This is a genomic window from Paenibacillus endoradicis (genome assembly GCF_024721975.1).
The window spans coordinates 173,015-230,685 of sequence record NZ_JANQBB010000004.1; the positions used below are offsets into that span (position 1 = coordinate 173,015).

Sequence of the window (57,671 nt, forward strand, 5' to 3'; positions counted from 1 at the left end):
TTTTCTTTTAATGTGATTGCAATCACAAAGTGAAGCTCAACGTCACGATATACTTATATCAATTTCATATAGTGAAAGCGAGGATACTAATATGCTAAGTAACCATACAATAGAAGTCATTAAATCCACAGTGCCAGTATTAGAAATACATGGAACGAATATTACAAAAAGATTTTATCAACGGTTGTTCGAAAACAACCCAGAATTACTTAATATATTTAATCATGCGAATCAAAGCCAAGGTAGACAACAAAATGCGCTTGCCAACGCGGTATTAGCTGCAGCAAAGTATATAGATCAATTGGAAACTATTTTACCGGTCGTGAAGCAGATTGCGCACAAACATCGTAGTCTTGGTATTTGTCCAGAGCATTATCCAATTGTCGGAGAAACCCTTTTGGCTGCAATTAAAGAAGTTTTAGGTGATGCTGCTACCGATGAAATCATTGGAGCATGGGCAGAGGCTTACGGTGTTATCGCAGATGTATTTATCTCAATAGAAACTGAAATGTATGCTCAAACAGAGCAACAACGAGGTGGATGGGAAGGTTTTAGAGCATTTAAGGTTGATAAGAAGGTTATAGAAAGTGATGTTATTACATCATTCTATTTGGTTCCAGCAGATGGAGGAGTTATTGCTACATTCGAAGCTGGTCAATACGTAAGTGTGAAGATAGAAAATATACCAGGAGAAAAGAATACACACATCCGTCAATACAGCTTATCTAATGTCCCAGGAAAATCTTACTACCGTATTTCCGTTAAACGCGAGGATGCATACAAAGAGAAGCCTGCAGGTAAAGTTTCTGTATATTTGCATGAGCAAGTTAATGAGGGTGATATGTTAATGTTATCCGCGCCTGCTGGAGAATTCACTTTGCAAGCAGAAGATGATCGACCAGTTGTGTTCATTAGTGGCGGGGTAGGATTAACACCGCTAGTTAGTATGTTTAGTGATCTAATGGATAATAATACGAATCGTCAGGTTAAATTTATTCATGCTACTCACAATGGTAATGTTCATGCGTTACGTAATCAAGTCGAGCAGTTAGCAAGTAAATCTCCTAATGCATCCGTTCATTGGTGTTATGAACAACCTACTGATGACGATAAGCAGGCGCAGGCTTATGAACATGAAGGTTATATTGATTTAGCTTGGCTTCATCAGATAGTAGCAACTAATGATGCACATTTCTACTTCTGTGGGCCTGTACCATTTATGAGTAAGGTGAATAGTCTATTGAAGGAATGGGGCGTTGCCCCTACAGATATTCATTATGAATTTTTCGGTCCAGCTGGTGACTTGTAAGCCCTAATAGATAAACATTCGAGCATAGCAGTAGATTTTAGTACCATTAAGAGGGTTTCGTCGTTTTAACTTGATTGCGTAGCAGTCGATTGATCGTTTCGCGACGAAGTCCAATGAATTGTCCAATCTCGTCTTGTGTTAGTATATCTGTAATTGTGTCAGGTGCGATGTAGATATGGAACCAGGATTGAAGTTTTTGTAGCTTCTCTGCTGGAGTTACTTGGGTTAGTTGATCAATTCTTTGCTGCATCATCCGTAGTTTGTCCTGTAGCTGCGTCGCGATAGCAAGACATTTTTCAGCATTATTTGCTAGTTCTTGATACCACTCCTTCGCTGGGATAATATCAACTTCGCTCGTAACGAGTGCGATAGCCGTTCCATAACAAGGATTAGCGCTAATTAGAGAATGATGCGGAATAGTTTCATCAGGAACGATGATGTTGACTAATATTTGAGTGCCATCTGGATGAATTCGGACAATCTTTAACAAACCACTTTTTAGATGGAAAAGTGATCCGGAATCGCCTTGTCGAAATAAGATTTCACCTTTATGTAAGAGCATATCTAACCTCCAGTCTATATAATATATACGTATATGTAATCTTAAACAGTAGGAAAAGAGCCTTGTTACGTATCCATTGTAACAGAGGCTCTTATCTTTTTATAATTTAATAAATAACTTTTTGATCACTATATATTTATTTGTTTTCGCCTGCTTTAACTTTTGCAATGTTCGCAATAGTACCACCATCTACACGTAAGTCAATGCCTGTAATATAAGAAGCAGCATCGCTTAGTAAAAATTCTATAGCGGTTGCAATCTCAGAAGATTCTCCTTCACGGCGTAACGGTGTAATATCAAGCATTGTTTTCATTTCTTTTTGTTGAGCTGCTTCTTGGCGACCCATTGGTGTGTTAATTGTACCAGGAGATAGTGACGTAATACGGGCGCCTCTTTCTCCCCATGCCCATGCTTGTTCTTCAACGATTAATTGTACACCTAATTTAGATAAACTGTATGCCGCTCCTGGGTTTCCTTGAGAAAATTGCTCCATTGTATCCACAACATTTTCAGCTAATGGTTGTTTTAACACTTCGATAAAAGGACCTTGACGAGGCGCCATATAACCACTCATTGAAGAGATACATACGACAGCAGTTCCTTCGGTAGCAAGAGGAAGGAAAGCTTCTAAGACAATGCCTGTACCAACTAGGTTAACTTCAGTGATCCTTTTTGAATCCGCCATTGTAGGAGAAAGGCCGGCTGTATGAACTAATCCTCTTAATACACCTAGTTCAGCAGCTTTTTTCGCTAAAGCAGCAACGTTTACCTTTGAAGTAATATCAACTGTTTGGTAATATACATCTGTAATCCCTTTTGCCGCTAATTCTTCTTTTGTTTGAATTAAACGCTCTTCAGAAACGTCTGCTAAAAGGATAGTTCCTTTGTTACCAACTAATTCAGCAGTTGCTTTACCCATTCCACCTGATCCACCTGTAATTACATATACTTGTTTTGTCATACTTTAACCTCCTACAAACTTTTTGTTAACTTCTTAGTATGCTACCTTGTAACCAAAAAGTTACTTCGGAAGCATGTACAAACTTTTTGTTAACTTCTTGTATGCTACCTTGTAACCAAAAAGTTACTTCGCAAGCATATACTTAACTTATTTGAGTTAAGTATAAACGCTTTCAAAGAGAATATTACGAGACAATTTGAGTGGAAATGTCCAGAGGAGTGTCACAATTGAGAACTGCTAAACAATCTATTATAGAAGCATTTTTACAGTTAATAAATGAGAAAAGCTTTCAAGATCTATCAGTCAAAGAAATTGTGCAAAAAGCACAGATTTCTCGATCGACTTTCTATTTACACTTCACTGATAAGTTTGAACTTATTGACGATGTGAGGAGAACGCTTAATGAGCGATTTTTATCTTTTTACACACAGGACTCCTTCATAAGCGATAAGCCGATTACCACGTATAATATATGCGGACATGTGTTTAAGTATCGTTCATTTTATGAGATCGAATTTGATGATGCAGATGAAATTAGAAAATTATCCAATCAATTGGCAACGCATTTATTGAAAGCTTTTGGTGATCAAGATTATGCCATTTTTGCGAGCTATGGCACGATAGGATATTTAAGCTTTTGGGTGAGAGATGGTTTTATTATAAGCCCGGGAGAAGCAGCGGAGAAACTCTTGAAAATTGGGTTTACCGACTGGACTAGTGATTTAAAGAAGAATTTGGATAGGAAGAAATTAATTGAAAATGGAAAATAGCGTACAGCCTAAATATTATGTAATTATAATTTGAACAGCCTTGGTAGACGATATCGCTGGCAAGGTTGTTATTTAATGACTAATATTTAATAATAACCGTATCATTTAACACAGATATTAGTATCAGTACATATGTCCTTACGTTAAAAGTTCTTGAAGTGCTTTTTCTAGTGTTGGATAAGAGAAGGAAAAGCCTTGCTCTAATAATGCATTAGGCATAACTGTTTGACCTTCCAATATGAGAATACTCATCTCACCTAATAAAAGCTTTAGCATAAATTCAGGAACAGAGATCCAGTGTGGTCTATGTAGTACTTTCCCAATCGTATGTCCGAATGTTTTCATATTTACAGCATTTGGTGCCGTAAAATTTACAGGTCCTGAAAGTAAAGGGTTCGTTATACAATAAAGTGTTGCACGGACGACATCCTCAATATGAATCCAAGATAACATTTGTTTACCACTTCCAATAGTACCTCCACCAAATAACTTATAAGGTAATACCATCCGGGGTAGTGCGCCTTCATGTTCGCCTAGAATAACGCCAAAGCGCATCAATACAGTTCGTATTCCGCTATTCATCGCTTCTTTCTCCCATTGATCGACGGTGTCGGATAGGAAATCTGAGGGTTTCATATAATGTTGCTCTGTGAATTTTTCTGAATGAGAAGTACCGTAATAACCTACAGCACTAGCATTAAGTAAAACGCTCGGTTTATGTTGTAAAGCTGCAATAATTCGCTTAATTTCCTTTGTTGCAGAGAGACGGCTGTCTAATATTCTTCTTTTTCTTGCCGCTGACCATCGACCGCTATTGAGTGACTCTCCAGCGAGATTAATGATAGCATCAATACCCTCTAATTGTAGTTCCGGTTGATCTCCTTTATTAAGCCAATTTACGTAAGTAACACCTTCAATAGGAGAAGTTGATTTCGTATTGCGTGTAAGTATAAATACTTCATGTTGATGATTTAGAAGATGTGTTCTGAGAGCTTTTCCGACAAAACCATTACCACCAGCAATTGCAATTTTCATAATTTCCTCCTAGGGATGAGAAATACTTTACGAACATTATAGTACATTGTAATAAAGAGATTTACAAAGTACTAGTAAACAAGGTTATTATATTATCGAATTATATATAGTAAGATATTACCATATATAATATCTTAGGTATAATTTAAGTGGAAACTAATTTTATTATGAATTTACATGAGAAAGGAATAAAGTATTGATAAAAAAAGAAGCTCCACACATTGCTGTAGTAACACAACTAGTATGTAAACACCTTCATTCAAGCGACTTTAAAATTGAAAGAGTATTAAGTGGTGTATCAACTTATGTGTATCGGATTGAATTGGGAGAGGACATTCTATATCTTCGTATTCTGCCAGAACAAGATATGAGTTTTGCTGTAGAAGTGCATGTACATAATCTACTCAGACAACGCAATGTTCAAGTTCCAGAAGTTATCTACTTTGAACATAATCATGAAGCATTGGGTATGTCCGTTATGATTGTGAAAGAAATTTTAGGCTCCAATATCGAGGATCATCCTTCAATAGAACAATATGACAAGATACTGTTTCATGCAGGTCAACAACTTGCAGTTATCAATCAAATTTCCGTTGAAGGATATAGTTGGATCGTAAGAAGTAACAATCAACATGCTATTGTTCTGACAGGAGAGAAACCATTATTACAAGATTATATATATGAACATTTAGAAGCAGATTTATTGCTATTATCGAAGAATGTTCTTCTTAAAGATGTTATATCATTAATCAGAACCATATTGAAGACCGGAAGAACATTAATGTTACGTCACCAATCGCATCTGATCCATGGTGATTTTGATGATTCACATATATTTGCTCACCAAGGGAAGTTTACGGGGATTATTGATTTTGGTGAGATTCAAGGAAATAGTCCGCTATATGATCTAGGGCATTTTAAATTGCATGATGGACAGCAGGGGCAGAAACATAGGGGATATCCATCATTAACAAAAGGATATAACGAAGTGAGACAATTATCTGATGATGATCAAATAGAAATTGACCTCTGGGCATTATGGATCGGGGTTAGAAGGCTTGGGATGATATACAACCGAACATGGGGTAGCTATCATGATCATTTGATTCGAGCGATAAAGCTACAAATGGATAGGTTAAACAATAAACTATAGATCCATTAGAGTAAGTAAAAAAAGAAATATTCTTAAAATGCTACTCCAAGTAATGGGGTGGCATTTTCTTTATACTACAATCTGTTATGTATGTTAATTGAAGGGGAAAGATACAACGAGGTACTTCTGAATCCACTATTATTATTGGCAATGATGGATAGTTATATAAAAGATAGGTAGGTAAATTTTACAAGATAAATATATTTCGCGTAATATTCATCCTTCTTTAATAACATACTCTATCTTAGATTATTTTTAGTGATGATATATTTAATGAGAACCATGAGAAAAGAGAAAAGGAGTGTATTCCTACATTTGTAAACATACTCACGTTTTAGTTTTGAAAGCGCATTAATCAATCCATTATTTTATTATTTAAAGGAGAGATTTTATTGAGAAGAGAATGGAATAAAGTAATTGCTCAAGTAGTGATGTGTTGCATGATTATTACTACATTATCAGGCATTACAGGTTCTACTATAACTTATGCTGAAGAAATTTCGGAAATTCAAGTTGTTGCTAATTATATTCCAGAAAATACATTAAGGATTCATTATAAAAATATTAATAACTCTTACACTGATCTTGGCTTATGGTTGTGGGGGGATATTGCAACACCATCTGATGCAGTTGCTAGCTGGCCGACAGGAGCTACTCCATTTGTTGAAAGTCAACAAACTTCTTACGGAGCCTATGTAGATATCCCTTTAAAAGAGGATGCTGGTAAAGTGTATTTCTTAATGGTCAATCGAGTGACTGGAGATAAGGAAGGTCATGAAATGTCCGTAGTATTAGCTTCTCCTGAAATCAATGAGATCTGGGTGAAAGAAGATTCAAGTGAGGTTTATTTGTGGGAACCGGTAGTTCTTCCTGAAAATACTATTAGAGTTCACTATGAACGCGCAGATCAAAACTACGATGACTGGGGATTATGGTTATGGGGCGATGTAGTAACCACCTCAGAGGAGGTTGCTAGTTGGCCAACAGGGGCAAGTTCTTTCACAAGCAGCCGCATCGACCGCAATGGTTCATATGTAGATATTACGTTAAAGGAAAATGCACAGAGTATTAGTTTTATTGTAGTTAATCGAGCAGATGGGACAAAAGATGGCGCAGAACGATCATTCGCAATGTTAAGAGATTATAATCACATCTTCATTAAGGAAGGAAACCCAGGCGTATTCACGTCTCCTTATGTCTCGATTGTTGAAGAAAGTACAGCTAATTATCCTGATTGGTCAAAAGATTCAACGATATATGAGGTGAATATTAGACAATATACACCAGAAGGATCCTTTAAAGCATTTGAAGCACATTTGCCAAGATTAAAGAAGTTGGGTGTTGAAATTTTGTGGTTAATGCCTATTCACCCAATTTCAGAAGAAAAACGTGTAGGGACATTAGGTTCTTACTATGCACCGGCTGATTATAAAGCGGTAAACCCCGAATTTGGAACAATGGATGACTTTAAGAATCTAGTAGATACGGCTCATGATTTAGGATTTAAAGTAGTTTTAGATTGGGTGGCCAATCATACGGGCTGGGATAGTGAATGGATTAATAATGAAGGATGGTATAACAAGGATGAAGAAGGTAACATTGTATCACCTAATGGCTGGGCTGATGTTGCTGACTTGAACTATGATAATGCAGACATGCGATTAGCGATGATCGATGCAATGAAATATTGGGTATTAGAGGCTGATATTGATGGTTATCGCGCAGATTTTGCTGCTGGTGTACCGAAAGATTTTTGGGAAACTGCAAGAACAGAGCTTGATGCGATTAAGCCAGTCTATATGTTGGCGGAAGATGACTCTCAATATCAATTGATGAACAAAGCATTCAATTCTAATTACGGTTGGGATTTATTTTATAATGTTATGTTAGGTATTCCAACAGGGGAGAAGGAAGCCAAAGACATTAAATCATATATTGACCGGACCAAAATGCTTTATCCTACTGGCTCGTATCCAATGCATTTCATTACGAATCATGATATTAACTCATGGGAAGGAACAACTTCTGAAATGCTAGGGCAATCTGAATTAGCACTGGCAACATTAACGTATACTTTGCCAGGCATGCCTTTAATTTATTCAGGACAAGAGGCAGGGCTAGATAAGAATCTTATGTTCTTTGAGAAGGATGAGATTGATTGGAGTAATCAGTCAATGAAGGAATTCTATACTACGCTTACTCATATGAAAAAGGAAAATGAAGCGTTATGGAATGGTAGCTTTGGTGGAGATATTACGTTTATTAATTCAAGTGATCCGCGCGTACTAGCGTTTGAACGAGAAAAGAATGGAAACAAAGTAATAACTGTTCTTAATCTAACAGATCAACCGGTAGAAACGAATGTTAGCTTAGAACAGTCTGTTGGAAGATACTATTCTTATTTTGAGAATAAAGTATTAAATCTTAAGGCACAACAAAGCTTCAATCTTGCACCTTGGGAGTATTATATTTTCTCTAATAATATCCCTTCAAAAGAAGAAGTGGAAAATCCAAAGGGAAATCATAATGAGGAAGCAATTCAAGCTACTGATTTGTATGTCGTACAGGAGCAAGATTTGCGTAATCTTACGAACGATTTTAGTATTGTAGTGCCTAGCAATTTTAATCAAATATCGCTTCCAATTAATAGCGTAGACCTGATTAAAAGTACTTCCCTTCAAATACAGTTTAAGGGCGTATCTATTGCGATTCCAAGTACTGTGTTGCAGAATGCCAAATCAAATGGAGTAGTTGGAGATACTATTGTATTAAAGGCAAAAGAAGAATCTGTAGATAAAGTCAATCAATTGTTGAATTATAACAATAAGAATGGAACGACTATAACATTAGCGAGTGGACTATATCAGCTCTCACTAGTAATTATGTCCGGTGAACAAATTACTAAAGTGATAGATACTTTTGTAGACCCTATTACACTTACATTTGAAGTAAAAGGCAATTTGAACAAAGCATTGACAGGTATCTATTATAGTGATGCTATAGGAAATCTTCAATATGTTGGTACTACGTTTGTGGATAGTAAAATCTATGCAAAGGTAAATCATTTCAGTCATTATAGTGTGCTGGAGTTTGATAAAAAGTTTGAAGACATAAGTTTAAATCATAACATGTTGTTGCCGATTAAATCTTTAGCTGCAAAACAAATAATTAATGGCGTGACACCAACTTTATTTGCACCTAACAAAAATATTACACGTGCAGAGTTTGCAACCATGTTAGTCAGAGCTTTAAATATTGAAACAGCTAATACGGAAAGTACTTTTAAAGATGTAAGTAATGAAGCATGGTATGCCCAGTACGTGAATGCTGCTTACGACAAAGGGATCATTACGGGAATAACTGAGCATATCTTTGAACCTAATAAAATGATCACCGCACAAGAGATGGCAGTTATGCTGTTGAGAGCATATCAAGTATTATATCCGGATAAAGACATTACTCCAATCGACAATGAATCATCAGTCATTTATATAAATACTAGTCCATGGGCAATTACTGAGGTGTCTTGGGCAAATGAACTTAATTTGTTAGGGAATCCAAGTGAACCATTAGATGCACAATCCTATGTGGCACGAGCTGAGACGGCGCATTTAATTTACAACCTATTAATGATTCAGTAATGGAAGAAAAGTAATAATCCAGTGATAATTTTGTCACAGGGGTTATTACTTTTCTATTATATTATTGCAATCATTATGTTAAAATCCGTATGAAAAGGAGGGGGAATTAATGAATTTCAAATTTATTGTCAATCGGTATAGAAGAATAACATTTAAGAAAAGAATAATTGCAATATTTATTTTAAGTGTATTAATTCCATTTATTTGTCTAGGTTGGATCTCACTATATACTATAAATTCCATATTAACAAATAAAGTTGGAAGCTCAATTCAAAGTAATCTAAAGCAAGAAATACTAGGATTAGAAAATACATTAAACAACCTGAATCATGTATCGCAGCAGCTTGCTTTCGGTGTCGGAAACAATAGATTACTAGAACTCATGTATTATGAGAATGACCCATTTATTAAATCTCGTTATCGAAATGATCTAAAGAGTGACCTCAATGTACTTACTTTCTCTAATCCTAATCTCGGATTAACGTTTTACTATTTTGAGAATAAACAGGAATATGACTTTGAGAATTTCCCTGTACGAGAAAATTTCAATACTAATGAATTGCCTATTATGGAGACCTATCCTGAAATAACTTATTATGGCCCTCATAAGAGCAATAATCGTTCTAATAACAATCTTGTATTTAGTACGATGAGAAAAGTGAATGTCTCACACGATAATATATATGTTTATATAGAGACTGGCTTTAACACGACAAAATCAATATTTGAACCAGAGGATGATATTAAGAAGTCACGCCAACTTCTCATTCTTAATAATGAAGGGAAAATTACATATAGTCAGAATGAAGCTCTATTCCCAGTGAATAGTGTTTTTCCGTTTTCAGGTGGAAAAGAGTCATCAGGCATATTTGAACAATATATATGGCATAAGGAAGTAAGTAATCAAGGCTGGAGTATTGTATCTATCTTTCCAAAAGGTGATATGAATCTAGAAAAAAATCAATGGTATATTCAAATCTCCATCTTTTTCTTGATTTTTGGTATTGCAGTAATTATTATTGGAACTTTTTTGTCTCGAATGGTATACAAACCACTTGAAAAATTCAATTTAGAAATAAAAACATTAATTAATTCAAATGTTAAAAACAATACAGATCTTATTAACATACCAGAGTTTGATTATTTACTATTCAAAACACGGGAAATGAAGAAAAAGATATGGGAGTTATACGGGCAAATAGAGCAGAAAGAAAAAAGAAGGGCAGATCTTGAAGTTGAAAAATTATTGTATCAAATTAATCCCCATTTTCTGATGAATACATTAGATACTGTTCATTGGCTAGCGATGATGAACGGCCAGAAGGATATCGATAAGTTGGTGTTATCTTTGAATAAGTTATTACAATATAATCTTGGGAAAATGGGAGATGCGACGACCATAGGTGGAGAAATTGAAGCTTTAAAAGAATACTTACAACTTCAAAGAATACGATATGATTTTCAATTTGACGTTGATATAGATGTCGATGATGACGCAATGTCACTAGCCATTCCTCGATTTATTTTGCAGCCTATAGTTGAAAACGCATTATATCATGGCGTTAGTGATGAAGGATATATTCATGTAGATATTCGATTAGGAGACATGCTTAATATTACGATTCAGGATAATGGGTCGGGTATGTCTGAACAGAAACTTGATCAATTACTGCATGATGATTCTATGGATAGCCAAAAAGTAGGTATGGGAATTGGTATGAAGTACGTTATTCGGATACTTGAAGCTAGTTATGGTGATCAGGCCACATTTAATATAAAAAGTGAAATTGGCAAAGGAACGATTGTTTCTATGTTTTTGCCAGTTTATCGAGGTGATAAATTATAATGCTAAATGTATTAATTGTAGATGATGAAAAAATTGTGAGAAGAGGTTTAGTCACATTCATTCCGTGGAAACAGTTTGGAATGAATGTTGTAGGTGAGGCTAATAACGGCGAAAATGCTCTTAAATTTCTCGAAAAAAATAAAGTGGATCTACTTTTTACTGATTTGTCTATGCCAGTAATGTCCGGTATTGAGTTGATGAGAGAAGTAAACAAAAAGTATCCTCATATTCAAATGGTTGTTTTAACGTTACATCAAGATTTTGATTATATACAAGAGGCACTTCGTCTAGGCGCGATCGATTATATTGCAAAAACAGAATTAGAAAAAGAGCAGTTTGAAGATCTTTTGGGGAGAATTGTTTCTTTGATTGATACGAAGAAAGTGAAGGGTCAGAATCAGTCTCAGCTTGAATATGGCATAGTCGATCAAGTCTTTGTAGCTTATCAATTAACCCAACATAACGAGGAATTTAATGACGATATACCTTCATTACAAGAGGCGATAGAGGTAGAAACAGGTGTATGGTATTGGACATATCAGCCTGAGCAAATGATTGTCTCTGAATCTCGGTATGCTTATTTCTGGATTCAAGATCTAATGGAGTTAGATCGTAAAGCAATATTGCAACTAATTCGTAGTTTTCGTAGAAATGGGTTGTTCTATGATTATAATCCAAACGAAACGGTACAACATATTAGTAAAAGTACGATTAGTCATACTAGTTCTAACGATGATTATGATTTACAGAAACTGAAACAAAAATGGTTATTATCTGACTGGATTTATGACAATTACTTATTTGATGAGATGATTAAGGAAATTAAACAGCTTCGATTACCGTCGATTCGATTAACGCGGTTATTTTTTTCACTGACAGATGAATGGAATCGAGTTTATGGAACAATGTTAGAAAGCTTAATTGTTATGAAAGATTCATTTTCTCATTATAATGAATTTGTTTCATGGTTAACTCAAACGAGAACAAAAATACTTGAATCAAATGTAAAACCTCAGTTTTCAATCGAGATTCAAAGCAGTATTGTTAAGGCAAAAACTATGGCACAGCATACGGTTAACAAGCCTTTGACTGCAGGTGAAATGGCAAAAAGCGTTAGTATGAGTTTAAGCTACTTTAGTCAATGTTTTAAGCAAATTGTTGGACAAACCTATACCGATTATTTGAGGGATATTCGTATGGAGAAAGCTAAGAGCTATTTATCAAATACAACTAAAACAATCCAATGGATTGCAGAAGAAGTAGGATATAACGATGAAAAATATTTTAGCCGTCTGTTCAAAGAACATATTGGAATGTTACCAAGTGAATATAGACAAGTAATTATTCAAGAGAAATTGAAATAAATAGATGAGGTGTGAACATGTCCGAAAACAAGGTAGATATTTTTCGGGCATGTTTATTTTTTTATGATATTGTCTCCCCGATTCGATAGTTTCCTCTAACACGCTAAATACGCTACTGAAATTATAATAGAGTTGTAATAAGTAAGTGCTCTTAACTTAAAAGGGGGAAATACAGTGAAGAAGAGTTTTAAGGTTTTGGCAATCAGCTTAATAGCTGCACTAAGTGTCACGGCATGTTCTAGCAATAGTACAACGAATACGAATAATTCAAATACTCAAACAACCGACAACACTGCAGTAAGCACAACAGTAGATCCATTTGCTAAATATGACGAGCCAGTTGTTGTTTCATTAGGCAGATCGATTGATCCGACTTACAAGTACGAGGGTACAGATACAGCGGAAGATAATCTGTATACTCGTTGGTTAAAAGATGCATATAACATTGTGATTAAACATGAGTGGGAAGCATCCAGTTCTGATTATGGGCAAAAAGTAAGCTTGGCGATCGGAAGTAATGATCTGCCAGACACTATGTTAGTTGATGAAACACAATTGAGACTAATGGTAAAAGCTGATCAACTTGCTGATTTAACAGAAGTATACGAGAAGTTCGGTACTGATCGTTTAAAGCAAATTTATGATTCAAATCCAGGTCTACTGGAAGGTGTAACGTTTGATGGCAAGCTATATGCACTACCAGAGACGACATTACCATCTGCACCATTAACTTGGATTCGCAAAGATTGGTTGGATAAACTTAATCTGCCTGAGCCAAAATCCCTAGAAGATTTGGAAAAAATTGCAAAATCATTTGTTGATAATAAAATGGGTGGAGAAAATACAATTGGTATTGTAGGTACTCAACAAGGTGGATCATTGTATTCTACATTCCTTTCATCAGGTGACCACTACCTAAACTTCTCTTCTGTATTTTTTGCAAAAGATGCATACCCAGGTATTTGGATAACAGATAAAGATGGAAATGCTCAATATGGTTCTACAACACAAGAAACAAAAGATGCTTTATCAACATTAAGTGGTTGGTATGCTAACGGTATATTGGATAAAGAGATCGGATTAAGAAAAAGTACACAAGAATTAATTTCAAGTGGACAAACGGGGATCTTCTTCGGTCCTTGGTGGTCAGCTTATAACTTAACGGATGCAATTAATAATGATCCAGATGCAAACTGGAGACCGTACGCAACACCATTAAATGATGAAGGCAAATTCAATTCAAACCAAGCTACAGGAAGTAGTTATATCGTTGTCAAAAAATCTTATAAACATCCTGATGCTATTATAAAAATGATGAATATTCATGTTAATGAAAAGCAAGAAAGCTACAAAACAGCTGTTGGTAAAGAGTTAACGTCACAAGAAATTCCATTGTTCCTTATTATGGGTCATGGTGATCAGCTTGAATATGCAGTTAAAACTACACAAAAAGTTTTAAGTGGCGAGATGCCTCTTGAAGATGTAGATAGACTTAACTATGGATTTACCTATGAGCTTGCTTCTCATGTGAAGAACGTAAAAACAGAGCCGTTCGATAACTATGATATTCAATATTGGGATCAAAAAACAGATGCTGACTTCTTCACACATCTATATGCTCACTTGAATGGTGGTTCTACATTTGTAGATGCAGATATTAATTGGGTTAAGAGTCTAGCAACAGCACAAACAAAAACAATGCAAACAAAATGGTCTAACCTAAAAAAATTAGAAGATGAGGCTTTCCTGAAAATCATTATGGGTAGTGCACCTATTGAAGAATTCGATACTTTTGTAGAAAAGTGGAAGCAACAAGGTGGAGATCAAATTACTGAGGAAGTTAATGAATTAAAATAAAGAAAAATGGTCAAGACGAGTAGATACTTACTCGTCTTGATTAATCTATTAAGGAGAAATTAATATGCTCAATCGTAGTGCGTACAAACATTATTATTTAATGCTCCTGCCTGGTTTAGTATGGCTATTTTTTTTCAATTTACTTCCAATGTATGGAATACTAATGGCATTTAAGGATTTTAATCCTGGTTTAGGGATATTTAAATCTGAATGGGTTGGTTTCGAAAACTTTAAGTATATGTTCGAGCTTGATGATAGTAAACAAGTTTTCCAAAATACAATATTTATTGCCGTACTTAAAATGATTGGGAATCTCATTGTTCCATTGGTATTTGCATTAATGCTAAATGAGGTTAAGAACCGATTATTTACGCGATCCGTTCAAACAATAGTATACTTACCCCATTTTTTATCATGGGTAATTGTTGCAGGAATCATGTTAGACATTTTATCTTATACAGGACCTGTGAACCAACTATTAGCTGTATTTGGGTCAGAGCCAATTATATTCTTTGCACATGCTGAAATCTTTCCTTGGCTTATCGTACTAAGTGATGTATGGAAAGAGTTTGGTTTCGCAGCTATTATATTCTTCGCGGCACTAACATCAATTAACCCTGAAATGTACGAAGCAGCGGCAATAGACGGTGCTTCTCAAATTAAAAGATTAACGAGTATTACTTTGCCTAGTATTCTTCCAGTTGCTATTTTACTTGGTACATTAAGTTTAGGGAATATTCTGAATGCTGGTTTCGATCAGATATTTAATTTATATAATCCATCGGTATATTCAACAGGAGATATTATTGATACCTGGGTTTATCGAGCAGGATTACTAGATATGCAGTATGGCCTTGCGACAGCAGTAGGACTTCTTAAGTCTGTTGTTGGTTTGGTATTAATTTCTATTTCCTATACGTTGGCGTATCGATTTGCAAACTATAAAATCTTCTAGCAGAAAGGTGTGACACATATGATTGAAGAACGTTCGTTAATATCTAAGGTTTACAATGGTTTTAATATTGTTTTAATTATTTTGCTTACGCTCTTATGTATATTGCCCGTGTGGTATACGTTAGTTGTTTCGATTAGTGATCGAGCGGCAGTTGCTGCAGGTGAAGTTTTTTTAATTCCGAAAGGTATCAACTTTGCCTCTTATCAAACGATTATTGATGACGGTCAGTTTTTCAAATCGTTCTTCATTTCTGTACAGCGTGTTATATATGGTGCTGCGATTACGTTCTTTGTTGTGTTACTTATGGCGTATCCATTATCCAAAACAACAAATGATTTCAAATTTAGAAATATATTTATGTGGTTATTGATTTTTTGTATGTTGTTCAGCGGTGGTATGGTTCCATGGTTTATGACAATGAAATCATTAGGTTTAATTAATAGTATATGGGGTCTTGTACTTGGTGGAGGATTACCAGTGTTCAATGTCATATTAGTAATGAATTTCTTCAGAAATTTACCTAAGGAAATGGAAGAGTCCGCATTGATTGATGGAGCAGGACCTTGGCGTATCTTATTCGGAATTTTTCTACCTCTTTCAACTCCCGTATTAGCAACCATTTTAGTATTTACGATTGTTGGGCATTGGAATGAATTTTTTCAAGCACTTATTTTGATGACTAAAAATGAAAATTATCCATTGCAATCCTATATACGCCAAGTAACCGCAAATGTTGATCTAACTAAATTGGATGCAGAATCAGTCAAACGACTAACAAGTTTATCGAATCAGACTTTAAATGCTGCAAAAATATTTATATCGATGCTTCCGCTGTTAATTATTTACCCGTTCTTTCAAAAGTACTTTGTTAAGGGAATTACACTTGGCTCTGTAAAGGGTTAACAATATAGATAGGAGATATAAATATGAAAACGAGTGAGACTATTCATCCAGATAAAAAGGATTCAAACGCAATCATAGCGAGACATTGGAACTTAGGTAAAATGCAATCAGTTGTATATTCAACAGATGAAGCATATTTATTTAAATCTGAAAATGCAACAATTATGGTTCAGCCTGTTAATGATTATATCGTTCGAGTGAAATTACTATTGGATCATGTGCAGGATTTGAGTAGGACAATTGCTGTTCAACAAGAAGCATTTACTAAAGTGAAAGTAGAGTTAGTGGAGACTGAACAAGAGTACAGATTAGTGTTACCAGCGGTTACTGTGGTCTTGCAAAAAGCAGATACTCGAATAGATTTCTACAATAAAGATGGAATATTAGTCTCTAGTGACGAAGAGATTTATAGTTCTAGTAGAGGAGAGTACGTCTGTAAAAAACGAATGGATGCCGATTCTCATATTTATGGTTTAGGAGAAAAAACAAGTTTCCTAGACAAAATAGGCGAGAAGTACGATATGTGGAATTCAGACGTATTTGATCCTCATGTTCCCGAAATAGAAAGTTTATATGTATCGATTCCATTTCTAATTCATTTTCAATACGAAAAACCTACCTATGGTATTTTCTTAGATAATCCTGGTCGTACGTCATTTGATATGCGTACTAGTGAGAATTCTTATAAGTTTCAAGTTAGTTCTGGGACAATTGACTACTATTTCATATTAGGTCCTGCACTTCATGAAGTAGTGGAAAGATATAGTGAGTTAACGGGACGTATGGATATTCCTCCTGCTTGGGCAATTGGATATCATCAATCTCGCTACAGCTATATGAATCAAGAGGAAGTGATGACTCTTGCGAGAAATTTCCGAGATAAAAATATTCCATGTGACGTCATTCACTTAGATATTCATTATATGGATGAATATAGAGTGTTTACATTCGACCCAGTACGTTTTCCTAACCCGCGTCAAATGATTGAGGAACTAAAAACTATGGGCATTCGTGTCGTACCTATAGTCGATCCAGGTGTTAAGAAGGATCCCGAGTATATACAATATCAAGAAGGCATTCGTAATAATTATTTCTGCAAAAAAATCGAAGGTGATCTATTCATCGGAGATGTATGGCCCGGAGCTAGTGCTTTCCCTGACTTTACAGAAGAAGAGGTACGTACATGGTGGGGAGAACAGCATCGTTACTATACTGATCTTGGTATTTCTGGCATATGGAATGACATGAATGAACCTGCTGTATTCAATACATCAAAAACAATGGACTTGGATGTAGTACACGGAAATGATGGTAACCCTAAGACTCATCGCGAACTTCATAATTTGTATGGATTGTTAATGTCAATGGCTACACAACAAGGCTTAAAGAAGGAATTAGGAGGAGAGCGTCCTTTTGTATTAACTAGAGCGGGTTATGCCGGCGTACAAAAATATGCAGCGACATGGACAGGGGATAATCGAAGCTTCTGGGAACATCTTGCGATGTCCATTCCAATGGTATTAAATCTAGGGTTATCTGGACAACCATTTGCAGGTCCAGATATTGGAGGATTTGCCCATCATACGACGCCAGAATTACTTGCTCGTTGGACGCAGGCAGGTGTGTTTTTCCCGTATTGTAGAAATCATAGTGTGCTTGAATCTATTCGTCAGGAACCGTGGGCTTTTGGTACTCAGATTGAAGAGATTTGTAGAAAGTATATTAGATTACGTTATCGTTTGATGCCATACTTATATACCCAGTTTTATACCGCTCACAAAACAGGATTACCAATTATGCGTCCATTAATTTTGGAATATCCGAATGATCGCAATGTATATAATTTGTGCGACCAATTTTTGGTGGGACAAGATATACTCGTTGCACCAATTCTTCGTCCAAGTACCGAGACACGTTCGGTGTATTTACCCGAAGGCGAATGGATTGACTATTGGAGCGGTGAACGACATATAGGAGGGAAATATATATTAGCTTATGCCCCTCTTGATGTACTTCCGATATATGTGAAAGCGGGTTCGATGATTCCGGAATTGTTAGATAATGAATGGAAGCCTACATTGAACGAGCAAAACGATATTACATTGGTGCTATATGCAGGTCAGGTAGGTAGTACGTCATTTAGCCAGTGGTATGAAGATGATGCTCGTACGTATGCTTATGAGCAAGGCGTATATACTTTATTAAAAACGAATGCAGCGTTTAACAAAGATTCAGTTAAGTTGAATTGCACGTATCTTTCAAAAGAAATGCCTAATCAACGAGAGAAACTTGATATTACAATAAAATTATTAAGTTTTAATCCGTCGGAGGTTTTGGTGAGAAATTCAGAACAATTAGTTTCAATTGAAGAAGTTGGTGGAGATTGGTCTTACAACTCAGATAAAAAAGAACTTAAGCTACAGTTGCGGAATACTTTTAATGAATTTGAGCTACTCGTACAATCAAATTAAAAGTTCGTTGTGAAATACTTCATCTCTCCACTAAGTAAAAATTAAGTGAATAATGTTAGTAATATGATATTTATTTAAACCAAGGTGATGTAAATGAATCCCCCTCATTATCATATACCTCGAACTGTATCCAGTTAAGTAGACAATTTTAAAAATGAAATGGTTAACTAGCCTTTGTTCGTAATTCCTTCGGACTTAGGCTTTTTAATTTGTATTTCCACCATTCAGAATTACAGATATAGATATGTTAGACAACTTCATTTTAAATAGCTCATCTAGATACTTATGTTACTATATTTCCATGGATTTATTATCTTATTTTCTATACAATATGAATATAATTGAAATATTTCAGCGGTGCTTCTATATGAGGTACCGCTTAATTTATAAAAAGAGGAATTCACTATGAAACATAAAGAGCTAATTGGAAAAATGACATTAGAAGAAAAAGCTTCGTTAATGTCAGGGAAAGATTATTGGCAAACTCAAAACATAGATCAATATGGTATTAACAGTATGTTTCTTGCAGATGGACCGCATGGCATTAGAAAGCAGGCGGTAGCATCAGATAAGCTAGGACTTAATGAAGGTATTCCAGCAACATGTTTTCCAACCGCTGCAACGGTAGCTAATAGTTGGAATGAAGAGCTAGGAGAGAAAATCGGAGAGTATCTAGGAGAAGAGGCTGTTGCACAGAAGGTTAATGTTCTACTGGGACCTGGTGTTAACATGAAGCGAAATCCGCTATGTGGTAGAAATTTTGAATATTTCAGTGAAGATCCTTATCTTGCTGGTAAAATGGCTGCTGGTTATATTAGAGGTGTTCAGTCGCACGGAATATCAGCCTGTGTGAAGCATTTCGCTGTAAATAATCAGGAAGATAGACGTATGTCGATTGATACAATTGTTGATGAAAGAACACTACGAGAAATTTATCTAACTGCATTCGAAATTGCCGTTAAAGAAGGTAAAACTAAGACAATTATGTCTTCTTATAATAAACTGAATGGTACATATACGAATGAAAATATGCATTTGATGCAACATATTTTACGTGGTGAATGGGATTATAAAGGGGTTATGGTAACCGATTGGGGCGGTAGTAATGACCGCGTAGATGGATTACTTGCTGGTAATGATCTGGAAATGCCAACAACAGCTGGTGAGACGGATCGTGAAATTATTGAAGCTATTCGTAGTGGGAAACTTCAAGAAGCGGTTTTAGATGAAAGTGTAGATCGACTGCTGGAACTTATTTTTACAACACAGGAAGCGTACAATAAAAAGCCTGTAGAATTTGATGTGGAAAAGCATCATAGAGTAGCACAGAAAGCTGCTGAGGAGTCTATCGTTCTTCTGAAAAATGAAGGAAATATATTGCCACTTAGATTTGGAAAGAAAGTAGCAGTTATCGGAGATTTTGCCAAAGATGCACGATATCAAGGAGCAGGCTCTTCTATTGTTAATCCAACGATTTTGGATCATACGCTAAATTGTTTTGAACAATCAGGAATTGTCAGCATTGGTTATGAGTCTGGTTTTGAGCGATACGGAAAGAACAACGCTGAAAAGATTAAAAATGCCTGTGCATTAGCAGAAAAAGCGGATGTCGTGCTTCTATATATTGGTCTGGATGAAGTTACGGAAGCAGAAGGTCTTGATCGGCAAAATATGAAGATTCCAGATAACCAAATTGATCTATTAAACGCTTTATATAACGTGAATTCTAATATTGTTGCCATTCTGTCTTGTGGTTCCGCAGTAGAAATGCCGTGGATTGATAAAGTAAAAGGATTAGTGCATGGATATTTGGGTGGACAAGCGGGCGCTAGATCAATTCTTAGAATTTTATCAGGTGATGTCAATCCTTCAGGTAAGTTAGCTGAGACGTTTCCTCTCAAGTATGAGGACACTCCTTCTTATCATAATTTTTCAGGCAAGGAAGTTAGTGTAGAATATAGAGAAAGTATTTATATTGGCTATCGTTATTATAATACAGCGAATATCGATGTACAGTTTCCTTTCGGATTTGGACTGAGCTATACAACTTTCGAGTATTCTGACATTGAAGTCACTGAGGCTGGCGTAGCATTTAAGTTGACTAACTCGGGAAAAGTGGCTGGTATGGAAATTTCGCAGCTATATGTAGGTTGTCAATCGGAGGAAATTTTCAGGCCTACAAGAGAATTAAAAGGATTCGTAAAAACATTTATCAATGCAGGCGAAACAAAGACAGTAACGATACCATTTGATGATAAGACATTCCGTTATTTCAATATTAAGACGAACAAATGGGAAATAGAAAGAGCACAATATGATATAATGATTGGTGCTTCCAGTGTAGATATTAGATTGACTGATACTATTTTTGTAGAGGGCACGGGAGCGCCACTTCCATATCATAAAGTTAAGCTTCCAACTTATTATTCCGGTAAAGTTAATAATGTTAGTTTAGAAGAATTCGAAAGTCTAGTAGGTAATAAAGTTCCTATTGCTACATGGGATCGAACCAAGCCACTTGGCTATAACGATACGATTGCACAATGTCAGTATGCCAAGGGAGCAATTGCAAGATTAGCCTTCCACACAATTGTGTTTGCGCATTGGTATTTGCGAAAAATAGGTAAGCGAGAAACGGCTAATCTTATTATGATGTCGATCTATCATATGCCATTCCGAGGTATTGCAAGAACAACAGGTGGTATTGTGAATATGCCGATGTTAGATGGGATACTGATGATAGTAAATGGTAAGTTCTTTAAAGGTTTGAACCATCTGTTGAAGGAAAGAAATAAGCTGCGCAAAAGTTACAAAATTGCATCACGAATAGACTCAGCTAGTGGGAAAAAACTATGAATAAAGACGCATTGGAATGTTTCATAAAAGTATATGAGAAGAAAAGTGTTACGTCGGCAGCTAAGGACTTGTTTATTACACCGCAAGGACTAAGTAAGACAATCAAGCAACTTGAAATGGATTTAGCAGCAGAATTGTTTTATAGAGGTCCACAAGGAATGGAATCTACGGAATGTGGTGAACTATTATACGCTCGCGCTAAACATCTCTGCTATCTAATGGATGATATCAAAAAAGAAATTAGTATAATGAGTGGAGGCAAAGGTGTTCTAAATGTGTTAGCCACCTTTTCCACTATATCTACAGTGCCTCCCGATGTGCTATTTAGATTTACCAATAAATATCCCGAATTTCAAATGAGGCTAAGAGAATTTCCTGATGAGTATCCGCTTGGAAGAATATTTCAGGAAGAGTTTGATATCGGTATCGTACTAGGACAGCAGGACATTGATAACTGTGAGTACGAGCTTATTCAACAAGGTGAAGTTGTAGTCGTTGTTTCGAAAAAGCATCCGCTTGCAGCTAAAGATGAAGTTTCGATTACGGACTTGGAAAATGAACGTATTGTTCTAAAGTCTGTAGGAACAGGTAAAGAGCATACGTTAGTAGATAAATGTCTAGAATATGGCTTTACCCCGCATATTGTACATGAATATGGGAATGTAGCAACTGCACATATATTATGCGAAGAGAATGGGTATGTAGCCGTATCTGTCGATCTTGTAGAGGCGTCCTATAACAATGATAAGTTGAAAATTATGCGATTAGTCGAAAAAATTCCTCATAATGTATATTTGGTTAGCAGAAAAAGAGATATTCAACCTAAGTCAGTTTCGTTTTTCCGAGATTATGTAAAACAATATATTAATGAACAAAAGTGAAAGAAAAACGGTAGGTCATTCTGATGAGCCCAATAGCGCATCAGAATGACTTTTTTGTATTGTCAACCAAAAGTTGGATACCCCTAACTTTTGGTTGATAGCTGTGTCTAACTAGATCTGTTAACCTTAATCTTGCATTCAACGAGGTACATATTATTCAATGTTTTGAAAAGTTAGAGTTTTATTAATAGGAGGGAAACAAGTGAGTAAGTCAAAAGGAAACAAGCGGAATTTTGTAACATTAGCAATTATTTTCTTAGTATTATTTATTGCTACAGCTGTAGCTGTTTCAATTGTGTCTGTGCCCCAAATGGTCATGATATTATTTGTTGCAGTAATTATCCTTGCAGTAGTGATTGCCGCATTTGGCTTCATATGGACGAAAAGAAATAAAACAGAGAAAAAGGGATTGAGAAGACTCTTCGTATCTCTATTAAGTCTTGGACTTGTTGTCGTAATTGTTCTTAACGGAGCTATTAACCACTACAACATCGCTATTAACCAATACTTAACGAAAGTAAAGATTGATGAAGAACAACTTGCACTAGTATCAGTAGATTCCAAGTTAATGACGGAACTAATTGAAGATGAAGGTATTGTGCTTTTGGAAAACAAAGGAAACGCACTGCCTCTGGATACAGCGAATAGCCGTGAGAAAAATGTAAACGTTTTCGGTCAAGCGTCCGTTAAAATGATTTACGGTGGAAGTGGCTCTGGTTCAGGTAATGAAAGTGCAAACATAAATCTGCAACAAGGACTTGAAAACGCAGGTTTTACAATTAACAGCAAGTTAACAGAATTCTATCAAGAGCATGCTCCTAAGAAGAAGGAAACCGATATATTTACTCTCGATGGTGGTGACTATACACTAAGCGAGCCTAAAACAAGTGATTTTAGTGAGGAATTGTTAGCTAATGCTAAAGAATTCTCTGATGTAGCACTTATTGTTCTATCAAGAGCTGGAGGAGAAGGTGCTGATCTTCCATTCGAAACATCGGAATATGGTGGTTCATCAGATTACCACTATCTTGAGTTATCAGAAGCGGAAAAATCGATGATCGATATGGTTAAATCGATGAATTTTGCGAAGGTTGTCGTTGTCGTTAACTCGAGTAACGCAATGGAACTAGGGTTCTTAGAAGATGAAGGTATTGATTCTGCTCTATTAATTGGTGGACCGGGTTCTACAGGTAATAATAGTGTTGGAAAAGTATTGGCTGGTTCTGTAAATCCATCAGGTCGTTTAGTTGATACCTTTGCTTACGATGTAACATCATCACCAGCATATTTCAATGCAGGTAACTTTGAGTATTCTAATACAAAGCATGCATATGTAGAGAAGTTAGGCGCTAAAGGTGATAAGTTCCATACTTTCGTGAATTACAATGAAGGCATTTATGTTGGATATCGTTACTATGAAACACGATACGTTGATAATACAACAAGGGAAGTTGATGAAGCGGCATATCAGAATGCTGTTCAATACCCATTGGGATATGGTTTAAGTTATTCAGGATTTACAAAAGAAATTACAGATTATCAAACAGTGGACGGTAAAATTAAGGTTGAAGTGAAAGTTACCAATACAGGTGAAGTAGCTGGTAAAGAAGTTGTACAAGTGTACTACACTGCGCCGTACTATGAGGGTGGAATTGAAAAATCCCATGTTGTACTTGGTGCATTTGATAAGACGGAAGTACTTGAGCCAAATAGTTCTGAGATTGTAACACTTGAATTTGCGGTTGAAGACATGGCGTCTTACGATTATCAGAATGAAAAAGCGTATGTTCTTGATGCTGGTATGTACGACATTAAGCTAATGAACAATGCACATGATGTAATCGACGCTAGACAATATGAAGTATCTGAAAAAGTTGTATATAACGAAGATAACAAACGTTCTTCAGATGAGGTGTTGGCAACAAACCAATTTGACAATGCTAACGGTGATCTGAACTATGTAACTAGAGCTGACTGGGAAGGTACTTTACCAACAGCTCGTACAGAACATAAAGACGCATCACCAGAATTATTGAAAGCATTAGAAATCCAACCAGTAGTGGATAATCCTGATGATGAAGACATTGTTTTCGCAGATCATGGTTTAACACTTAAAGATGTCGTTGGTCTAGATTATAATGACCCGAAATGGAACGATTTACTTGAACAAGTTTCAGTTAATGAAATGGCTAAATTAATTGGATTTGGTGGATATGCAACACAGGAAGTAGCATCAGTTGGTAAACCAGGGACAATTGAACTTGACGGTCCTGCCGGTGTCAATGGAATTTTCACTGGAGTTACTGGTGTTCAATATATGAGTGAAACTGTGCTTGCTGCTACATGGAATGTTGATCTAGCTGAAAAAATGGGTGAATATCTTGCCAATGAAGCTATTGTATATGGAGTTAGCGGATTATATGCTCCTTCAATGAATATCCATCGCACACCCTTCTCAGGAAGAAACTTCGAATATTATTCAGAAGATTCATTACTATCAGGTAAGATGGGTGCCGCTTTTGTAGTAGGTGCAGCTAATAAAGGTGTATACTCTTTCATCAAGCATTTTGCACTAAATGATCAAGAAACAAATCGTGATGGTGTTGCTGTTTGGACTAATGAACAAGCCATTCGTGAGATCTACTTAAAACCGTTTGAGTTGTCAGTTAAGGAAGGTAAAACTACTGCTGTTATGTCCTCATTTAACCGTTTAGGAACGGTATGGACGGGTGAACATTATGGATTACTTACAACAGTACTTCGTGATGAATGGGGCTTCAATGGAACGGTAATTACCGACTTTGATTTGTACCCGCATATGACGGTTGACCAAGCCATTCGTGCAGGTAATGATTTAATGCTTACACCGATGGGTGATGAACCTACTAAATTAAGCACGAGTACAAATACAGGTAAACAAGCCATGAGAAAAGCGACACACAATATTCTTTATACTGTTGCAAATAGTAACGCTTTGGAAATTAATGTTAAACCTTATCCGTATTGGGTATTGTTACTTGGTTTTGGAGATATCATTTTACTAGGATTACTAACATTAGGATTCTATAAAGTGGCACATCGCAGAAGAAAACAAGTAGAGGCATTCGAGTCCCATAATCTATAAATATAGGACATTCTCTAATACGAGACCACAATACTAAATAAAATTATGAAATTTTAGGCGGTACCCCTTTGGGGTACTGCCCAAAATACTAGAATGAGGTAATAACATATGAAATACAAAGAACTCATAGCACAAATGACGTTAGCAGAAAAAGCTTCTTTGATGTCCGGGAAAGATTTCTGGCAAACTCAAAACATAGATCGACTTGGAATTAAAAGTATGTTTCTTGCCGATGGTCCTCACGGTATTAGAAAACAAGCAGCAGCGGCAGACCATTTAGGGCTTAATGCTAGTATTCCAGCTACTTGTTTCCCTCCAGCCGCTACAATATCCAATAGCTGGAGTACAGAACTTGGAGAAACTATTGGAGATTATCTTGGGAAAGAGGCAGTTGCACAGAGGGTCAATGTTCTACTTGGTCCTGGTGTTAACATGAAGAGAAACCCATTATGCGGCAGAAACTTCGAATATTTCAGTGAAGATCCATATCTAGCAGGTAAAATGGCTGCTGGTTATATTAATGGTATTCAATCACATGGCATTTCCGCTTGTGTGAAGCATTTTGCTGTAAACAATCAGGAAGAGAGACGTATGTCTATTGATACGATTGTTGATGAAAGAACGCTACGAGAAATATATTTGACTGCATTTGAAATTGCAGTTAAAGAAGGTAAGACGAAGACGGTTATGTCTGCTTATAATATGTTAAATGGTACTTACACGAATGAAAGTACACATTTAATGAGAGAAATTTTACGTGATGAATGGAAATTTGATGGAGTTGTTGTCACGGATTGGGGCGGTAGTAACGATCGCGTAGCTGGATTACTAGCTGGTAATGAATTGGAAATGCCAACTACAGCTGGTGAAACTAATGACGAGATTATTCAAGCTATTCAAAGTGGAGCAATTGCCGAAGAAGTATTAGATGAGTGTGTAGATAGACTACTTGAACTTATGTTTACAACTGAGGAAGTTTACAAAAATTCACAGCAACAAGAAGTTGATATAGAAGCACATCACAGAGTAGCACAACGTGCTGCGGAAGAGTCCATCGTCCTTCTGAAAAATGAAGAAAATATATTGCCGCTTAAGAAGGGCACAAAAGTAGCTATCATTGGTGATTTTGCCAAACAACCTCGATATCAAGGTGCGGGTTCGTCTATTGTAAATCCAACAATTTTAGATAATACACTAGATTATTTTGATCAATCTGGACTTGTCAGTGTTGGATATGAATCTGGATTTGAACGTTATGGAAACAAAAATACGAAAAAATTAGATAAAGCATGTGCACTTGCAAAAGAGGCAGATGTCGTTCTTTTCTATATGGGCTTAGATGAAGTAACCGAGGCAGAAGGATTAGATAGACAAAGCATGAAGCTTCCTGACAATCAGCTTGAATTGTTACAGGCACTTAAAAAAGTGAATGCCAATATTGTAGCTGTTCTTTCCTGTGGTTCTGTAGTAGAAATGCCATGGATCTATAACGTAAAAGGATTAGTACATGGATATTTAGCAGGACAAGCTGGTGGCAGAGCTATTCTTAGAGTTATAACAGGTGATGTAAATCCATCAGGAAAACTATCAGAAACGTATCCACTACGTTATGAAGATACACCTTCTTATCATCAATTTCCTGGTAAGGAAGTGAGCGTAGAATATAGAGAAAGTATTTATATTGGCTATCGTTATTACGATACAGCGAATATTGAAGTGCTTTTCCCGTTCGGATACGGGCTTAGCTATACAACGTTTAAATATTCCAATATTCAACTTTCAAAAAATGAAGTTACATTTGAATTAACCAATACAGGAAACGTTGTTGGTATGGAAGTCGCGCAGCTGTATGTAGGTTGTAAATCGGAAGCTATTTTCAGAGCTAGCAAGGAATTAAAAGGTTTTACCAAAATATTATTGAATGCCGGTGAAACAAAAACCGTAACGATTCCTTTTGACGATAAAACATTCCGTTATTTCAATGTGAAGACGAACAAATGGGAAGTAGAAGAAGCAGAATATGAAATTATGATAGGTTCATCGAGCTCTGATATCAAATTGGCGGACACTATTTCTATAGAAGGAACTGGAGCGCCACTACCGTACGATAAAGCTCAGCTTCCAACTTATTATTCAGGTAAAGCTAACCATGTTACTGAAGCAGAATTTGAAAATCTACTCGGTTTTAAAGTGCCTATTGCCAAATGGGATCGCTCGAAACCACTTGGTTACAACGATACAATTGCCCAGTGCCAATATGCTAAGGGAGGATTTGCAAGGTTTGCATATCATCTCATTGTCTTTGTATATCGGTTCCTGAATAAGATCGGTAAAAGAAGTACAGCAAACATTATTATGATGTCGATCTATCATATGCCGTTCCGCGGAGTTGCAAGAATGACCGGTGGAATTATGAATATGCCGATGTTAGATGGTATTTTGATGATGGTTAATGGTCAATTCTTTAAAGGCTTGAAACATGTAATAAAGGAAAAAAACAAACTGTCAAAGATTAACAAGGAAAACAAGACCATAGCAGCTGCGACAAAGGAGATGTAGAATAGGGTGAGCCAAGAACATATGAAAACTAATAAATCAGCATCGGGCTTAAAATCTGTTTGGAATAAATATAGTGAAAAGCATCCTGGTATTGTACAGTTCATCGTATTCACTCTACTAAGTATGGGTATGACGGTATTACAGCTCGTCTTAATGCCGCTGTTAAAGGCCATATTCGCACAAACCACATTAGTTACGACAAGCTTTCAAATTATGCAGTTTGGTCAAAACTTTGATGGAAGTCCGTACTATTTATTCGATTATGGAGCGGGTTCACTTGCATCAGGCGGTGGAGGTGGGTTAGCCTATTTTCTTGCCGTGCAATTGACAATCGGAATCGCACAGATTATTAACTTCTTTTTACAAAGAAACATAACATTTAAGTCGAACAGTAACATTTGGACAGCGGCTTTCTGGTATGTTATTGCTTATATTGTCATTACAATTGGTGCTGCGGCAGCACAAGGATTCTATAAAGCTCCGATTTATAACTTATTAATGAACACATGGGGAATGGGCCAACTAGGTGAAACAACAGCAGATATTATTACAATGCTAATTAATGCTGCAATCTCATTCTGGGTATTCTTCCCAATATTTAAAATTATCTTTAAACAAGAACCTGAAAAAATGACCAAGTAAAGGTAGTGTGAGCATGAAGTTATTATCAGTAGTAATACCTTGTTATAATTCACAAGACTATATGAGATACTGCATAGAATCCCTTTTACCTGGTGGAGAAAGCGTAGAATTACTGATAGTAAATGATGGCTCCGCTGATCAAACAGCAGAAATTGCAGATGACTATGCAACGAAATATCCAACTATAGTAAAAACATTCCATCAGGAAAACGGCGGACACGGTGAAGCCGTTAATACAGGAATCCGTAATGCAACTGGCTTATATTTTAAAGTGGTAGACAGTGATGATTGGGTAGATATAAGAGCATATCTCAAAATACTCGAAACATTAAAAGATTTTGTAGCAGACAAGCAGACTGTAGATATGATGATTAGCAATTTTGTATATGAAAAAGAAGGCGCTAAATACAAAAAAATTATGAAATTTGAAAATGTTCTTCCAGAAGGAAAAATTTTCTCCTGGGAGGACACTAAGTCTTTTCGTAAAGGACAGTACCTTCTCATGCATGCGGTCATGTACAGAACACAGCTACTAAGAGATTGTGGGTTACAGCTTCCGAAACATACCTTTTATGTGGACAATTTATTTGTATATGTTCCACTTGAGCATGTAAAGAAAATTTACTATATTAATGTGGATTTTTATAGATATTTTATAGGCAGAGAAGATCAATCGGTTCAAGAAAGCATTATGATTAAGCGAATTGATCAACAGATTAAAGTTAACAAGCTTATGATTGAATCCGTTCAACTCGAACATATAGAAAGTTTAAAGCTTCACAAGTATATGCTTCATCATCTAGAGATTGTAACGATTGTATCTGTTATTTTGTTAATACGCTCGGCAACTGCAGAGAATTTAGAGAAGAAAAAAGAATTATGGCACTATATTAAGGAGCAAGATATAGAACTATATCATAATCTCCGCTATGGAATGATGGGGCGTTTAATCAATTTACCGGGTCGTCCTGGACGTAGTATTTCTATAGGAGCTTACAAAATATCGCAAAAACTAGTTGGATTCAACTAACGTATAAAAAATCGGGGAATGACATCTATGAATGTTAAATATGACTTTCTAATTGTAGGTGCAGGCATGTATGGTGCTGTATTTGCTCATGAAATGAATAAATCGGGAAAAACATGTTTAATTATCGATAAACGAAGCCATGTAGCAGGAAATATACATACAGAAAAAGTCGAAGATATTCTAGTTCATCAGTACGGCGCTCATATTTTTCATACAAGTAATAAGGAAGTATGGAATTATGTTAATCAGTTTGCGGAATTTAACAGATATATTAATAGTCCGATAGCCAACTACTACGGAGAAATATATAATTTACCATTTAATATGAACACATTTAATAAAATGTGGGGTGTTGCTACACCAGATGAAGCAAAGCTACGAATACAACAGCAATGTAAGGACAATTATGTGGAAAACCCACAAAATTTACAGGAACAGGCGATCAACTTAGTGGGACCGGATATTTATGAAAAGTTGATTCGCGGTTATACGGAGAAGCAATGGGGTCGTTCTTGCACAGAAATACCTGCATTTATTATTCGTAGACTTCCTGTTAGATTTACTTATGACAATAATTACTTCAAAGACCCGTATCAAGGTATTCCAATCGGTGGATATACAGCGATGATCGAACGAATGATTGAAGGTATAGAAGTTAAACTTAATACAGACTATCTTCTTGAGAAAGAGCAATGGGACAGTATGGCGGACAAGGTCATTTACACAGGTCCTATTGATGCTTACTTTGACAATAGGTTTGGTGTGTTGGAATATAGAAGTTTGAGGTTTGAAACGGAAGTTTTGGATACAGCTAATTATCAAGGTAATGCGGTAGTTAACTATACGGATCGTGAGACTCCCTATACTCGTATTATAGAGCATAAGCATTTTGAATTTGGTACTCAGCCTAAAACCGTCATTAGTCGTGAATATAGCGAAGAATGGAAACGAGGCGATGAGCCGTATTATCCGATCAACGATGAAAAAAATAATATATTGTATGAAAAATATAAAGCACTAGCTGAAGCTGAGAGCAACGTTATTTTTGGTGGTCGTCTAGGCGAATACAAATATTATGATATGGATAAAGTGGTAGAAGTTGCTTTGCAGAAGGTTAAAGCGGTTCTAGGTTAAACGGAGACGAATTAATAGTGTAAGAAAATTTATTATTTATATTTAGAGCCATCCGGCGCCGGATGGCTCTTTAATTTGTTACGACATACCGTATAGTAATGCAAATTAAGCAATTGATATGTGCCATAGAATTTGTACAAAAAAAACGATAGGAAAATTTCTGTCCATTGCGTAGTATGCACGTATTATTTAATATTGTAATTGATAATGCTTATCATTATCAATTATTAATAAGGATAATACAGGGGGAAAACAACGATGTTTCAAGTGAAAAAGGTAGGTATGCTTCTAGTATGTATAGCAATTATGGGTTCTACATTGATAGCATGTGGAAACAAAGATAATAGTTCGAACAATACACCAACATCAGAGACACAAGCAACAGCTACGCCAGCTCCTGAGCAAACAGAGGAAACAACGAGAATGTTTACAGACTGGACAGGTCATGAGGTAGAGATACCTGTTAATCCAAAGCGCGTCATCTATCATGGAGAAGTAACAGGTGATGTTCTGGCACTTGGAGTCACTCCAGTAGGGGTGATGAAGAATGAAAATGGTGGTACGGTATATGATGACTTAATAGCTGACATTGAAGATGTTGGTTTTCCGTTAAGTTTGGAGAAATCACTAGAAATTAATCCTGATCTAATTATTTTCTCTAATTCAGACGCTGCACAATACGAGCAGATTTCAAAAGTTGCTCCAACGGTAACTTTCAACTCCTTTGCTCCAATTGCAGAGAGAATGCAAACATTAGGGGATTTACTGGGCAAGCAAACAGAAGCAGAAGCATGGTTAGCACGATATAACACTACAATGAAAGAAATGTGGGCATTATTACATGAAAGTGGTATCAAGGAAAGTGAAACAGCTTCTGTATTTACAATGTATCCCGGTAATCGACTGTTTGTTATGGCTGGTGCAGGATTACCACAATTTTTATACGAAGAGAATGGTTTTAAGCCAGTAGACAAGGTTCAAGAAATCATTGATCAAGAAATTGGTTTTGTAGAAATCTCTGCGGAATTATTGAATGAATATGTTGGCGACAGAATATTTATATTGAATCCCGTAGACCCTGCGGCACTAGAATCAACAAATGAATTAATGGAAAGTGAAGTTTGGAAAAACCTACCTGCTGTGAAAAGTGGTTATGTGTACAATTTTGATATTGTGAAAGCTGGTAGTGATGCACTCTCAAGAGATTGGATGATCGAAGAACTTCCAAAAGTTATAATTCAGTAATAATAAATTGAAAAAAATATGTCTTTATTAGAAGCTCTTTAACTACGGTTGAAAAGCTTCTTTTTTTCGTCTAAAATGATATTATTGATAATGATTATCATCCGCAACAAAGGAGGTCACAACGTGCATGTTCAATCTATCCAAGAAACATTGCGTTCTTTGTCTTTTCATTTGTTAGATATTGAACTGATGAAATATAACACTGAAGCTTTTCATCCAAAAGAGAGAGTGGATTCATATACGCTTCTTATAATAAAGAGCGGTTCGGGTTCGATCTATAAAGATGCTGTGAAATTATTGTTTTCCAGTCATAGTGCATTTCTTTTGAATCCAGGTAATTGCTATCAAATCGTAAGTGCCGATAATGAGGACGTTCAATATTATAAAGTTAAATTTTTAATAACACGGATAAACGAATTATCTCAACCCGAAGTATATAAACATGAATTATTTCCGAGTCGTAGTGAGCTACGTGTCTATCCGTTATCTCAATTAATAGATATGTCTGAGCAGCTCTATGAGAATAAAGGCAATTATGAACATATAGAATCTTTCCAACAAAATTTGAGATTTATGAAATTAATGGGCTTTGTGTTAGAACATAATATCATCTCAGAAAGAAAACCAAACTCAATTCAAGCGATAGAACGAACTGTTCAATATTTACAAGATCACTATACAGATAAAATAACGGTTAAGTTTTTATCGCAAATGGCGGGATACCCGAATAGTCAATATTCCATTATGTTTAAGGAGTTAACTGGTCAGAAACCATTGGATTATCTAACTGAACTCCGTATTAAGCAGTCTAAAAATTGGCTTCTTCAATCAAAAGAATCTTTGCGATATATTGCTGAGAAGGTAGGATTTGCAGATGAATATTACTTCAATCGTAGATTTCGTCAAACAACAGGTATGTCTCCAAGACAATATGCTAAAGCAATGGAACGTCAAGTTAGCGTAAAAGATTGTGCGGGGCATGAAGTTGCTATTCCATCAAAACCTTCACGTGTTATCTTTTATGGAAATTCTATGCAAGACTTATTGCCACTTGGTATCGAACCCATTGAAGGTGGATATGACGGAGGTTCTTTCAATAGAGAGAAAGCTTCGCTTATTAAGCCTGACCTAATTATCTTTGATAGGGAAGATGAACAGGAATACAAAAAAATTTCACAGATTGCTCCAACATTACAATACAATTCGCATGATTCACTTGAAGAGCGACTGCTTACATTAGGAAAATGGTTTGGAAAAGAGTCGGAAGCTAGGCAGTGGCTTAATCATCATGCTAATAACTCTGATCGAATGTGGAGGCAGCTACAAACCTACATTAAGCCGGGAGAGACAGCATCTGTATTTGTATATCACCGCGGTAAACGTCTGTTTGTTATGGGCAAGATTGGATTAACTTCTGTTCTCTATCATCCAAGTGGCTTTCGCCCTGTAGACAAGGTCAAGGACCTTCTTGGGGAGGAACAAGCATATAAGGAAATATCATTATCTAATGTCCAAGATTACGCAGGAGATCGTATTTTTATGATCTGTCCTAGTGACCCCGTTTCAAGAAGAGCAATGGAGGAAACAATCAGTAGCAATCTTTGGAAAAGCATTCCAGCTGTGCGTAATGGATTAGTGTATTTAGTAGATGAACTGACATGGAACTGTGTCGATGCCATCACTATAAGCAAGCTACTTAATCTGCTGCCAACGTTGTTAAAGCATACTTCTTAAGTGTATAAGAAGTGAAGCATACCCATCTTTTGTCCAAAGTTATCATTAGATTTGTCCATTGTATTCAAAAAGAATTCGAGTTTACAATGGAATGATAATGATTCTCAAATGTAACTATAGATTTATAAATTAGAATGAGGTGGACAACAGTTGACAGAGCAACTTGAATTATATGATGTAACAATTATAGGTGGTGGCCCTGCGGGGATGTACACGGCTTTTTATAGCGGAATGCGAGATTTGAAAACTAAAATTATTGAAGCGAGTGAAGAACTCGGTGGACGTATGCTTATATATCCAGAGAAAATGGTGTGGGATGTTGGTGGTGTTCCACCAATATTGTGTGAAAAGCTTATTGTCCAAATGGTAGAGCAGGCGAACACTTTTGAACCTACAATTATACTGGGTCAACAGATTGTTGGATTAGAGAAGCAAGATGATGGAACCTATATTTTGGAGGCGAGCAGTGGCGAAAAGCATTGGACACGTACAGTTATACTTGCCATCGGACGAGGAATTTTAAAGATGGCTAAGCTTGAACTTACAGGAGCTGAACGCTATGAAGTGACTAATTTGCATTATACTGTACAAGGATTGGAACCTTTTCATGGGAAACGTGTTTTAATCTCAGGAGGAGGTAATTCTGCGGTAGATTGGGCGAATGAATTGGAATCCATAGCTAGTCAAGTTACAGTTGTTCATCGTCGTAGCCAATTTGGTGGGCATGAGAAAAATATTATTCGAATGAAAGATTCTTCAGTTAACGTACTTACTCCATATGAAGTAAGCGAATTATATAGTAGCAATGGGGCGGAGATTGATCAAGTTACACTGCGGAACATAGAGACGGGAGAAACTAGTCATCTAGAAGTGGATGCAGTCATTGTTAATCATGGCTTAGTATCTGATTTTTCGGGAATTAAAGATTGGGGCTTAGATATGGATGATTGGAATGTATTTGTTAACCCCAAATTGGAGACAAATCTATCTGGAATCTATGCCGCAGGTGACTTTGCCTATTATGAAAGTAAGGTCAATCTTATTGCTGGCACATTTACAGATGCTGTATTGGCATTAAACAGTGCTAAGTTATATTTGGAACCAGAAGCTCCAAAAGTAGCTTATGTATCCTCCCATAATGAGCGATTCAAGGAAAAGAATAAAGTACTAGGTGTGGTAGAAGAATAGTTAATATATCCACTATTCTATGAAAAACAACCGAAACGGACACGCCGTTTCGGTTGTTTTTGTTAATAGAATGCTGACACCTTTCTCCATAGTGCTCGTTGTATTCATTAAGAGATTAGTCAGTAAAGAGGCTATTGGTCAAGAAGTGCTTCTTCTACTTGGTCTAATACAAGATTATAAGCTACTGGACCAAATCCAGCGATCCATACCGTATTATCTACTGTGTAAACATTATCCTTTTGCACAGCTGTTAGATTGCGCCACAGCGAATTATCGCGAAGTTCTTTTAATGCCGACTCATTTTGAGCTTCACCGCCAGACAAAATTAAGAAAATGTGATCTGGGTTAATTTGTGGTAGTAGCTCGAGTGAGATATTTTCTAAAACTTCATTCATGACGATTCCCATTGATGCATAATCTGGACTAGGAATACCGGCAACATCATATAACATATCAGGCGAGTAGAAAGAATCATCGTCAGCAACACTTGGTGCAAATAATTGAATCAACTTATCATTCAAACGGAAAATCATGACCGTTTCACCCGCAACATCACTAGCTGCTACACGATTTCCTAGCTCTTTGGCGCGATCCATTAAATCATTCACAATCACTTCTGCTTCTTGCTCTTTACCTAATACTTTAGCCGTATTCTTAAACCAAGCAAGTGAACTAGGGAAATAGCTAGTCATATAAGTAGGTGCGATCTTGCTAATTTGATCATAATGCTCGGATAGTGCTTGATTGGCTAGAATAAGATCTGGTTCAGTAGATAAGAGAACCTCTTTGTCAAAGATATTAACTTGTCCTAGAGGAATAACACCATCCATTCTATCTTTTAGATAGTCAGGAAAATCCATTCCATTTTGCGTAACGATAGAATGTGGCTTCAATCCTAAAGCTATAAGATGGTCAGCATATGCATAAGTCAGTCCTGCAATACGCTGAGGTTTAGCTGGTATCTCTACTTCTCCAAATAGACCGTCAACTACTTGTGTCTCTGATGCGTCTATTTCAGGTGTTTGTTCGGCATTTGTTGCTTCTGTTTCCTGTACAACATCTAATGGAGGTATTTCTTGTTTCGTCTGTATATTGCTGCTGCACCCTGCAATTAAGAGTAAAATCAATGCTCCTAATATAAATGCGGATAATCTTTTAGTACCAGTCATTCGTTTAAAACTATGCATGTGTATTGTCTCCTCTATTGATTATTATTCTCAATTACAATTATAGAGAAGCCAATAACAATCGTCTATTCACTATCGTATCTTATTAGATGCACAATAATGACCTCATTTGCTTGGGTGTTTCCTCAAGCAATAGACGATGAGAAAATGAGGTGTAGCTGCTAAGCACATACGATATATCTTGGTGATATACACGGTTACGTTTAACCGCCTCTTGCGCTCTCCACCATGGTGACTCAAGCCAACGTAGTTTATCAGTTGCAGTTAAAGAAGGATGAAACGTCAAAACAATATAATCTGCACTTAGTTTATCCATTTGCCAGCCAGACGTGATATAGTGTCGCTGCTGCTGTTCAATAAATGCAGGTGGATTAAGCTTCAAATCTTGATACAGCACTGCACCGATATGGCGAAACCCTGCAACATAGCAATCATGAGGGCGTACAAGTATAGATATTATAGTAGCATCGCCTATTAGTCCTTGTACCTCGGCTGCCTTTACCCGTGATTGTTCTTCATAAGCTGCCAACCAGTCCTGTGCCTGATGTTCATAGCCTACCGCATAGGCGATTTCCATAAGCTGACTACGCCAATCTTGTGTCTCAAAGGAGATTTTCATTGTCTCTGAAACCTTTTCAAGTTGGCGTAATTGTTCCTCGGTTGTATACTCACTCACTAATATCAGCTCTGGCTCAGATTCCATTAGCGTTTTTAAGTCGGGCTCTTCTCCTTCGTATCGATTCAGAAATAAGGTACTGTTCAGCAAAGATGTAGATTCCTGAAATTTCCTACCAGAAGAAGCACAAGGTTCTAAACCAAGCGATAGTAGATGACCGGTATACTGGTTATTAAGCGCCGCAATTTTTGGTTTTTTTTGGTTTCGATTAATATAGACGGTTGGCGATACACCGACATGCTTTTTGAACATACGGCTAAAATATAGTGAATTACTATAACCAACCTTGCTTGCCACGTCCACAATAGTGCCCTCTTCATTTAAAAGTAACCTTCGTGCATGCTTCATCCGTACTTCGGTCACATAGTCCTGTGAGCTTTTACCTATCGTTTGCTTAAATAATCTGGAATAGTAGGCATGGGAAAATCCGGTTCTCTGAGCCAATTGTTCACGAGATAATGTACTGGAGTAATTTTCTTCAATATAGCGAATGACCTGATAAATCAACTGCTCAGCGTCATAATTACCTACTTGATCTATTCGCTCTCCAACGCCTATGGCCCATTGGAGAAATAAAGCTTGCGCTTGCATGTGATTCCATGTTCCACTTTGTTGCCAAAGAGCATATAACGTTCTGATGTCCTTTTGTTCATAGGAGTGTAGTTCAAAGATTTTATTAGAGAGGAAAAGTGATGCTTCCCTCGTGTAAATATCGTTTATCGTATGGTCATAATTATGTATCTTCATTAAGAACATACGTATATTGTTGGGACAAGTTTGTTCAATCTGAAGCTGCTGGTGAGCTTGAATAACCATGCATTGTCCAGCCTTCATATGTCGAATAAAAGGCTTGTCTGTAATGATTAACTCTCCCGCATCGAGTACGACTATCAGTTGTACTCCATCAACAACATAAGTGCATGTTGTTGGTAGCTTTGTAACAAGTTCTATTGACTCTATGATGTATAGCATAGATGGACATCCCCCTTACTCATACAACCATTATACGTGAAACGAAGGCAAGTGTAATTCATGAGCATGAGAGATTAGTGAAGGATACGTCTGGTCATTCAGCTTTTTTGCCATGAAAGTAATCAATCAGCCATTTCGTAAGCTGTTTATGTGAGTTGCTAAAATATCGCTCAGAACTGTACATTAGCTCAAGGTGACGTAGTGGTGTATGTTCTGTGATTGGTATAGCTATGATATCTGATAGTAAAGATTTTTCTCTTAGTAAACCATCGGGTTGAATCGTAACACCAACCCCACCACGAACCAATTGTAGAAGAGAAATAGCAGAGCTAGTTTCCATTACTGTTGTCAATTGAAAGCCCTGCTCTCTGCAAATTTTATCTACTATTTCACGTCCGATAAAACCTTTAGGATACATGACCAATGGGAGATGTTCTAATTCATGTAGAGCGATTTCTTTTCTGCTAGCTAGTTCACTTGCTACATTGACGTATAAGTGATACGGTTCCGACCTAAGTGGAATTTGTACTAATCTTTTATCTGACGTACCTTTCAAACCAATACCAATATCCACTCTATTGTTGAGTAATTCTTCTTGAATGTTGAGAGTAGATCGAGCCTGCAGTTGTATATTGGGATATTCGGACTTGAAATGAATAAACAAAGGAACCAGTTGGAAATCTAAATCAGAAGGCAGTACGCCAAGACGTACTGTTCCTCGCTGACCTGCTACCAGTTCACTTATTGCATTTTTAGCATCCTGTTCTGCATGTAGCATCTTACCCCCATGCAGTCGCAATAAATGTCCAGCTTCTGTTGCTACAACCTGTTTACCAATACGATCGAATAGTGGCATAGCGAGTTCTGCTTCGAGTACACGAATTTGTTGGCTTAATGTTGGTTGTGTGATTCCAAGTGATTCGGCTGCTTTTGTAAAATGAAGATGTTCGTATACAGCCATAAAATATTGAATATGACGAGTGTCCATAAGGTCTCCTTAATTTGATAGTTAATTTCTATTATAATAATAGAAATTATAGAATTGATCAATGAAGTGGTAATGATTATACTTTTGTTACACACTCAAGTACAGGAGGCAACATAAGTGAAAAAATATTATTTGTTGTTAGCTATTTTTGTTGCAGCATTAAATCTAAGACCGATTATTACTTCTGTTGCGCCATTGCTTGGTACTATGCAATCGAGTCTAGGAATGAATGGTCTGACAGCAAGCCTGTTAACTACACTGCCCGTATTATGTATGGGTATATTTGCTCCTATAGCAACCATTATGCGAGATCGATGGGGTCTTGAAAGAACCATATTTATAGCTCTAGCATTAATCACTGGGGCAACAGCATTACGAGGTGTTATGGGCTCTATAAGTATACTAGTTATTACAGCTCTTATTGGCGGAATAGGCATTAGTTTGGCCGGACCGTTGTTATCCGCATGTATTAAAAAATACTTTCCTAAAAATCCTGGTCTTGTGAGTGTATACTCTGTTTCTTTGACAGTTGGTGCAGCAATTGCTTCCGCTTTGTCTATACCAATCTATAATCGCAATCATCAAAGTCTTACACTGACTTTATCTTGTTGGGCAATAATAGGTGTTGTTGCATTACTAATATGGATACGATTGATTGGTAATACGGAAAAGACGGTAGGCTCAGTAAACTCTAAGCTACCTATCCGAAATAAGCGTGCAATATTATTGACACTTTTTTTCGGATGTATGGCAAGTATGTTTTATTCCATGACAGCATGGATATCTCCGATTGCACAGAGTTTTGGTTACAGCAAAGCCAGTTCAGCATTACTACTTACAGTATTTACAATTGTACAAATTCCAATATCCATCATTGTTCCAGGTCTTGTATCTCGATTCGGCAAACGGCGATTCTTTCTAGTTATTTGTAGTCTATTTGAGTTTGTCGGTGTTGTGATGCTGTTATTACATCTTCCGATGATGCCTGCTATTATTTGTTTGGGAATTGGTGCGGGGGGTCTCTTCCCGCTTGCACTTATGCTGCCTATTGTTGAGACCAAGACAGCTCAAGAGGCTGGAGCTTGGTCAGCAATGTCACAGTGCGGTGGTTATATAATCGGAGCGATGGGGCCTCTGTTAATTGGAGTAATATATGATAATAGCGGTAGCTTTACACCTGCTCTTATAGTAATGCTCGTTATTATTGTTCTAATGATTGGAGTACAATTACTCATTTCTAATGGTGCTGCCGTTGTAAAGCACGCGAATAGCTAATAATAATTATGTAATAAATTTATTAGGTTTACAATTTGAAGGTACAGCAGGATCGCTACACATTCTTTCATTAGTCTTTCATTGATTTTTGCTAATGTTCAAAGAGCAGGCATGAATTAATAAGAATGAAGGAGTGAGTACATATTGTTATCTATGAAATGGAGAAAAACTAGTAACCTATTTATGGTCTTTGTTATGATGTTCAGTTTATCACTTCCACTAACCTCTAAATCCGCGCACGCAGTTCACAAAGAAAGTGGAAGCCGAGTGGTTGTACAAATCTCTGCTGGATGGAACTACAGTTTGGCTCTCAAGCCAAATGGAACAGTGATTGGTTGGGGATTAAATAATCATAATCAGGCAGCCCCACCTATCGACCTAGATGAAGTCATATCAGTATCAGCAGGGGATCATCATTCACTAGCATTAAAGTCAGATGGTACTGTCATTGCATGGGGAGATAACGGTGTAGGGGAAAGTGACGTACCAGTTGGATTGACAGATGTAGTAGCTATTGCCGCTGGTTGGAAACACTCTCTAGCATTAAAATCAGATGGTACAGTAGTGGCTTGGGGAGACAATGGAGCGGGAGAAAGCACAGTACCAGTTGGATTGACGGATGTAGTGTCCATTTCAGCAGGACGCGGTCATTCCGTAGCATTGAAATCAGACGGCACGGTTAAGACTTGGGGCATAAATTATGAAAATCCTCCATTCGTAACTCCTAGCTTGACTAATATTGTATCTATTTCTGCTGGTACATATCATACGCTCGCTCTTAGATCGGATGGAACAGTTGTTGCGTGGGGTGATTCTCATCAAGGTGGAACGACTGTACCCGCTGGATTAAGTGGAGTAATAGCTGTTGCAGCTGGAAACCTACACTCTCTAGCATTGAAATCAGATGGTACAGTAGTCGCTTGGGGGAGTAATGAGAATGGTCAATCCACAATACCGGCCAATGCAACGGAAGTGATATCGATATCTGCGGGATTGAATCACTCATTGGCATTAAAATCAGATGGAACCATTGTTGCATGGGGGGATAATAGCAGTAATCAATTGAACGTTTATAACAAAGATACTAATCCGATTAAAGGTAAACGTATTGCTGCAGGTGAAAGCTTTACTTTAGCATTAAAATCAAATGGTGATGTGTTCATAGTAGGAGATAATGATCTCGGTCAACTGGATGTACCTGCTGGTTTGAATGATGTAGATTCAATCGTGGCAAGCCAGTTACATGCACTAGCACTAAAATCAGATGGTACGGTAGTAGGCTGGGGAGACAATAGCTCTGGTCAACTTGATATACCAAATGGCTTAAGTAATGTGGCATCGATTGCAACTGGAAAGTCACATTCTCTAGCACTGAAATCAAATGGAAATGTAGTGGGCTGGGGAGATAATAGTGCAAACCAAATTACTTTTCCTGATGGCATGAATGCTGTAGTAGAAATTGCCGCTGGGGAGGCGCATTCCCTTGCACTACTATCAAATGGAACTGTAATGGGCTTTGGAGATAATAGCTTCGGTCAGATTGATATACCAGTAGGTTTAGACAAGGTAGTAGCAATCGCAGTAGGTAGCTTCCACTCCATGGCATTACAAGCTGATGGAACAGTAGTTGCATGGGGAGATGATGGTGCAGGTCAGATAACAATACCTGCGGGCTTGAGTGCAGTAGCATCCATCGCTGCGGGAGAATCAAATTCTGTAGCACTGAAAACTGATGGTACTGTTGTTGCATGGGGATCCAATGACAATGGGCAAACAGACGTGCCCTCTGACTTGAATGCAGTGAATTCTATTGCAGTAGGCTCTGGTCACATGGTTGCTCTAAAAGCAGATGGTAATGTTATTGCCTGGGGAAATGATATTGCTGGAGAAGCGAGTATTCCAGGCGATAATAATCTAAGTGATTTGACAGTAGATATTGGACAATTTGTTGAACCATTTGACGCTAATACTACGGAATACACTCATTATTTCAACGGGCATTTAAGATCTGAGTTGCAGTTAACAGCGACGCTTGTTGATTCAATGTATACAGCATGGTATGTGGACAATGAGTTCTATGCAAGTGGTAGTGCAGTTACGATTGATGTCCAGAACGTGCAAAATACACTCAATGTTCCGATTCAAGTAGAACCTTATTTATTACCTGGGAAGACGTATACCGTCACATTGGAAAATGATATTACAGCTCCGGAAGTGCAATTCGATCCTAATGGAACTGATTCAGATGATGAATTATTTATAAGTAATGTAACGATTGCAGATAGTCAAAGCGGTGTTGATGCTAATAGCTTACAATATGTATGGACGCAAAGTACGGATGTTCCTAGCACAGGATGGCTACCATTTGCTGATGGTGATGCACTAAGCCATGCTAGTGGAAATAGTGATTGGTTTTTACATGTTAAGGCAACAGATAATGTCGGGAATGAAGTTTATGAAATCTCTGATGCTTTTTATGCAGATATCCCAACACCGACACCGACAATAAAGCCAACACCAACAACACAACCTGTCTATCAATCAAGTAATGCGAATTTAGTGCAGTTAGATGTATATCATTCTACAGAGAAGCTTCAACTTACACCGATTTTCAGTCAAGAAATAACGAATTATAAGTTAGAGACAGAAGAGGAGAAAGTAGAATTACATCTAGAGGCGGCAAGTAATGCAGCGATTGTAAAAGTATTGGGGGAAAATGTTGAAAAGACTAGTAATGTTACCTTGAAAGTAGGGATCAATGTGTTTGACATTACGGTTCAAGCGGAGAACGGAACAATTAAAACATATACCGTAACCATTACTCGTAAAGTCGCTCCTACAGTTCCTGTATGTACATTTACAGATATCAAAGATCATTGGGCGAAAGTGGACATTTGTGAAGCAGTTGCACTTGGTATTGTAGAGGGAATGAATACAAACACCTTTATGCCAGATGGTTACGTTTCAAGAGCGGAATTTGCTGTGATGCTAATGCGTACTCTTCAAATTCCTATTAATAATGAAGCACCGGCAACAACGTTCCGTGATAGGGACGACATTCCAGAATGGGCACGATTGTCTATTCAGACGGCTACTTCCGTAGGTATTCTCGATGGATATTTGGATGGATCACTATTACCACAAAGGACGGTAAGTCGAACAGAATTAGCTATTATGATTGCAAGGGCAATGGCGTGGGAAACAAAAGGTATTGTGAATACTCCTTTCGCTGATGATGCAAAAATTCCAGCATGGGGTAAAGCTTATGTTGAAGTTACTCGTAAACATGGACTTATGTTAGGCTTGAAAGACAATCGTTTTGCGCCAGAGGGCCAGACGACAAGAGCTGAAGCAACCGTTGTACTTTTACGATTGTGGAAGCTTATTCATCAATAGCATTTATTTGATACAAGAAATGGCGAATCAGGAATATATCCTGTTACGCCATTTCTTTTTTTTGTAAGCGTGCATTGTTATCTCTCTATAACAAAATGAAATGTAGATTAATCGACATAAATGGAATATTATTGCAATATATAAAATGGTATATTATATTGAGGGAAATATAAAGTTGAATTTGCTATGAAATTCATAAAGAGAAAGGAGTTTTACATAAGGTGTTTACTGTAGAACTTATCTTTATGATCATTTCTGTAATAATGATGGGTATTATTTTCTTCTCTTTGTACCGCTTCAGACGAGAACCAGGTGTTAGATATCTCATGGGGTTAGTTGTTTGCCGAATTATTTTTGCCATCAGTGTCGTTCTGGAGAAAAGTAGCCATCTACTAGTAGAAAAGGTGATATTTCGTAACTTCCAGCAAACGGGGCTTATTTTTATCGTCCCGTTATTTATTGTCTTTGTATATGAGTTAACAGGAAGCCGCAGAGTTATGCAGTTGTATTTGAAGATAGCACTTTTTTCTATATTCTCTTTAGTTGCACTATGTATATGGTTGGATACTTATCTGCATGTTATATACTACTCGGTTCAGTTATATGAAGATGAACTAGTTACTACAAGAACAATGGTTGCTAAAGGTTTTAATTTGCTATGCTACAGTGCTTTAGCTACATGTATGTATATATTATTCAAATATTTATGGTCAATACGTAATGAATTTCGTAAGCCAGGAATATTGGTGCTACTACTTATGTCGTTACCATTTATGTTAGAGATCATTGAATTTGCCAAACCACAATGGGCTTCTTGGTTAGGGGTGCTATCTGTTTTTTGTGGAATGACAGGGACATTAATTTTATTAATCGTATTACGATTTAAATTTTTCTCGATTGTACCTATCGCCAAAAACATTGTATTTGATACAATTCAAGAAAGTATATTAATTATTAATGCTTCAGGTAAAGTCATTGATAGTAATAAAAAAGCGACGCAGTTTTTTTCGGAAATAGGATATTACAACATTTATGGTAGCACTATTACTCAATTGTTAGAGCAATGGCCAGAGTGGTATAACTTATGTCAAACTTCCCAACAAGGTAGTGTAGAAATTGATGTATGGACTAACGGTGAACGGAAAATTTATCGCGTAAATATATATCCATTGCGAGTATTTCGTAATCAAAGTCAAGGAAGTGTGTCGCTAATCTTCGATATAACGGAAAAGCAGGGGCATTTGGAGAAAATTGCTCATCTGAACGAACTGAAGGATCAATTATTTACGATTGTATCTCATGATATTCGTAGCCCATTAGCTATGCAATATCAGCTAGTTGAGATATTGGAAGAAGATCTTGATCAATTCGGCGCTGAGCATCAGGAGATTATTATGAAGCTAGGAGAGCAAATTCGGAATACACTCGGCATGTCAAACAATTTACTAGAATGGTTTCGTAGTCAAAGAGAAGATATTGGGCTACGATCTCAGATACTAGAGTTACGAGAAGTAGTAGAGGAAAGCTGTTATTTATTACATATTAATAGTATCGCTAAACATTTAAACGTACATAATAACATCTCTGTAGGTACCTATATAAATGCTGATCGAGAAGCAGTAGGATTAATTATAAGAAACTTATTATCTAATGCAATTAAATTTACTCCAACAGGTGGTTCGATTCATATAGAAGCTCAGTCCTCAGAGGATATGGTCACTATAGCTGTTTGTGATAACGGAATTGGCATGAATATAGATCAGTTACAGCAACTCTTTGTTACTAAACAGATTAATTCATCCACAGGTACGTTAGGCGAGAAAGGTGCTGGGCTTGGTTTACTTGTTAGTAAACAATTTGTCCAATTGAGTGGGGGAACGATGTGGGTAGAAAGTGAGATAGGACAAGGGAGTAGTTTTTATTTCACAATGAGACGAGGAGCTTCGCTATGAAAGTTGTTATTGTAGATGATGAGCCAATTATGTTGCTGACCATGAAGCGAATGTTGTCTAGTGTAGAAGGCATAGAGCTTGTTGGTAGTTTTCAGAATGCCGCAGAAGTGCATGCATTTATAGCGAAGCATGATGTAGATCTTGTATTTTTGGACATTCAAATTGCTAATGATGATGGAATCGAGCTAGCTCGCCACTTACGACTAACACTTACGGATATTGATATTGTATTTACAACATCGCATTCAGATTACGCGATAGAGGCTTATGATGTATACCCGCTAGATTATATGGTTAAGCCTATCTCTCGGCAAAGATTACTCCAAACGATAAATAGAGCTGTCGATAGACATAGTCATTCCTCTGATAAAAGTAATCAATTAGCGGAAGCAGGTGAGCCTAAGCTAAAGGTGCGTACTTTTGGCTGTTTTGAGGCTAATAGTGAGAACCAAGGTGCAGTGAAATGGATATCCAAAAAAAGCGAAGAGATATTTGCCTATTTAATAGTACATAGAGGTCAAAGTATAGCAAAAATGCGCATCATAGAAGACGTATTTTCAGACATGCCTTATAAGAACGCTGAAATATATCTCAATACGGCAATTTACCAGTTAAGAAAAGCGCTACTTCCTCATGGTTTTAAGGAGATTATCATTACTGGGCAGGAAAAGTATAGAGTAGAGATTAGTCAACTTGATGTTGATTTCATTGCATTTGATTATGGAGTAGCACAACTAACCGAAGTTAATGATGAGAATGTCGATGTAGCTATTGAACTAGAGAAACGAGTGTCAGGTGAACTTTTTGAGGAACAATCATTCGTATGGGCAGCTATGGAGCGGGAAAGTATGAATGTGTTATATCAGAACTTTGCTAATCAGCTTGCCAATTGGCTCTTTATTTATAAACGGTATCGAGAAGCAATACAAATTGTGCGAAAATTAATCTCTCGTAATGAATTTGATGAGAAGTCTAATCAGTTACTACTCAAAATCGTTGGGGCAATGGGAGATAAGCAGTCTCTTCATAACTATTATAATGACTATGTGCAATTGCTACAGAGAGAGCTTAATCTAAAACCATCAGCTACTATGCAGCAAATTTATTATCAATATCAATTATAATAAGTGTATTGTTTTCTTCAGTAAATGTATGAATCACAATAGCTGTAATAACAAGGGCACCCGATTGGGTGCCCTTAGATTTATACGTCACTTACGATATATTCAACTGTGTTATCTGTATAGTGATATTAGCCAATAGTAAAGTAGATTTGGGTAGCTATCCGTAAAAATTATTTATCATTCAACAATGCAAGATAATAAGCATATTCCAAGGGCCTACTATAGATGAGTTCTTTGTCTTTAAAACAGTCCATATCTTCAAATATTTTCTTTTGTGGCTTCCCATTAAGTTCAATAATCCATAGATTTCTATGTTCATCTACTACAAAATCCACACTTAATTCACCCAATGAGCCTATTTGAGATTCTACTACTTTTGCGGCTTTTACACTTAGTTCATTCAGAGATTGGAGGATTTCATCTGTTTTTTCTGGTGAAAATAATCGCGGAAGAATTTCTGAAACGTCATTAACCGTCTCACACATACTCGTATTAAAGTAATTTTCATAAGCGACTCTACACGCTATTGTGGAAACCATCCATTCTCCAACAATACCTTTTTGAACGAGAACTCTAATGTCAAAATATTGGTTATCAAGTTGACTTATACTAATGCCTTGTTGAACCATGTATTTTTCTTGTTTGAGCAATGCATCCAATTTCTGCTGAAGGTCCTCATTCTTTCTACAAATATATGTTGGCTTCAAACTGTGTAAAGAGATGTGAGTATCTCCATTATCCATTAATTCAACTCGATGAACAGACTTCCCTTGGGATCCATAAGAAGGCTTAATGTATACTAGTTTATACTTCTCCAACAGTTCCGTTATTTTAACTTTATTATATGAGAATGTGTCAGGTATAACATATTCTAGATGTGAATTCTTTAATAGATTATATACATCCCATTTATTGAAAAAATTGATACTGTTGAAACATTTGTTTTTACCAATTGCCTTCTCTAAACGTTGAATTACCATTAGATTTTTATTAAAACATCTGTTATAGACGGCATGAGGAAAAGGGAAGGACATTTTTTTCCACTTTCCATTTGATAAGCTAAGTCCAATAATACGTTGTTCTTTCCAAACAATATCTGCAGGAGTAAACGCGTAAAGTTTTAGGTTTAGAGTATGATGACGTTGATAAAGCTCCAAATCTCTTTTTCTACTTTTTCTATTAGCTACCATAATACCTATTAATGGTGGGTTCTCCAATCTAGTCACTCCCTAGTTAGCGATCCTTCTATTATCTATATGCTAATGTTGACATTATGAATGGGACAATAACATAGAGGAACAAGAATTTAGTAAATACTTTATGCTCAATAGCCTTTTTTGTAGGTTAATAGGTATATATAGTGTTGTCTTCAAAATCTACTCATATGATGAATAACGCATAATATAGGGAGATGAGCCATATGGGAAGATGTAATTGTCCTCCTGGTCCTCCAGGACCGGAAGGACCTCAAGGACCTCAAGGGCCTAGAGGTATTCAAGGAGTAACAGGAGCAACGGGAATAGCAGGAGCAACGGGAGCAGCAGGAGCAACAGGAGCAGCAGGAGCAACAGGAGCAGCAGGAGCAACAGGAGCAACAGGAGCAGCAGGAGCAACAGGAGCAACAGGAGCAGCAGGAGCAACAGGAGTAGCAGGAGCAACGGGAGCAACAGGAGCAGCAGGAGCAACAGGAGCAGCAGGAGCAACGGGAGCAACAGGAGCAGCAGGAGCAACAGGAGCAGCAGGAGTAGCAGGAGCAACAGGAGCAACGGGAGCAGCAGGAGCAACAGGAGCAGCAGGAGCAACAGGAGCAACAGGAGCAACAGGAGCAACAGGAGTAGCAGGAGCAGCAGGAGCAACAGGAGCAACAGGAGCAGCAGGAGCAACAGGAGCAACGGGAGCAGCAGGAGCAACAGGAGCAACAGGAGCAACGGGAGCAACAGGATCCAGCGGATTAATTCCTTTCTCAACCGGTATTATCCTTAGTGGAGCTACTGTAGTCTCAGCTGCTCCAATTTTAATGGGTTTTGGTGATCACACAGTTGAAGTAATCGATGGTTCTGGGGAATCAACTATGCCACCAGAAGCAGGTGGTTTTGCTTTTCCAATTCCCTTCGCTGGTACCGTTCAAAATTTACAAATAAGTGCTGATCTATTAGTAGCTTCTGTGGTTTCTATAAATACGCTAGGTCTTCAATATGATTTTACAGTTTTCCTCGCACCTTCAGTTCCTAATAATGGGATTGATCATATTTCTTCAGCTTACGTGACAACTCCACTGACTAGTTCTGTTAGATTTGGATTTCCTAATAATATTATTACTGCGGGTACTTTCCGCACGGCAACGAATATAAATGTCGCAGGATCATTAGTAGTCGCTCCAGGAGATCGCATTGGTATTCGTATACGAACACTTGCGTCTACTGATCCTTCAGCAGCTGATATTACACAACTTTCGTTTAGTGCTAGTCTATCTTATACACCTTCTTAATCATTCTCTAGCATTGTATTAGGCATATTTAAAGGGCACTCAAACGGGTGCCCTTCTGTTAATTGTTAAGGAGTTAGACCAAACTGCAGCGTTATTGTTCCTTGTAAGTATATAGGTAGATCAACGTTCTTGGTGGCGTCTGTCATGAGAAACAGCATAGGTAGTATGACGGAAGTTGAGAATAGGATCATTAGATAAGGCCATCCCCTCTGTAATGATCGTTGGATCCATGAGTAGATCGACTGGCTCCTTGATAATATCAGATATGTAGAGTTGACCAAGATCAATTCGCCGGCGGTCTTCAGGCCATGCAGTAGTTGGATCGTCTGTGGGATCACCTTTCTCACCAAAAATCGCATGAAGGTGAAAAACTATAGGTTCAAATTTCAACCTCTGGTTAAGTTCCTCTTCTAAGTAATCATCTGGTTGTTGAGCAGCTTCAATAATAGATAAGGTATGCACACCTGTAGCTGGAATCCATTCGAATTTCACTGGATACGAATTACCTTCGCGATCGTTAAAGAAGTAAACATGAATGCAGTAATACTGGCATTCGGCATAACTAGAAGGTGGCATTAGCTTTTTGACAGCTAGTAAACTTTCTTTGCTTTCAGAAAAATGTGACGTAATCTCTTGGAGCAGATCTAATGGTCCAAGTGTACCTTCTTGTGCCCGATGGACAGCACGAATCATATCTAGAAATGATTCAGGTGTCCGTGCAAAAAATACCGGTATAGTCGCGCCGACTAGATTAGTGACATCTCCGCCAGGGAGCATGAATTGGACAGCCATTCCTTTGGCTGGTGACATGAAATCGGCTACTAGCGGATCAGTTGAACTGCCAGAAAAGCGGGCAATCGCATTTACTTCTTGTTCTTGCAGATGGGGAGCAGAAGTAAACGGCGCCGCAAGACCACTCGGACGGAAGACTGCCTGACAACAGATACCTTTGGCATGTGCTCGACGGTATCCCGAATGCACACCCGAAATATTTTCAATCGCATCCACAGTTTGCGAGGCTATGCTAGATGAAACGGTAATATGCTTCGAATGATCATGATCTGGATTAGAAGTAGTCATATGATAAGCCTCCTATTGTTTCTAAGAAAAACCTCTTACACATCTATTCCACTTTATAGCCACCAAAGATTATCATTAAACCTACTCCATAATTTTAACCAATCATAACTAAGATTATATTTCTTGTTTTTTATATTTGAATGGCAATTTGAATGACATATTTATCTGGATCTCCTACAGCTAAATAACTAAGTAATTCATATTCATATGAGTCACCCGTAATAGTCAAATTATTATCGGCAATATAAGACATTAGCTTCTTATAGGACGCAGGTATACTTTCATACGATCCCTTGTGATTCATGATCAAATATTTACTCTGTGGCTTAATATATAGGAGCTTGTTGTTATGCCTATAGCTAATTTTATTACAATAATAATCGGGATCATAAACTCCTTCCTCCAAACTGGTTTTGTTTATAATCGACCCGATAGGAAAGTCATAATCTATATTGTGTTCATCGCAATAATCAAAGATCTGATATATTTTACGGACATGATCCTTTTCACTACTATCTTTTGATAGTTTAACCGCAATGAAATACTCTTCTTCACATTCCTCGATCCAAGGCTCACCACAATTAACTTGTAGCGCACGTTGAGTATTATCAATGGCTCCTTGTAAAAGCCTCTGCATTCGCACCAATTTTCGCTGTTCTTCAACCAAATGGTGCTGTTTTTGTTGGAGCATAGTTAAAAAATGCAATGTATTTTGATTGTTTATATATTCTTTTATCTCTTTCAATGACGTGCCAGTCTCTTTCAAAACCGCAATCGTATCGAAGGTATAAAATTGCTTATAAGAATAATAACGATAACCGTTTTCCTTAACGATCTCCGGTTTTAATATCCCAATCTCATCATAATGGAATAGGGTATGCTTTGTTACCCCGCATACTTTAGCGAATTCACTTGTTGTGAAGTATTGATCATGATCTGTAGACATTTTATTCACTCCTATTGACTTTAGGGTTACCCTATACTTCAGAGTACATTAAAGTAACCTTGTCACCCTGTCAAGGCACATAGTTGTTACTATTGTAGTCGAAACAATTAAGAGATTAGTTCGCAATATTACCTTACAGGAAATCATAATTTGATAGATACATCAGGAGGATTAATAATGTCTACCAATGTTTTAACTAAACTTCAACGCTGGGTTGTATTAGCGATTGTATCCAGTGCTCTGTTTCTGATTGTCATTGACATGACAGTACTTTATACTGCACTTCCGCAGTTAACACATGATCTATCTGCTTCCGCTTCGGAAAAACTTTGGATTGTTAACATCTATCCACTCGTCATGGCCGGGCTTTTGCCGGGTCTAGGTACGCTTGGAGATCGTCTTGGGCATAAGCGCCTCTTCGTTATTGGACTAATTATCTTTGGTATCGCTTCATTGATTGCCGCTTACGCGCCTGCACCAAACGTACTTATTGTAGCGCGTATCTTGCTTGCTGTTGGTGCAGCTATGATGATGCCGGCAACACTCTCGATCATTCGTACAACATTTTTGGATGAGCGCGAGCGCTCACTAGCTATAGGGATTTGGGCATCCGTCTCATCAGTAGGAGCTGGTATGGGACCACTCGTGGGTGGTGTATTGCTAGAACATTTCTGGTGGGGATCAGTTTTCCTCATTAATATTCCGATAGCAATTGTTGCATTAATCTTGGCTATTGTACTTATTCCAAATCGTCAAGGGAATAAGAACAAAACGTGGGATCTTATTGGTTCCATCGAGATTATGATTGGCCTTATTGGCCTCGTATATGCAATCAAGGAGATCAGTAGACGAGAAGGTTCATACACCATCGCTTTAATTTCTGCTGTAATCGGAGTCGCAGCGATGATTGTCTTTGTTCGGCGTCAACGTCAAAGTTCCCAGCCATTAATAGATTTTTCTTTATTTAGAGACTCGCGGTTTACTACTGGAGTACTGACTGCTCTATTGTCTTGCTTTGCGCTTATTGGTATGGAATTAATTGTCACACAGCGACTTCAGCTTGTCTTGGGGTACTCGCCTCTTGAGGCGGGTCTATACGTTGTATTTACTTCGATAGCTTCTTTCATCGCAGGTATACTCACCGGTTCAGTGTTACATCGTGTGGATCAGATGAAACTACAATGGATCTGTCTATTTGTTGCGGGTGTCGGAATGGGTACTCTGCTGATCTTCCATAACGGAAATATTATTTTACAGATTGCAGCTTTAATGATTCTCGGTGCTGGACTTGGGGGAGCGATGACTTCAGCTTCTAATACAATTATGCTTAATGTCCCTATCGAAAAAGCGGGGATGGCGGCATCGATTGAAGAGGTATCCTTCGAGCTCGGTAGTGCACTAAGTGTGACACTTCTGGGAAGTCTTTCGTCATTTGTCTATACAGCTTCATTAGTTGTTCCTGAGGGACTAACCGTCTCACCGATTGTTCGGGATAGTCTTGATGAAGCACTTATTGTAGCGGAAAACTTGCCTGGCACATCAGGATCCACGCTCATTGAGTATGCAAAATCTGCTTTTGATCAGTCGTTTGTTGTTGTCATAGCAACTGCAACTGTGATCCTTTTTGTAAGTTCGTTAATAATCAGAATTGCAGCTCATCGCACTACAGGTAAGAAATTACACTAAAATATTGTTATTAGAAGGTATCCGGCAGGATGCCTTTTTTCGTTTGGGGCATCTTATGAAGAAACATATGAAGGGAGTTGAACGTATTGGCAAGAAGAAAACGAAGATATGCAGTGCCAGAGGTAGAACAAGCGATGCAGACATTTAAAGCAGAAGTAATGAGGAAAGAAGGCTATATCGTTGATTCAAATCGACCAGAGAATGTGAAGTATGAAGTAGCTAAGGAACTTGGTGTTCCACTTCATCCAGGTGAAAATAGTAATCTAACTACTGAACAAGTTGGTCAGGTCGGCGGAAAAATTGGCGGCTCCATGATCCGAGAAATGATCCGTCTCGCTCAAGAACAAATAGCGAAAAGGGATTAGCTCTGACTATATATACAATGTTCATTATGTAATAGTTATATATCAACTTTGATATTTCTCTTATCTAAAAGGATGAAACTTAACAAGCAGCATACTCAATTAGTTAGCTTCGATCAATGCATATTTTTCAGGGTATGTTACAAAACTATAGTGCAGATAATATAAAAAAATTATTCGGAGAGGAAGAAGCTATCTTGGCTAAGCACTCAGAAACAAGTTGGAAACAGGATCATCCAAGTACTTTGTTAAGCAACTCAGTCCAAAAGGCAGATCAAGCGGTTAAGCACGCGATGTCACACCCTGAGGAGCAAATTGTTGAGCAAGCTCAGAATGCAATATATCATGCAGAAAATGCTGTCATTAATGCAGAGCAATATGATGAGGATATGGACACTGTTCAGCGAAATAAAGAACAGTTAGAGGCAATGAAGCAACAATTGAACGAAGCTCAAGAGATTGTGGATGACCGATTGTATTAGTCAATATCCCCATACGTTTTCGTGAAATGTATGGGGATATTTTATTTTATGAAAAATATAGACTAATTCTAGTTAGGGCAGCCATTCCTATTACCACTAATCCTCTTCTTTAGACTATTTCTCAGCATGTCAGAAAGTAAACATTTTAGTTTTAGAATATCCAAAGATTCACCTTTTAGAAATTATGAGTTACCGTATTCAAGTCCTCAGCAGAGCTTGCAACCTTGATCGATGCCGAACCGACCTCTTCGATAACTTTAACTAAAGCTTCCAGTTCCGTTTCCACCTTGTTAAGTTCATCGAAGCTACTTTCAAGGGAAAGCAGAATCTGGTTAAACGTCTCTCTTGTTTGCGTCGATTCTATCTGCCCCAATTCCACATCATGCTTAACTTCTTGGATCGACTGTACAACTTCCTGTGTATGCGTACTGGACTGTTGTATGAATTCACTTATTTGTTTTACAGCCTCTCTAGTATCCTCAGAAAGTTTCTTCATTTCTTTTGCTACAACGCCAAATCCGACGCCGTGCTGACCTGCTCTTGCGGCTTCAATGCCTGCATTAAGTGAAAGCATTTTAGATTGACCGGAAATTTCCTGTACGATGTGCACAATAGTTTTAATTTGCTCAGAAGAATGTGTAAGTTGAGCCACGGAATTTTCCATATGTAAGGAACGTTCATGAATAGTCTCAATTCTGCGTTCAAGCTCGTTTATTTTCTGTGACCCGGCAAGGGCAAGTAAGCGTGAGCTCTGAGCCATATTTGAGCTCTGGAGGAAGGATTCATTTACTTGACTGCTACTAGTTAAAAGATGCTCTGTTGAATTACTTGTCTGTTCCGTAAGTGCGGCAAGTTCTTGACTTACAAGTCCAATTTTATGTTTCACTTCTTCTCGGACTTCATTGTTATATCGTTCTATTTGTTCTGTATTTTTCTTATCGTAAGCTTCAATAACCAGCTGTTGCTCGAAGTTAAGTAGCTTGGATATCGCCTTCACGTAAGTCAAGCTCTCACGGCTGTCTTTAGCATAGCGGTGAATGATATTTATAAAAATGTTTTGTAGATTTTGAAAGCTCCCAATATACCATTTCGGTTCTAGTCCGATATGCTGATGAACCTCTGCGATACGTAGTCTTTTCTGAATATACTCACTGTTGATTCGGCCGCTGAATAGTTCAATGATATGCTGCTTCAATGTGCTTTTTAGTCGTTCAATTGTACTATGCTCGGTAATGATTTCTTTAAGTGCTGTTACTTCAATAATGGTTGCGTAAAAAGTATCAATGATTTCATCTATGTGCTCAATAATTAGTGGTTCAATGGTTTGAACCATGCGAATATCATCTTCGGACAGATCAATCATCTTCAGTTGCGTTGTTAGCTGATCACTATCGACTTCAATTGAAGCGTCATTCAAATGGGCATGTTGGATTCCACTTGACGGGATAGATCTATGATTGTTTAGTTTTTCAAACCATTTCTTCATGTAGAGTTCACTCCTTTTAAGTAAATGTTTCGAGCGATCAGTCGGTATAGACCAATCACTCAATCACATAGTCTTTCCAATGTTGTAATTCGTCGAATGAAGTCTAATTATTGCTATTATCCATTATTTCATAGCACATACGCAAACCCACTTAGGCTTTAATCTAAATTATTTTTTAATATCGAAAAAATTAAGAGTCATTCTAGCCATTTCTTCTGGCGATTCAGAGCAATCACGAGTCATCCACTTTTTCAAGATACTCCATAACCCTCCAGCTAACATTGTTCTCATGTACTCCTTTTCTAACTCACTTTGGTACGCACGCTTACTGCCAACAATATGAGCCATCGCTTCAAGATAAATAACAAATTGGTCATTAAGTAGTGAGAACTGTTGATTTTCGATTAAAATACTAAGAAAGTTTTTATGTTTTTCCCAATATGTGAAATAGGCTAAAGGCATTTGATCAGGCCCAAAGTTCTGAGTTTGAATATAATTATAAAAATCTTCAAACATGGAATCAATGACTGCTACGAGAACAGATTCCTTAGAATTGAAATGACGGTAGAATGTTTTTCTTACGAGATCGGCTTTATCACATATTTCTGTAATCGTAATGTTGTTGTAAGGTTTCTCTTGTAAAAGTTCAAGAAAAGCATCACATATCCATTTCTTTGATCGAATCGCAATGGGATTAACGCTAGTAGTCATGACACAAATAACCTCCTATGTGTAACCTCTGTCACACTCGTTGACTGTCTAATATTTATCCAAGTATAATCGTTATCAATAAGGTATACAAGTGTGACACTTACGAAATAATGGAGGTCTTTAGTATGAACCAGAAAGTAACTTTAGCCCATAAAATAGAAGATTACAAACGATTAGGGATCAAGAAAGAACCTGCTATATGGGAAGATGGAATAAGAACCAACGGACAAGCCGGAAGTTTCGAATGGTGGTATTTCGATGCTGAATATAAAGATGGTACTAAAATTGTAGTCGTGTTCTACACGAAGGATGGGTTTGACATTAAAGGTCCAGCTTGCCCCACTATACGATTTGAACTGACGATGCCGGATGGAAAAAGTATTACAAAGTTAATATCTGAAAAGAAAGGGAGCTCAATTCGGGCTTCCAAAGAAAAATGTGATGTAAAAATCGACAGAAGCAGCATTGAATATGCGGATGGGAAATACTTGATCCATTTTGTAGATGATAACATTGAATATCGCTGTACGATGAAATCTGTCGTTCCTATGTGGCGTCCTAATACTGGACATATGTACTTTGGGGAGAAACAAAAAGACTTCTTCGCATGGTTCGTTGCTCAGCCCTCTGCAGAAGTGGCAGCTAATCTGACTGTAGATGGAGAACGTCGTGAACTAGTCGGTAATGGCTATCATGATCATAATTGGGGCAACGCGGAAATGAATAAACTAATCAATCATTGGTACTGGTGCCGTGCCAACATTGGACCCTATACCGTAATATCTTGCGATATTATTGCAGAAAAAAAATATGGATATACACGCCAGCCTATTATTATGATCGCCAAAGATGGGCAGATTCTAGAAGATCATCAAGAGTACACAAAGATAGAACGCAAGGAAACGATCAATCATCCCTTTACAAAGAAATTTATGGATAACAAGCTGAACTTTATTCAGCCATCTAGCAATAATACTTCTTATCAAATTGAATATCAGCGACAAGGTGATATTGTAGAAAGTTCATTATTGGAAAGAATGAAACTTTCCTTACTTCAGCGAACTGCGATAAAAGTGTTGAAGATAAATCCTACGTATGTTCGTTGTATTGGTACAGTCACTATAACAGTTAATGAAGATGGAAAAAAAGAAGTTTATGAGCAGGAAGGTCTGTGGGAGCAGATGTTCTTTAGTAATAATAAAGACGCTATTATCCATGAATAGTAAGAAACGTGAATATCATTGGAAATTGTAAATAATGGAGTGATTATCATGAAAGTGCTTATAATATTTGACCATCCATACACAGCAACAGCTTCCGAGAATATACCTCATCAAAGAAGTTATTCAGCAGCGTTATTAGCTGCTATTACGAAAGGGCTTCATTCCGGTGGACATCAAGTAGACCTTATTGACCTGCACGCAGACGGATTTAATCCTGTGATGTCAGCTGAAGAACTTTCGGCTTGGAGACAAAAGAAAACTGTTGATCCTTTAGTGAAAGATTATCAACAAAGATTGTTTGAGGCAGAGCATATTATATTTATTTTTCCAATATGGTGGGAATCAATGCCTGCATCGACTAAAGGTTTTTTAGATAAAGTATTTTCCAAAGGTATCATTTATGAAGAGCCGAAACCA

At 37.2% G+C, this 57,671-nt stretch carries 41 protein-coding genes (1 of these 41 cut by a window edge); 30 read left to right on the forward strand and 11 right to left on the reverse strand.

From position 1 onward, the window contains the following. Positions 1–91 precede the first annotated feature (91 nt). A complete protein-coding gene (gene hmpA, locus NV377_RS14880; protein ID WP_258201575.1) occupies positions 92–1,309 on the forward strand; it encodes an NO-inducible flavohemoprotein in 1,218 nt (405 codons plus the stop codon). A gap of 46 nt (positions 1,310–1,355) precedes the next feature. Here hmpA and NV377_RS14885 read toward each other — a convergent pair whose 3' ends face one another. Both NV377_RS14885 and NV377_RS14890 read right to left on the reverse strand, forming a co-directional pair. After that, on the reverse strand, positions 1,356–1,871 hold the full coding sequence (locus tag NV377_RS14885) for a Crp/Fnr family transcriptional regulator (RefSeq protein WP_258201576.1): 516 nt from the start codon (positions 1,869–1,871) through the stop codon (positions 1,356–1,358). A 136-nt stretch (positions 1,872–2,007) separates the two neighbouring features. Next, the gene (locus NV377_RS14890; RefSeq protein WP_258201577.1) at positions 2,008–2,832 is read right to left on the reverse strand and encodes an SDR family oxidoreductase; all 825 of its coding nucleotides are present in this window, start codon (positions 2,830–2,832) and stop codon (positions 2,008–2,010) included. A 227-nt stretch (positions 2,833–3,059) separates the two neighbouring features. Between NV377_RS14890 and NV377_RS14895 the strand changes: the two genes are divergently transcribed. Then, positions 3,060–3,602, forward strand: a complete 543-nt coding sequence (locus NV377_RS14895) for a TetR/AcrR family transcriptional regulator (protein WP_258201578.1) — start codon at positions 3,060–3,062, stop codon at positions 3,600–3,602. A gap of 138 nt (positions 3,603–3,740) precedes the next feature. Here NV377_RS14895 and NV377_RS14900 read toward each other — a convergent pair whose 3' ends face one another. Beyond that, positions 3,741–4,637 (reverse strand): TIGR01777 family oxidoreductase, encoded by an 897-nt coding sequence (locus NV377_RS14900; protein ID WP_258201579.1) that lies wholly within the window; start codon positions 4,635–4,637, stop codon positions 3,741–3,743. Between the two features lie 196 nt (positions 4,638–4,833). Between NV377_RS14900 and NV377_RS14905 the strand changes: the two genes are divergently transcribed. The 18 genes from NV377_RS14905 to NV377_RS14990 all read left to right on the forward strand — a co-directional run bounded on the left by NV377_RS14905 (position 4,834) and on the right by NV377_RS14990 (position 35,220). Further along, a complete protein-coding gene (locus tag NV377_RS14905; protein ID WP_258201580.1) occupies positions 4,834–5,790 on the forward strand; it encodes a phosphotransferase in 957 nt (318 codons plus the stop codon). A gap of 392 nt (positions 5,791–6,182) precedes the next feature. Then, positions 6,183–9,431, forward strand: a complete 3,249-nt coding sequence (locus tag NV377_RS14910; RefSeq protein ID WP_258201581.1) for a pullulanase-associated domain-containing protein — start codon at positions 6,183–6,185, stop codon at positions 9,429–9,431. 109 nt (positions 9,432–9,540) lie between these two features. Then, a complete protein-coding gene (locus tag NV377_RS14915; RefSeq protein ID WP_258201582.1) occupies positions 9,541–11,277 on the forward strand; it encodes a sensor histidine kinase in 1,737 nt (578 codons plus the stop codon). Further along, the gene (locus NV377_RS14920) at positions 11,277–12,641 is read left to right on the forward strand and encodes a response regulator (protein ID WP_258201583.1); all 1,365 of its coding nucleotides are present in this window, start codon (positions 11,277–11,279) and stop codon (positions 12,639–12,641) included. The genes NV377_RS14915 and NV377_RS14920 overlap by 1 nt, the downstream gene beginning before the upstream one ends. Before the next feature lie 174 nt (positions 12,642–12,815). Then, on the forward strand, positions 12,816–14,498 hold the full coding sequence (locus NV377_RS14925; RefSeq protein ID WP_258201584.1) for a type 2 periplasmic-binding domain-containing protein: 1,683 nt from the start codon (positions 12,816–12,818) through the stop codon (positions 14,496–14,498). 64 nt (positions 14,499–14,562) lie between these two features. Then, positions 14,563–15,453: an ABC transporter permease gene (locus NV377_RS14930; protein ID WP_258201585.1), complete on the forward strand. Its 891-nt coding sequence runs from the start codon at positions 14,563–14,565 to the stop codon at positions 15,451–15,453. An 18-nt stretch (positions 15,454–15,471) separates the two neighbouring features. After that, on the forward strand, positions 15,472–16,356 hold the full coding sequence (locus NV377_RS14935) for a carbohydrate ABC transporter permease (protein WP_258201586.1): 885 nt from the start codon (positions 15,472–15,474) through the stop codon (positions 16,354–16,356). 23 nt (positions 16,357–16,379) lie between these two features. Further along, entirely contained in the window at positions 16,380–18,827 is a 2,448-nt protein-coding gene (locus NV377_RS14940) for a glycoside hydrolase family 31 protein (protein ID WP_258201587.1), read from the forward strand. Between the two features lie 405 nt (positions 18,828–19,232). After that, entirely contained in the window at positions 19,233–21,683 is a 2,451-nt protein-coding gene (locus tag NV377_RS14945; RefSeq protein WP_258201588.1) for a beta-glucosidase family protein, read from the forward strand. After that, positions 21,680–22,564 (forward strand): LysR family transcriptional regulator, encoded by an 885-nt coding sequence (locus NV377_RS14950; protein ID WP_258201589.1) that lies wholly within the window; start codon positions 21,680–21,682, stop codon positions 22,562–22,564. The genes NV377_RS14945 and NV377_RS14950 overlap by 4 nt, the downstream gene beginning before the upstream one ends. Positions 22,565–22,766: 202 nt before the next feature. Further along, complete coding sequence (locus tag NV377_RS14955; RefSeq protein ID WP_258201590.1) at positions 22,767–25,688, forward strand: glycoside hydrolase family 3 N-terminal domain-containing protein; 2,922 nt, start codon at positions 22,767–22,769, stop codon at positions 25,686–25,688. Positions 25,689–25,796: 108 nt separating this feature from the next. Then, complete coding sequence (locus NV377_RS14960) at positions 25,797–28,247, forward strand: beta-glucosidase (RefSeq protein ID WP_258201591.1); 2,451 nt, start codon at positions 25,797–25,799, stop codon at positions 28,245–28,247. Between the two features lie 6 nt (positions 28,248–28,253). Then, on the forward strand, positions 28,254–28,889 hold the full coding sequence (locus NV377_RS14965; RefSeq protein ID WP_258201592.1) for a hypothetical protein: 636 nt from the start codon (positions 28,254–28,256) through the stop codon (positions 28,887–28,889). 13 nt (positions 28,890–28,902) lie between these two features. After that, positions 28,903–29,919, forward strand: coding sequence for a glycosyltransferase family 2 protein (locus NV377_RS14970; protein WP_258201593.1), 1,017 nt, complete (start codon positions 28,903–28,905; stop codon positions 29,917–29,919). A gap of 27 nt (positions 29,920–29,946) precedes the next feature. Continuing rightward, positions 29,947–31,053 (forward strand): UDP-galactopyranose mutase, encoded by a 1,107-nt coding sequence (gene glf / locus NV377_RS14975; protein WP_258201594.1) that lies wholly within the window; start codon positions 29,947–29,949, stop codon positions 31,051–31,053. 258 nt (positions 31,054–31,311) lie between these two features. Further along, on the forward strand, positions 31,312–32,298 hold the full coding sequence (locus tag NV377_RS14980; RefSeq protein ID WP_258201595.1) for an ABC transporter substrate-binding protein: 987 nt from the start codon (positions 31,312–31,314) through the stop codon (positions 32,296–32,298). 123 nt (positions 32,299–32,421) lie between these two features. Beyond that, on the forward strand, positions 32,422–34,032 hold the full coding sequence (locus NV377_RS14985; protein WP_258201596.1) for an ABC transporter substrate-binding protein: 1,611 nt from the start codon (positions 32,422–32,424) through the stop codon (positions 34,030–34,032). A gap of 150 nt (positions 34,033–34,182) precedes the next feature. Then, positions 34,183–35,220, forward strand: a complete 1,038-nt coding sequence (locus tag NV377_RS14990; RefSeq protein WP_258201597.1) for an NAD(P)/FAD-dependent oxidoreductase — start codon at positions 34,183–34,185, stop codon at positions 35,218–35,220. 131 nt (positions 35,221–35,351) lie between these two features. Here NV377_RS14990 and NV377_RS14995 read toward each other — a convergent pair whose 3' ends face one another. The 3 genes from NV377_RS14995 to NV377_RS15005 form a co-directional block, all read right to left on the reverse strand. After that, positions 35,352–36,407 (reverse strand): ABC transporter substrate-binding protein, encoded by a 1,056-nt coding sequence (locus tag NV377_RS14995; protein WP_258201598.1) that lies wholly within the window; start codon positions 36,405–36,407, stop codon positions 35,352–35,354. Between the two features lie 85 nt (positions 36,408–36,492). Beyond that, positions 36,493–38,055 (reverse strand): AraC family transcriptional regulator, encoded by a 1,563-nt coding sequence (locus NV377_RS15000; RefSeq protein ID WP_258201599.1) that lies wholly within the window; start codon positions 38,053–38,055, stop codon positions 36,493–36,495. Positions 38,056–38,149: 94 nt separating this feature from the next. Beyond that, positions 38,150–39,043: a LysR family transcriptional regulator gene (locus tag NV377_RS15005; RefSeq protein WP_258201600.1), complete on the reverse strand. Its 894-nt coding sequence runs from the start codon at positions 39,041–39,043 to the stop codon at positions 38,150–38,152. Positions 39,044–39,160: 117 nt separating this feature from the next. Between NV377_RS15005 and NV377_RS15010 the strand changes: the two genes are divergently transcribed. The 4 genes from NV377_RS15010 (at position 39,161) to NV377_RS15025 (ending at position 46,790) form a co-directional block, all read left to right on the forward strand. Next, the gene (locus tag NV377_RS15010; RefSeq protein WP_258201601.1) at positions 39,161–40,318 is read left to right on the forward strand and encodes an MFS transporter; all 1,158 of its coding nucleotides are present in this window, start codon (positions 39,161–39,163) and stop codon (positions 40,316–40,318) included. Positions 40,319–40,471: 153 nt separating this feature from the next. Further along, the gene (locus tag NV377_RS15015) at positions 40,472–43,714 is read left to right on the forward strand and encodes an S-layer homology domain-containing protein (protein ID WP_258201872.1); all 3,243 of its coding nucleotides are present in this window, start codon (positions 40,472–40,474) and stop codon (positions 43,712–43,714) included. 221 nt (positions 43,715–43,935) lie between these two features. Beyond that, positions 43,936–45,666 carry a sensor histidine kinase gene (locus tag NV377_RS15020; protein WP_258201602.1) on the forward strand — a complete coding sequence of 577 codons (1,731 nt, stop codon included), beginning with the start codon at positions 43,936–43,938 and terminating at the stop codon, positions 45,664–45,666. Continuing rightward, positions 45,663–46,790, forward strand: coding sequence for a response regulator (locus NV377_RS15025; protein ID WP_258201603.1), 1,128 nt, complete (start codon positions 45,663–45,665; stop codon positions 46,788–46,790). Before NV377_RS15020 ends, NV377_RS15025 begins: the two co-directional genes overlap by 4 nt. A 170-nt stretch (positions 46,791–46,960) precedes the next feature. Here the strand turns inward: NV377_RS15025 and NV377_RS15030 are convergent, their stop codons facing one another. Next, positions 46,961–48,016 (reverse strand): YheC/YheD family endospore coat-associated protein, encoded by a 1,056-nt coding sequence (locus NV377_RS15030; protein ID WP_258201604.1) that lies wholly within the window; start codon positions 48,014–48,016, stop codon positions 46,961–46,963. A 194-nt stretch (positions 48,017–48,210) separates the two neighbouring features. On the opposite strand from NV377_RS15030, the gene NV377_RS15035 reads away from it, so the two are divergent. Next, positions 48,211–49,278: a hypothetical protein gene (locus NV377_RS15035; RefSeq protein WP_258201605.1), complete on the forward strand. Its 1,068-nt coding sequence runs from the start codon at positions 48,211–48,213 to the stop codon at positions 49,276–49,278. Between the two features lie 120 nt (positions 49,279–49,398). Here NV377_RS15035 and NV377_RS15040 read toward each other — a convergent pair whose 3' ends face one another. Next, positions 49,399–50,358, reverse strand: a complete 960-nt coding sequence (locus NV377_RS15040; RefSeq protein WP_258201606.1) for a catalase family peroxidase — start codon at positions 50,356–50,358, stop codon at positions 49,399–49,401. Positions 50,359–50,488: 130 nt separating this feature from the next. Next, on the reverse strand, positions 50,489–51,304 hold the full coding sequence (locus NV377_RS15045) for a MerR family transcriptional regulator (RefSeq protein WP_258201607.1): 816 nt from the start codon (positions 51,302–51,304) through the stop codon (positions 50,489–50,491). A gap of 177 nt (positions 51,305–51,481) precedes the next feature. Here NV377_RS15045 and NV377_RS15050 point away from each other — a divergent pair, with 177 nt between their 5' ends. From NV377_RS15050 to NV377_RS15060, 3 genes are all read left to right on the forward strand, one after another. Then, the gene (locus NV377_RS15050; RefSeq protein WP_258201608.1) at positions 51,482–52,990 is read left to right on the forward strand and encodes an MFS transporter; all 1,509 of its coding nucleotides are present in this window, start codon (positions 51,482–51,484) and stop codon (positions 52,988–52,990) included. Positions 52,991–53,076: 86 nt separating this feature from the next. After that, complete coding sequence (locus NV377_RS15055; protein ID WP_258201609.1) at positions 53,077–53,355, forward strand: alpha/beta-type small acid-soluble spore protein; 279 nt, start codon at positions 53,077–53,079, stop codon at positions 53,353–53,355. A 194-nt stretch (positions 53,356–53,549) separates the two neighbouring features. Next, positions 53,550–53,834 (forward strand): hypothetical protein, encoded by a 285-nt coding sequence (locus NV377_RS15060; protein WP_258201610.1) that lies wholly within the window; start codon positions 53,550–53,552, stop codon positions 53,832–53,834. Positions 53,835–54,009: 175 nt separating this feature from the next. On the opposite strand, the gene NV377_RS15065 is transcribed toward NV377_RS15060, so the two are convergent. After that, positions 54,010–55,320 (reverse strand): globin-coupled sensor protein, encoded by a 1,311-nt coding sequence (locus tag NV377_RS15065; RefSeq protein ID WP_258201611.1) that lies wholly within the window; start codon positions 55,318–55,320, stop codon positions 54,010–54,012. A 168-nt stretch (positions 55,321–55,488) separates the two neighbouring features. After that, the gene (locus tag NV377_RS15070) at positions 55,489–56,031 is read right to left on the reverse strand and encodes a TetR/AcrR family transcriptional regulator (protein WP_258201612.1); all 543 of its coding nucleotides are present in this window, start codon (positions 56,029–56,031) and stop codon (positions 55,489–55,491) included. Between the two features lie 125 nt (positions 56,032–56,156). Between NV377_RS15070 and NV377_RS15075 the strand changes: the two genes are divergently transcribed. Continuing rightward, complete coding sequence (locus tag NV377_RS15075) at positions 56,157–57,254, forward strand: carotenoid 1,2-hydratase family protein (RefSeq protein WP_258201613.1); 1,098 nt, start codon at positions 56,157–56,159, stop codon at positions 57,252–57,254. Between the two features lie 48 nt (positions 57,255–57,302). Next, positions 57,303–57,671, forward strand: the 5' portion of a protein-coding gene (locus NV377_RS15080; protein WP_258201614.1) for an NAD(P)H-dependent oxidoreductase. It continues 249 nt past the right edge of the window; only the first 369 of its 618 coding nucleotides appear in the window; its start codon is at positions 57,303–57,305; its stop codon lies beyond the right edge, outside the window.

Bases quoted from the DNA above. Each gene is read 5' to 3' on its own strand.
- NV377_RS15040 (WP_258201606.1), bottom strand. From the start codon at position 50,358: ATGACTACTTCTAATCCAGATCATGATCATTCGAAGCATATTACCGTT.
- NV377_RS15025 (WP_258201603.1), top strand. From the start codon at position 45,663: ATGAAAGTTGTTATTGTAGATGATGAGCCAATTATGTTGCTGACCATG.
- NV377_RS14900 (WP_258201579.1), bottom strand. From the start codon at position 4,637: ATGAAAATTGCAATTGCTGGTGGTAATGGTTTTGTCGGAAAAGCTCTC.
- NV377_RS14885 (WP_258201576.1), bottom strand. From the start codon at position 1,871: ATGCTCTTACATAAAGGTGAAATCTTATTTCGACAAGGCGATTCCGGA.
- NV377_RS15075 (WP_258201613.1), top strand. From the start codon at position 56,157: ATGAACCAGAAAGTAACTTTAGCCCATAAAATAGAAGATTACAAACGA.
- NV377_RS14915 (WP_258201582.1), top strand. From the start codon at position 9,541: ATGAATTTCAAATTTATTGTCAATCGGTATAGAAGAATAACATTTAAG.
- NV377_RS14960 (WP_258201591.1), top strand. From the start codon at position 25,797: ATGAAATACAAAGAACTCATAGCACAAATGACGTTAGCAGAAAAAGCT.
- NV377_RS14980 (WP_258201595.1), top strand. From the start codon at position 31,312: ATGTTTCAAGTGAAAAAGGTAGGTATGCTTCTAGTATGTATAGCAATT.
- NV377_RS15035 (WP_258201605.1), top strand. From the start codon at position 48,211: ATGGGAAGATGTAATTGTCCTCCTGGTCCTCCAGGACCGGAAGGACCT.
- glf (WP_258201594.1), top strand. From the start codon at position 29,947: ATGAATGTTAAATATGACTTTCTAATTGTAGGTGCAGGCATGTATGGT.
- NV377_RS14950 (WP_258201589.1), top strand. From the start codon at position 21,680: ATGAATAAAGACGCATTGGAATGTTTCATAAAAGTATATGAGAAGAAA.
- NV377_RS14995 (WP_258201598.1), bottom strand. From the start codon at position 36,407: ATGCATAGTTTTAAACGAATGACTGGTACTAAAAGATTATCCGCATTT.
- NV377_RS14945 (WP_258201588.1), top strand. From the start codon at position 19,233: ATGAAACATAAAGAGCTAATTGGAAAAATGACATTAGAAGAAAAAGCT.
- NV377_RS15005 (WP_258201600.1), bottom strand. From the start codon at position 39,043: ATGGACACTCGTCATATTCAATATTTTATGGCTGTATACGAACATCTT.
- NV377_RS14920 (WP_258201583.1), top strand. From the start codon at position 11,277: ATGCTAAATGTATTAATTGTAGATGATGAAAAAATTGTGAGAAGAGGT.
- NV377_RS14970 (WP_258201593.1), top strand. From the start codon at position 28,903: ATGAAGTTATTATCAGTAGTAATACCTTGTTATAATTCACAAGACTAT.
- NV377_RS15000 (WP_258201599.1), bottom strand. From the start codon at position 38,055: ATGCTATACATCATAGAGTCAATAGAACTTGTTACAAAGCTACCAACA.
- hmpA (WP_258201575.1), top strand. From the start codon at position 92: ATGCTAAGTAACCATACAATAGAAGTCATTAAATCCACAGTGCCAGTA.
- NV377_RS14940 (WP_258201587.1), top strand. From the start codon at position 16,380: ATGAAAACGAGTGAGACTATTCATCCAGATAAAAAGGATTCAAACGCA.
- NV377_RS14930 (WP_258201585.1), top strand. From the start codon at position 14,563: ATGCTCAATCGTAGTGCGTACAAACATTATTATTTAATGCTCCTGCCT.
- NV377_RS14935 (WP_258201586.1), top strand. From the start codon at position 15,472: ATGATTGAAGAACGTTCGTTAATATCTAAGGTTTACAATGGTTTTAAT.
- NV377_RS15015 (WP_258201872.1), top strand. From the start codon at position 40,472: ATGAAATGGAGAAAAACTAGTAACCTATTTATGGTCTTTGTTATGATG.
- NV377_RS15045 (WP_258201607.1), bottom strand. From the start codon at position 51,304: ATGTCTACAGATCATGATCAATACTTCACAACAAGTGAATTCGCTAAA.
- NV377_RS14890 (WP_258201577.1), bottom strand. From the start codon at position 2,832: ATGACAAAACAAGTATATGTAATTACAGGTGGATCAGGTGGAATGGGT.
- NV377_RS15065 (WP_258201611.1), bottom strand. From the start codon at position 55,320: ATGAAGAAATGGTTTGAAAAACTAAACAATCATAGATCTATCCCGTCA.
- NV377_RS15070 (WP_258201612.1), bottom strand. From the start codon at position 56,031: ATGACTACTAGCGTTAATCCCATTGCGATTCGATCAAAGAAATGGATA.
- NV377_RS15050 (WP_258201608.1), top strand. From the start codon at position 51,482: ATGTCTACCAATGTTTTAACTAAACTTCAACGCTGGGTTGTATTAGCG.